We start from the raw sequence: 40622 nt of genomic DNA, 5'->3' as shown, positions 1-40622 counted from the left end.
GCTCGGCCCGGACCTCCTCCGGCAGCTCCGGATCGGCCGCGCGCCAGCGCCGGCCCTCGACCACGATCCAGCGCCCGTCGGCGGTGCGCTCCGGAAGCATGGGCCGAGCCTCCGGCACCCGGCCCGTCCCCGCACGTCGGGCGGCTACACGTCCAGGCCGTCGAGCAGGGCGTAGAAGGGGGCGACGGCGGCGTCGTCGAACGGCACGAACGGGCCGTAGATCGCCCCGGGGGGCGGCTGCCACGCGAGGAGCTCGGCGAGCAGCGGGTCGCGGACAGCGGCGTCGAGGTCGGCGCGCGCGAGGACGACCGGCGGGGCCAGCCCGTCGACCCGGTCGACGATGCGGGTGCGGTCGGCGTTGGCCGGGGTGGCGGCCCAGACGTCCTCGAGCACCATCGTGGCCCGGACGGTGCCGTCGAGGACCGCGTCGATCTGGGCCTGCCACGGCGGGGTGAGCACGAGCGTGAACTGCTCGGCGAGCCGGCGCCCGTGCCGCGCGGCGAGCAGCGCCGGGGCGAAGTAGCTGGAGGAACAGCTCGCGTTCACGTACCCCAGCGGGGTGCCGACGAGGTCGTCGACCGTCCGGGCCGGGTCGTCCGCGGCGACGACGAGCACGCTGCGCTGCACGGGCAGCCCGGTCCGCGCCGAGGTCGCCATGGCCAGCCCCGCGTAGTACGGGCGGCGCGGAAGCGGTGGTGGTCGGCGGCGGGGATGAAGGCGAGGTCGGCGCGGTGCGCGGCGACCTCGCGGTCGATCGCGACCAGGTCCGACGACGACTCGGCCGTGATCCCCAACCGGGCCAGGACGGCGGCCCAGCCCGGTTCGTGAACCGGCAGGCCCAGGTTGCCGTCGAGGACGAAGGACGTGCCGGCACCGGTGTCCGACCGGGCACGCTCCACAGCGGGGCTCTCACTCACGGCCGTCCTCCTCGACGTCGCACACCGGACCGATCACCGCCGCCACCACTATGGCGTAGATCACAGGGCAGGGTCCACGGCCGGATCGGATCGACGTCGGAGCCGGCGGGCGCACGGTGCCGTGGAAGCGAGCAGGAGGGCGAGCCGGACGCCCGCAACCGCCGCGCCGCCCGCGCCCCGGCTCGCCGAAAGCGCCCGCACCCTCTTCCAGGTCCGCGCCTCCGTCTGGCTCGACGAGGTGCTGCAGGGGTGACCCGCGGTGACTCAGCCCCCGATCGCGGCCGCCCGTTCGCGGGCCCGCAGGTCCTTGCGGAGGATCTTCCCCGAGGCGGACTTCGGGATCGCGTCGAGGAACTCGACCACGCGGACCTTCTTGTACGGGGCGAGCCGCTCCGCGACGAAGGCCATCACGTCGTCGGCGGTCAGCGTGACCCCTTCCTGGACCACGACGAACGCCTTCGGCACCTCCTCGCCCTCCGCGTCGGACACCCCGATCACGGCGGCGTCGGCGATCCCCGGGTGGGTGAGGAGCACGGCCTCGAGCTCCGCGGGCGGCACCTGGTAGCCCTTGTACTTGATCAGCTCCTTGACCCGGTCGACGATCCGGAAGAAGCCGTGCTCGTCGACCGTGGCGACGTCGCCGGTGTGCAGGAAGCCGTCCGCGTCGAGCGTGGCGGCGGTGGCCGAGGGGTTGTTCAGGTAGCCGGACATGACGTTCGGCCCGCGGACCCACAGCTCCCCGCGCTCACCGGGGCCGACCTCCCGGCCGGTCTCCGGGTCGACGAGCTTGCTCTCGACGTTCGGGATCGCGTACCCCACGCCGTTCAGGTCGTCGTCGGGGTGCCGCTCGTCCATCGAATGACTGACGGGGGACAGCTCGGTCATGCCGTAGCCCTGCAGGACGACACAGCCGAGCCGGCGGGCGACCGCGTGCCCGAGCTCGGCGTCGAGCGGGGCGGCACCGGAGAAGATGACGTCCACACAGGACAGGTCGTGCTCGTCGACCAGCGGGTGCTTGGCCAGCGCGACGGCGACGGGCGGGGCGATGTAGAGCCGGTTCAGCCGGTACTCCGCGACCACGCGCAGGAACTCCGCCAAGTCGAAGCGCGGCATCGTGACGACCGTGGCCCGCCGGTGCAGCCCGTGGTTCATCATCACCGTCATGCCGTAGATGTGGAAGAACGGCAGGACGGCGAGGATCCGGGTCGTCTCGTCCGTGGTCCCCAGCGGCGTGAACTGCAGCAGGTTCGCCACGAGGTTGCGGTGGGTGAGCACCACGCCCTTCGCCAGCCCCGTCGTGCCGGACGAGTAGGGGAGCACCGCGGTGTCCGCAGGTCCGACCTCGAGCTCCGGCGGTGTGGCACCACTGGCCAGGAGATCGACCAGCGACGTGCGGCCGTCGACCGGGTCGAGGGTGACGACGGCGTCGTCGGGCAGGCCGGCCTGCGCGGCCGCCGCGGTGGCCCGGTCCAGGAACGGGGAGACCGTGACCAGCATCGTCGCGCCGGAGTCGGCGAGCTGATGGGCGAGCTCGGCGGGGGAGTAGAGCGAGTTCGCGCTGGTCACGATGCCGTTGGCGCGCAACACGCCCTGGAACACCGCGACCCAGGCCGGCGAGTTCGGGGCGAACAGCGCCACGACGTCGCCCTTGCGGAGCCCGCGCTCGTGCAGGGCGGCGGCGATCCGCGTGACCATGCCCGTGAGCTCGTCGAAGGTCACCGCGGAGCCCGTCGCGCCGTCGATCAAGGCGGGGGCGTCGGCCCGGTCGCCGAAGCCGGCGCCGAAGAGGAACTCGGGCAGCGAGACCTCGGGGATCTCGACGTCCGGGTACGGGCTGTGGATGATCACGCCGCCCCCAGCACGCGGTAGATCTCCCGCACGTACCCGGCGCTGCGGTCGGAGCCGATGATGCCCGGCGCCATGCGGTTCATCATGTAGGAGATCGTCAACCGCCGGTCGACGTCCATGATGATCATCGAGCCGCCCCAGCCGCCCCAGAAACAGATCCGCTCGTCGGGGATGTACGGCAGCGTCTCCCGCTGCGGCAGGCCGTAGCCGATGCCCCACCGCAGGGGCACGCCGAGGACGAGGTCGACGCCGTGCGCCTGCTCGTCGAAGATCAGGTCGATGGTCGCCGGGGAGAGCAGGCGGACACCGTCGACCTCGCCGCCGCGGGCGATCGCGGACAACATCCGGGCGACGGATCGAGCATTGCCGTGGCCGTTCGCGCCGCCGATCTCGGCGCGGCGCCAGGCCTCGGTGTTCGCGGTCTCGGCGGCGACCAGCGGGCCGTTCAGCGTCCGCACCGCGGGACTGGTCGGGTCCGCGCCGGAGAGGTCCACGGGCAGGGGTGGTGGGGGGACGACGTCGGCGATCCGGCCCCACGCCTTCTCCGGCGCGCCGATGGTGAAGTCGGCGTCGAGCGGGCCGGCGATCTCCTGCGCGACGAACTCGGTGAGGGTCCGGCCGTCGACGCGCCGGATCAACTCACCGAGCAGGTGCCCGTAGTTGAGTGCGTGGTAGCCCGACGCCGCGCCCGGCTCCCACCACGGTGCCTGTGCGGCCATCCGCGCGGCGGCCCGCTCGGCGTCGTACATGTCCTCGACCGTCGCGGGCTGCGCGAGCCCGGAGACACCGGAGGTGTGCGCGAGCAGGTGCCGGACCTGCACGTCCTGCTTGCCGGCCGCGGCGAAGTCCGGCCAGTACCGCGCGACCGGGGCGTACACGTCGAGCTGCCCGCGGTCGACCAGCATCAGCGTGGCCAGCGCGGTGACGGTCTTGGTGGTCGACCAGACGTTGACGATCGTGTGCTCGTCCCACGCCGTGGTGCGGGCCTGGTCGCGGTACCCGCCCCAGAGGTCGACGACGCGGTCGCCGTCGAGGTCCACGACCATCGACGCGCCCAGCTCCTCGCCGCTGTCGAGATGGGCCTGCAGCTGTCCGCGCAGCGGGTCGAAACGGTCCTCGCAGGTGCCCTGGAGCTCGGCCATGATCGGTGCTCTCCTCGTCGAGTGCGGATCGTGCGGGGGTCAGGGGGTGGGGACGCGGGCCGCCCCGTGCAGCAGGGCGGTGACCGCGACCTCGACCTTGGCGGCGTCGGGCGGGTCCCCGGTGAGCAGGTCGGCGTAGATGAAGGACTCGGCGATCCGCACCACCAGGTAGGCGAGGTCGCCGAGCCGCATCGAGGTACGCAGGTGTCCGCGGCCGCACTCCTCGGCGAGCAGGCGCTCGACCGCGCCGACGACGTGCTGCTGCAGCGGGCTGGCCTTCGTCGTGATGAGCCGCAGCGCACGCTCGGTGTCGCGCTGCAGGAAGGAGCGGTAGTACGGCGCGTCGATCAGGGCCTGCGAGAAGTCCCGCAGGATCCGCCCGATCCGCTCGGGCCCGGAACCCGGTGCGGCGGCCGCCGCGTCGCGCAGGGTGGGGTCGGCGAGCGAGGTCAGCACCGCGACGAGCAGCTGGTCGCGGTTGCCGACCCAGCGGAACAGCGTGGTGCGGTCGACGCCGAGCCGGGCGGCGATCCGCTGCAGATCGATGCGCTCGCCGGCCATGAAGGCCCGGCGGGCGAGCCGGACCGCCTCCCGGGCGTCCGACCGCACCGCGGTCCGGCTGTGATCGGCGACACCCACCGGTGCAGCATATGGGCAGGATGTTGCAGCGAACAAGGAGAACGTTGCAGGACGACGGATCAGTCGTCGTCGTCATCGTCGTCGCGCTGCAGCCCGCCCGCGGCGACCTCGGACCGGGTCACGATCTCGACCTTCCCGAACGCGCCCCGCGCGTGGACGTCGAGGGGCCGCACGGTGGCGGTGCCCGCCGTCGCGCAGGCTGCGCTGCAGTCCGTGCTGCCGAAGATCATGACCCTGGAGGTGGCGATCCGGACGCCGTCGGGCACCACGACGGTCGTGCGCCCGAACAGGGTGCCCACCTCGACGTCCGTGGCCCCGTCCGGGACCTGCACGACCGTGCGGCCGAAGATCGTGGTGCCGTCGTCGGCCGTGACGACCGCACCCAGGCCGACGACCGCGGCGCCGAGCAGGAGCAGTAAGCCGAGGGGCTTGCCGACCCGGTCGGCCACACCCTTCCCGGCCTCGCGACGAGCGGGCCGGGCCGGCTCGACCGGCACCGCGTCCGCGTCCGGCGGCAGGTCCTCGGTCAGGCGGGCGAGGTCCTCGCGCGTGCGGGCGGCCCAGCACTCCTCGAGGCGGTCGGAGAGCTCGTCGAGCGTGAGCCGCCCCTCGACGTGGGCGCTGCGGAGCCGGATCTCGACCTCGCCGCGCTCGACGTCCCCCACCCGGATCCCGGGCCTGTCGTCCCCCATGCACCCCATCCTGCCCGAGCGCGGGACGGGGGAGCCGGGATCAGTTGCGGGTCGGCGGTCCGCCCGGGCGACCACCGGGCGGGGCTCCGCCGCCGGGCCCGCCGACGCTCGGCGTGGTGGTCGTGTCGACGTTCACGGCGAGGGAGACGGTGTAGCCGGCCGACACGTCGCCGGTGACGGTCGCGAGCTGGGTGGCGCCGCCGTCGTCGCCGAAGACGGTGTCGCCGTCCAGGCCGACCCGCGAGAGGGTGGTGACGGACCGCTCGTAGCCGGGCTGCGCGTAGACCTGCTCGCACATCGCCTGGGGCAGCGCGACCTGCGAGGTGGCGATCGCGTTGCCCGCGTCGGTGATGCTCGCCCGGTCGGGACGGACCTCGAAGTGGATGTGCGGCCAGCGCCCGGAGTAGCAGGCCGGGACGATGCTCGTGAACCGCACCAGGCCGGCGGTGTCGGCGATCTGGACGCCGCGCAGGTAGTTCTCGTTCTCCAGCCCCTCGGAGTAGAGGGAGTAGCCGCCGCCGCGGTCGCAGTGCCACACGTACACCGCGGCGCCCGTGAACGGGACGCCGCCGCCGGCGATGTCGGTGAGGGACAGCTCGAGGGTCATCGGGACGCCCTCGGCGACGCCGCTCGCCGTGCCGAGGCTCGGGCGGATGTCGCTGCGCACGATGCCGCTCTCGCTCAGCACGTTCGGTCCGTCGGAGCCGTCGCCGGGATAGGGGCCGGCGATCTCGTCGGGGATCTCGACGGAGCCGGTGGCGCCGGCGCTCGTGGTGGCGCCAACGGTCGTCGCGGTGCCGGCGCCGCAGGCCGCCGCACCGAGCGCCACCGCACCGAGGCCGACGGCGCGCAGCATCCGCCGCCGGCCCATCAGGGTGCCCAGGTCGAAGCCGAGGCCCTGGTCCTGGACCTCCTCGTCGGGCCGGGGCAGCGGCCGGCCCTCGTACCGGGGCGTCTCGCGGGCGGACGGGCGTGTCACGGGTCCTCCTGGTCGTTCGGGATGACGCAACGGTACGAACCCGACCCGGGTGACGACCCGGAGGAACCTGTCCTTTCGCTGTGCGGAGGTCAGGGCATGCTCGGGCGGGTCGACGGCGGGACGATCGTCGCCCCGAGCTGCAGCAGCCGCTGGAGGTCCTGCGCGGTCCGCCAGATCTGCTCGACGCGCCCGTCGGCGATCCGGAACACGAAGGTCGCCGCGAACACCTGCTCGACCCCGGCGGCGGGCACGCCCAGGAACTCGTCCTGCTCGCAGTGGTTGGTCGCGCGGACGACCACCCGGTCGCCCTCGGCGATCACGTCCTCGACGGCCCAGTGCTGCCGGATCCGCCCGAACGACGCGACCAGCGCGCGGATGCCGTCGGGCCCCGGCGGAAGGCCGGGCGGGCCGCCGGCCATCGACCAGGTGGGCGACGCGGTGCGGCAGAGCTCCTCGACGTCGCCCGCGGAGATCAGGTCGAGCCAGTGCACGGCGAGCTCCTTCGGCGTGGCCGGTGCGGCTGGGGCCGGGGCCGGGGCTGTGGTGGTCATGTCGGGTCCTCTCTCGCGTCGGATGACGGGGAGAGCGTGGCCCGGCGGCCCCGTGACGCTCATCGGTGGGCGCTGCCCATATCGGCGGCGTACCGCTGCCCACAGCGGGCCGACCGACCACCGATCGTCGCGACCGATGGGCCCGAACGGGCGCCCGATCGGCGGTGATGATGTGATCTGCTGGTTCCGCGGACCGCGATGGACCGCGACACTGCACAGAAACACGACGGAAGGGGTGCCAGGTGGCCGACGGCGACGCCGATCTGCCGAAGTCGATCCAGGGTGAGCAGCTGGAGGAGCCGGGGATCGTCCGGGCCTCGGACGAGGACGTCGACCTCTACGTCGACCGCGTCTCCGACGAGGTCCTGGCGTGCCGGGAACGCGGCCGCCACCTGTTCCCCACGATCCGGCAGGCGGGGATCCACTTCACCGAGGTGGACGACGAGGGGTTGTTCGTCCGACGCCTCACCTGCACGTGCTGCCTGCTCGCCGTCAAGGTGGAGAGGTGGGAGGGCGTGCGGCAGCGGGGTCGGACCCGGTTCTACCGGGTGGCCTCCAACCTCGAGTACCGGACCGGTCCGGACGGGCAGACCTACCTCGCGGAGACCGGTCGCGGCCGCATGACACCGCGCCAGATCGGCGACTCGGTGGCCTCGAAGGCGCTGGCGGGCCAGACCCTCACCTCGCTGCGCAAGGCGGCGAAGGAGGCCGCGAAGGAGGCCGCCAAGGAGGCCGCCAAGGAGGCCGGCGGCCCGGCAGGGCGGAAGCGCGCCGCCCGGGCCACGACCGAGGCGGGCTGATCGATGGGCATCAGGGAGATCCGGTACTGCGACCTCACGGGCTCCGAACAGGACGTCGAGTCGCACGAGCTGAACATCGACCAGATGCGGGTGCAGATCGACCTGGCGGCCCCGGAGTACCGCAAGCTGCTGGGGCTGCTGCAGCCCTACATCGAGGCCGGCCGGGTCGACGCGTCGATCCCGGACCTGCGGTCGGCCACGAAGCGCGGCGGGAGCGGCCAGGTCAGCACGAGCACCGGGCTCACCGCCGAGGAGCGCGAGCAGCTGCGGCAGTGGGCCGAGGACAAGGGGATCGAGGTCCCGTCCAACAACCGGTTCAAGCGGTCGCTGGTCGAGCAGTGGCGAGAGGAGCGGGCGGCGGAGCAACCGGCCTGACCGGGTCGGCGGCCCCGGTCGTGTGGCTGCGTGATGCTCGAGGGCATGCAGCCGGGGCCGCACCGCACCGGGCGGTGTCCCGCGACCGTGGCCGCCGGACACCGCCCGACGGCGATCGTCAGGTCCGGGCGGGGGTGGACGCCTCCGTCGACTCGCCCAGGTCGATGGTGGCGGTCTCGCGCAGGGCGAGGATGCAGGCGATCGTGACCACGCACCCGGCCGCGATGATGATCGAGACCGTGGTCGTGCCGCCGCCCCCGGCGAGGACCGAGGCGAACACGACGGGCGCGACGCCCGCGCCGATCCCCGCGATCTGGTAGCCGAGCGAGGCGCCGGTGTAGCGGGCCCGCGTGGAGAACAGCTCCGTGTACAGCGCGGCGAGCGGGCCGTACATGCACGCGTGCACCACACCCTGCCCGACGACGACGGCGACCGCGAGCAGGAACGTCGAGCCGCTGTCGATCAGCGGGAACAGCAGGAACGCCCAGACGGCCATGGCGACCGCGCCGGCGAGGACCAGCGGGCGGCGGCCGAAGCGGTCCGACAGCGCGGAGAACCCGATGATGCCGGCGATCGCGGCGACCGACGAGACGGTGAGCGCGTTGAGCACGGTCTGCCGGGGGAAGCCGGCCTGGACGGCGTAGGAGATGACGAAGGTCGTCAGCGTGCCCTGCGCGACGAAGGCGCCGAAGCCGACACCGATCGACAGGAGCAGGTTGCGCGGGTGGTTGCGCAGCACGTCGAGCAGCGGCGGCGCGGCGGGCTTCGTGCGGGCGGCCTCGGCGAACACCGGCGTCTCGGTGACCCGTGCCCGGACGAACAGGCCGACGGCGAGCAGCACGACGCTGAGCAGGAACGGGATCCGCCAGCCCCAGGTGAGGAAGGCCTGCTCGCCGGTCGCGCCGGCCGACACCGCCAGGACCAGGGTGGACAGCACCATGCCGCTGGGCGCGCCGGCGTTGGTGAAGCTCGCCCACAGCCCGCGCCGCGAGGTGGCGTGCTCGGCGGACATGAGCACCGCGCCGCCCCACTCGCCACCGACCGCGACGCCCTGGACCACGCGCAGCAGCACGAGCAGGACCGGAGCCCAGGCGCCGATCTGCGCCGACGTGGGTAGCAGGCCGATGAGGGTGCTGCCCACGCCCATCAGCGTCATGCTCAGCACGAGCATCCGCTTGCGGCCCAGGCGGTCGCCGAAGTGTCCGAACAGGATCCCGCCGAGCGGCCGGGCGAAGTACCCGGTGGCCAGCGTGCCGAAGCTGGCGACCGTCCCGACCAGCGGGTCGAGGTTCGCGAAGAAGACCTTGTTGAACACGACGGCCGAGGCCGTGGCGTAGAGCAGGAAGTCGTAGTACTCGATCACGCTGCCGAGGTAGCTCGACAGCACGGCCCGGCGCAGCTGGCTGCGCGGGTGCGGCTGCGGGTGCGTCATTGCTGTGCCCTGTCTGCTGGATGACCGGCCCGGGATCCGGGCGCGTCGATGGGCGCCGATAGTAAGGAGCTTGATACCCGAGGTCAATGGCTGACCGGTCTCAGGTTTCCGAATACTCTCGCGGCATGACCCAGTCAGCGGCCCGTCCGGCCGGCCGGCGCGGCCAGCGCCTGACCTACCTGGTGAAACGGCTCGAGATGGCCGAGCGCGCGCGGATGGAGGAGGTGCTGCGGCCGCTCGGGGTCACGCTGCACCAGTACACCGCGCTGAGCATCCTCGAGGCCCGCGAGGGGCTGTCGTCGGCCCAGCTGGCGCGCCGGCACGTCGTCACGCCGCAGGCGATGCACCAGCTGATCGCGACCATGGAGCGCGACCGGCTCATCGAGCGGCGCCCGGACGAGGCGAACCGGCGGATCCTGCGGGCGTGGCTGACGGGGCACGGCGTACAGGTGCTGAAGGAGTGCCACCGGGCGGTCGACGACGTCGAGGAGCGGATGCTCTCCACGCTCACCCCCGAGGAGGCCCTGGCCTTCGGCAGTGCGCTCGAGCGGTGCCTGGAGTCGCTGACCGTCCCGCCGGGAGGTGACGTCGTCCCGTCCCCTTGACTCGATATCAAGCTCCTTGCTATTACTTCGGTGTCAAGGAGCTTGAGCACAAGTGGGCTCCATGGTCCCGATCGACCCGGCCGCACCAACGGTGGTGGACTCATGAACCCGACACTCGTCGCCGGCCCCAACGCGGGCCTGGGGACCTGGCCCGCGCGGCGGGCCCGGATCACCCCGGACCGCGTGGCGCTGAGCGACCCGCAGCGCTCGCTCACCTACGCCGGGCTCGCGGACCGCGTGGCCCGCTACGCCGGGGCGCTGCGCCGGCTCGGCGTGGGCCCGGGGGACCGGGTCGCCTACGCGGGGGTGAACGCCGTCGAGGTGTTCGAGACCTTCTTCGCGACGTGGCTGCTCGGGGCGATCGCGGTCCCGCTCAACCACCGCCTCTCCGGGCCCGAGATCCGGTTCATGCTGGAGGACTCGGGGGCGTCCGTCCTGGTGCACAGCGCCGACACGGACGCGCTGGTCGCCTCCGCGATCGGCGCGCGCCCGGCCGCGCTGCGCCACGTCGTCGCGGTGCACGGCGGCGCCGACCGCCTCGACTACGAGGCCGAGATCGCCGCCGGTCCGGAGCTCGCGGCCGAGCCCGCGGTCTCCCTCGACGACCCGGCGTTGATCCTCTACACGTCCGGGACGACGGGCCGGCCGAAGGGCGCCGTGCTGACCCACGGCAACCTGACCTGGAACACCGTCAACTTCCTCGCCCACGTCGACGTGCTGAGCACCGACCGGGCGCTGTGCATCGCCCCACTGTTCCACTGCGTCGGGCTCGGGCAGGTCACGCTGCCCACGCTGTTCAAGGGCGGCAGCGTGGAGGTGCTGCCCAAGGCCGATCCCGGGCTGGTCCTGGAGCGGATCTCCACCGGCCGGATCACCGGTTTCTCGGCGGTGCCGACGATGCTGCAGATGATGTGCGAGCACCCCGGCTGGGCGGCCGCCGACCTGGGCTCGCTGACCCTCGTGCAGTACGGCGGGTCGCCGGTGCAGGAACGCGTGGCGCGGGCCTGGCTGGACCGCGGGGTGCGGCTGATCCAGGGCTACGGCATGACCGAGGCGGCGCCGGGGGTCTACATGAGCACCCACGAGGGCACCGCCGCGCACCCGACGGCGGTCGGCGTGCCGCACTTCTTCACCGACGTCGCCCAGCTGCGCGACGGGCGTCCCGAGCTGCCCGGCGGGGAGCCGGCGGAGCTGGTGGTGCGCGGGCCGCACGTGTTCGCGGGGTACTGGAACCTGCCCGCGGAGACGGAGAACAGCCTGGTCGACGGCCAGTGGTTCCGGACCGGCGACGTGCTGCGGGTCGAGGCGGACGGGTGGGCGCACGTCGTCGACCGCGTCAAGGACATGTACATCTCGGGCGGGGAGAACGTCTATCCCGCCGAGGTGGAGGCCGTCGCGGTGCAGCTCCCCGCGGTGGCCGAGTGCGCCGTGGTCGGGGTGGCCGACCCGCGGTGGGGCGAGGTCGGCGTGGCCTACGTCCAGGTGCGCGAGGGGGCGGCCCTCACCGAGACCGAGCTGCGGGCCCACCTGGAGTCCGGGCTGGCCCGGTACAAGGTGCCCCGGTACGTCGAGTTCGTGGCGGAGCTGCCGCGCAACGCCACCGGCAAGATCCGCCGGGTGGACCTGCGCCGGCGCGCGGCGGACGAGCATCCGATCGAACGGGTCGCGGCGGGGTCGCGGCCGGAGGGAGCGTCATGACCAACGCCGCAGAGCCGGCCGGGCGGCCCGGCACCGCGCCGGGCGAGGGGATCGAGGCCCTGTTGCCGAAGTCGTTGCAGGTCGAGCGGCACGGGGACGTCGCCGTGCTCCGGCTGACCCGGGCGGCCAAGCGCAACGCGCTCGACGACCCGACCGTGCTGGGCATCGAGACCTTCTTCAGCGCGCCGCCCGCCGGGGTGAAGGCCGTGGTGCTCGACGCCGAGGGCGACCACTTCTGCGCCGGTCTGGACCTGTCCGAGCTGACCGAGCGGGACGCGTTCGAGGGCCTCGAGCACTCGATGATGTGGCACCGCGCGTTCGAGCGGATGGAGCGCGGCAGGCTCCCGGTCGTCGCCGTCCTCAAGGGCGCGGTGATCGGCGGCGGGCTGGAGCTGGCGTCGGCCACGCACCTGCGGGTGGCCGAGTCGACCGCGTTCTACGCCCTGCCCGAGGGGCAGCACGGGCTGTTCGTCGGCGGCGGCGGGTCGGTGCGGGTGCCGCGGCTCATCGGGGCGCACCGGATGGCGGACATGATGCTCACCGGCCGGGTCCTCGACGCCGAGGAGGGCCAGGCGCTCGGGCTGTCGCACTACCTCGTCGGGCCGGGGGAGGGGCTCGCCACGGCGGTCGAGCTGGCGCAGAAGATCGCGAAGAACTCCCCGGTCACGAACTTCGCGGTGCTGCAGGCGCTGCCGCGGATCGCCGAGGCGAACCCGGCCGAGGGCTACCTGATGGAGTCGATGATGGCCGCGCTGGCGGGCAGCAGCGAGCAGGCGCAGGAGCGGATGCGCGCCTTCCTGGCGGGCCGCGGCGGACGGGTCCGCCGATGACCGGGCCCGACTCCCCGGACCTGCTGCGCCCCGTCGCCGACGACGTCCGGGAGACCACTGAGATCGGCCGCTTCCTGGCGTGGCTGGAGAGGGACCGCGGGCTGGCGTTCGAGGACTACACGTCGTTGCACCGCTGGTCGGTCGACGACCCGGAGGCCTTCTGGTCCGCGGTCGCCGGGTTCTTCGGCGTCCGGTTCGCCACGCCGCCGGAGCGGGTCCTCGGCCGGCGGGAGATGCCGGGGGCCGAGTGGTTCCCGGGCGCGACCCTCAACTACGCCGAGCACGCCGTCGGCCTGCTCGACACCGGCGCCGACGACGGCGAGGTGGCGGTCCTCGCGTACTCGCAGACCCGCGACCGGCAGGAGCTGACCTGGGGCGGGCTGCGCGCGCAGGTCGCCCGCGCCCGCGCCGGGCTGGAACGGCTCGGCGTCGGGCGGGGCGATCGCGTGGTCGCCTACCTGCCGAACATCCCGGAGACGCTCGTCGCGTTCCTGGCCACCGCGAGCATCGGGGCGGTGTGGGCGAGCTGCGCCCCCGAGTTCGGCGCCCGCAGCGTGATCGACCGGTTCGGGCAGATCGAGCCCACCGTGCTGCTCACGGTGTCGGGGTACGGCTACGGCGACAAGGCGATCGACCGCCGCGCGCAGGTGGCGGAGATCCGGGCCGGGCTGGCGACGGTCGAGCACGTCGTGCACGTCCCCTACGGCCCCGACGACCTGCCCGGCGCCCTCGCCTGGGCGGACCTGCTGGCCGAGCCCGGCGACCTCGCGTTCGACCCGGTCCCCTTCGCGCACCCGCTGTACGTGCTGTTCTCCTCGGGGACCACCGGCAAGCCCAAGGCGATCGTGCACTCGCACGGCGGGATCCTGCTGGAGCACCTGAAGAACCACGGGCTGAGCTGGGACCTCCGCGCGGGCGACCGGATCCTCTGGTTCTCCACCACCGCGTGGATGATGTGGAACGCGCTGGTCTCGTCGCTGCTGGTGCGCGCGTCGATCGTGATGATCGACGGGAACCCGCTGTTCCCGGACATCCGCTGGCAGTGGCGGCTCGCGGCCGAGACCGGGGCCACGCTGATGGGCGCGAGCCCCGGCTACCTGATGGCCTGCCGCGCCGAGGGCGTGCGGCCCGCGCGAGAGTTCGACCTGTCGCGGGTGCGGCAGATCGGGGCGGCCGGCAGCCCGCTGCCGCCCGAGGGCTACCGCTGGGTGGCGGACGAGTTCGGGCCGGACGTGCTGCTCAACGTCGGCAGCGGCGGCACGGACGTCTGCTCCGGGATCGTGCAGGGCAGCCCGCTGCAGCCGGTCTGGGTCGGCGAGATCTCCGGGCCCTGCCTCGGCGTCGACGCGCAGGCCTTCGACGAGAAGGGTGAGCCGGTCGTCGGCGAGCTGGGTGAGCTGGTGATCACGACCCCGATGCCGTCGATGCCGATCGGTTTCTGGGGCGACGCGGACGGCACCCGTTACCGAGGCACCTACTTCGACCGGTACCCGGGCGTGTGGCGGCACGGGGACTGGGTGCGCTTCTCGCCGTGGGGCGGCGCGGTGATCGCCGGCCGCTCCGACGCCACGCTGAACCGCGGCGGCGTCCGGCTGGGCACCGCCGAGTTCTACCGGGTGGTCGAGGAGCTGCCCGAGGTCGTCGACAGCCTGGTCGTGCACCTCGAGGACCCGGCCGGGGGCAACGGGGAGCTGCAGCTCTACGTCCAGCTGGGCGAGGGCGTCGCGCTCGACGACCCGCTGCGCCGGCGGATCTCCACCGCGCTGCGGACCGAGCTGTCTCCGCGGCACATCCCGGACCGGATCGAGGAGGTGCCGGTGGTGCCGAAGAACCGGACGGGCAAGAAGCTCGAGCTGCCGGCGAAGAAGATCCTGCTCGGCGCCGCGCTCGACGACGTGGCGAGCCGGGACGTGCTCGCCGACCCGACCTCGCTCGACCCGTTCGTCGCGCTGGCCGCCGGGAGCCGGGCGTGAGCGCGGCGGGGGTGGACCGGGTCGCCGTCGTCGGCACCGGGGTGATCGGGATCAGCTGGGCGGCGCACTTCCTGGCCCGCGGGCTCGACGTCGTCGCGACCGACCCGTCGCCGGGTGCCGAGGAGCGGTTGCGGGCGGAGGTGGCGGCGCTCTGGCCGACCCTCGCCCCGGTCGACGGGGCGACGCCCGAGCGGCTGGCGTTCACGGCCGACCCGGCCGAGGCCGTCGCCGACGCGGACTTCGTGCAGGAGAACGGCCCCGAGCGCGAGGACGTCAAGCACGAGCTGTTCGCGGTGCTCGACAAGGCCGCGCGGCCCGACGTCGTGCTGGCGTCGAGCTCGTCGGGGCTGCTGGCCTCGGCGATCGCCCGTGGCTGCCCGGCGCACCCGGAGCGGGTGGTGATCGGGCACCCGTTCAACCCGCCGCACGTGATCCCACTGGTCGAGGTGGTGCCGGGGGAGCGGACCGCCGAGGAGGCGGTGACACGGGCGCTCGCCTTCTACACCGCCGTCGGCAAGAAGCCGATCCGGCTGCGCCAGGAGCTGCCCGGCCACGTGGCGAACCGGCTGCAGGCCGCGCTGTGGCAGGAGGCGTACTCGCTGGTCGAGCGGGGTGTCGCGTCCGTCGCGGACATCGACACCGCGATCTCCCACGGGCCGGGGCTGCGGTGGGCGGTGCTCGGGCCGTTCGCCAACCAGCACCTGTCCGGCGGGCCGGGCGGGATCGCGCACGTCCTGGAGCACCTCGGCCCGCCGACCGAGAGGTGGTGGCGCGACCTGGGGCAGGTCACGCTGACCCCGGAGCTGGTCGCGACCCTCGTCGCCGGCGTCGACGCCGAGCTCGCCGGGACCGACCCGGCCGAGCTGGCCGCCCGCCGGGACGCCGTCCTGCACACCCTGCTCGACGCGAAGGGCCGGACCGAGCTGCCGTGAACGGGCCCTCCGGCCCTCGTCGGGCGGCCGGGTGGGCCGGGACAGTGGCGGGATGACGACGGTCCGGGAGACCCAGCCGGTGCTGACGGGGGCGAGGGTCCGGCTGCGCCCCTGGGCCGCGGACGACGCCGACGCGGTCTTCGCCGCCTGCCAGGACGCCGAGATCCAGCGCTGGACCACGGTGCCGTCGCCCTACACCCGCGACGACGCGGTCGGCTACGTCACGAGGTTCGCCCCGCGGGCCTGGGAGCAGGGCGACGCGGTGTTCGCGATCGTCGACGCCGCGACCGGCGAGCCGGTGGGCAGCATCGGCGCGCACGGGGTCCGCGGCGGGACGGCGAACATCGGGTACTGGGTCGCCGCGGCCGCCCGCGGGCGGGGGCTGGCCCGCGACGCCCTGCGCACGCTCGCGCGCTGGTGCCTGCGGGAGGTCGGGGTCGCCCGGGTCGAGCTGGAGGTCGACCCCGCCAACACGGGGTCGCGGCGGGTCGCGGAGGCCGCCGGCTTCACCGCGGAGGGCACGCTGCGGCGCCGGCTCGTCGTGCGCGGGCGGCGGATCGACGTCGTCATGTACTCCCTGCTGCCCGACGACGGCGCCGCGGCGGCCTTGTGACCCGTCAGGCCGGGACGGCCACGGCGACCCCGGTGCGCCCGCCGTCGACGTCGACGACGGTGCCGTGGGTGAACCACGACTCGTCGGAGGCCAGGTGGACCGCGGCCGCGGCGATCGCGTCGGGGTGGCCGGGCCGGCCGGCGGGGGTGCCGAGCATCAGGGACTCGCCGGGGAACACCTCGTCGGGGCCGAGGTCCGGGGGCCGGATCACGCCGGGGGACACCGCGTTGACGCGCACACCGCGGGGCCCGAACTCGGCGGCCCACGCCCGGGTCAGGGTCTCGAGCGCGCCCTTGGTCGAGGCGTAGAGCGCGCCGCTCGGCACGCCGAGGCGTGCGACCCAGGAGCCGAGGTTGATCACCGCGCCACCACCGGCCTCGATCATCCCGGGCACCACGGCCTGGGTGAGGAAGAAGGCGGCCTTGACGTTCACGCCGTAGACGCGGTCGAACGTGGCCTCGTCGGCCGAGAGCGTGGTGGCGGGCGGGAAGATGCCGGCGTTGTTGACGAGGACGTCGAGCCGGCCGCCGACGCGCTGCGCCGCCTCCGCGGCCAGTGCGTGGGAGGCCGCGGTGCTCCCGTCGAGATCGGCCCGCACGAAGTCGGCACGGCCGCCGCCCTCCTCGGCGGCGGCCACGACCGCCTTGCCGCGCGCCTCGTCGCGGCCGGAGACCACGACGTGGGCGCCCTCGGCGGCGAAGGCCAGGGCGACCGCGCGCCCGATGGTGCCGGTGGAACCGGTGACGAGGGCGGTCCGGCCCTCGAGTCGTCCGTGGGATCGAGTCACGGCGGCGACGCTAGGCCGGGTTTTTTGGACCAGCAAGTCCAGAAATCAGAGGGCGCCGGCCTGGCGCAGGCGGCCGATCTCGTCGGCGACCATCACGATCTCCGCGATCCGGCCGTCCGGCGCGAGGGTGAGGACGTCGACCACGGTCAGGGAGAGGCGCTTCCCGGTCGGGGCGAGCTCCCCGACCGCGGTCGACCACGGGCCGGTGTGGTCGGCGATCAGCCGGAACGCCACGGCGAGCTTGCCCGGCGCCTCCACCACCTCCAGCACCTCGCGCTCGTGCCCGGTGAAGGCCGCGTGCAGCGCGCGGGCGCGGTCCACCATCTCGGCGAGGCCGATCGACGTGCCGTTGACCAGTACGGGATCGGTGTAGAGGGCGGCGAAGTCGGCCTCGGGGTCGGGCCGGGTGTCCGGCGGGACGGCCCAGAGGGCGAGCAGGCGGTCGACGGTCACGGGTCCTCCTCGGATCGGCTGACGAGGAGATGCTGCCCGTCGCGAGAGCCGCGCGGATCGGTAGGAGATGCCCAGTTCGGACGATGGGGCCGCCGAGATCCGCTATCACGATCGGGGGATGGAGCTGCTCGAGCGCGAGCGGGAGCTCGCGGAGCTGGAGGCCGCGCTGGCCGCGGCGGCCGGCGGTGCGGGCGAGGTCGTGTTCGTGCACGGCGAGGCCGGCATCGGCAAGACGAGCGTGGTCCGGGCCTTCCGCCGCCGCCTGGCCGGCCGGGCCCGTGCCTTCCTCGGGGCCTGCGACGACCTGCTCTCGCCGCGCACGCTCGGCCCGCTGCGCGACGCCGCCCCGAAGGGCGGCCCGCTGGCGACGGCCCTGGCCGCGGGCGACCGGGACGCGGTCTACGACGCGGTGCTCGACCTGCTCGGCGCGGACGCGTCGCCGGCGGTGCTGGTCGTCGAGGACGTGCACTGGGCGGACGAGCCCACGCTCGACGTCCTGCGCCACGTCGGGCGGCGGATCGCCGACCTGCCCGCGATGCTCCTGCTGACCTACCGCGACGACGAGCTGGGCCCCGACCACCCGTTGCGCCCGGTCCTCGGGGCCCTGCCCGCCTCGCGGAGGCTCCCGCTGACCGGCCTCTCCCGGGGTGCGGTGGCGACGCTCGCCGGGGGTACGACCGCGACCTCGGCCGCGCTCTACCGGCTGACCGGCGGGAACCCGTTCTTCGTCACCGAAGCCGTCGCGGCGGGGCCGGACGCGGTGCCCGCCACCGTCGTCGACGCGGTGCTGGCCCGGGCCCGGGGGCTGCCGCCGGACGCGGTCGCCGCACTGGAGCAGCTCGCCGTCGTCCCGTCGGGGGCGGGGCTGCCGCTGGCCCGGGCCCTGCTCGGCGACCTGTCGGTGCTCGCCCCCGCCGAGCGCGCCGGGATCCTCGAGGTGCACCCGGGTGCGGTGACCTTCCGGCACGAGCTCGCGCGCCGCGCGGTCGAGGGCTCCCTCCCCGCGACGCGGCGGATGGCCCTGCACGCCGCCGTCCTGCAGGCCCTGCTGACCGACGACGAGCCGGACCTCGCCCGGGTCGTGCACCACGCCGCCGGCGCCGGCGACGACGTCGCGCTGGCCGAGTACGCGCCCCCGGCCGCCCGCCAGGCGGCCGCCGCCGGTGCGCACCGCCAGGCCGCCGCGCTGTACGAGCAGGCCCTGCGCACCGCGCTCCCCGACGCGGAGCGGGCCGCGCTGCTGGAGGACCTGGCCTGGACGCACTTCCACGGCAACGACCGGCCGGGCGCGGTCCGCGCGGGCACCGAGGCGGTGGCGCTGCGCGAGCGGCTCGGCGAGCCCGCCGCGCTCGGGCAGGCGCTGAGCACCCTGGCACTGCAGCAGTGGGCCGCCCTGCAGATCGACGACGGCCTCCGGTCGGTCGAGCGGGCCGTCGCGTCGCTGCGCCCGGGCGGCGACTCGTTCGCGCTGGCCTTCGCCCTGACCTACCGCGCGGTGATCCTGGTGAACCTGGACCGCGAGCGCGAGGGGCTGGAGGCCGCGGACGAGGCGCTCGCCCTGGGCGGGCGGCTCGGCCTGGCCCCGCTGCGACCCACCGGCCTGATCTACCGGGGCCGCGCGCGGTGGCAGCTCGGCGACCCCGGTGGCCGCGAGGACGTGCTGGCCGGGATCGCGCTGGCCGAGGAACTCGGCCGGCTCGACGACGTCGTCATGGGCCACACGAACCTCGCCTCGCTGTTCTGGCGCTACGCCCGGTACGCGGAGCTGGAGGAGGTGCTCGAGGTGAACCGGCGGCAGATCGACGTCACCGAGCACACCACGCACGACCGCGTGGTGCGTTCCTTCGGCGCCCGGCTCACGGCACTGCGCGGGAACTGGGCCGAGGCCGACGCGGAGCTGCGGTGGGGGCTCGACGGCGTCGACGGCGGCGGGATGGTCGCCCGGCAGGCCCTGCCCACGCTGGCCCAGATCGCCGTGCGGCAGGGCAGCGCCGAGGCGCCCGAGCTGCTGGAGACGGCCTGGGCGAACGCCGAGAGCGCCCGCGCCCTGCCCGCGACTGTCGCCACCGCGGTCGCGGAGGCCGAGCAGGCGTGGCTGACCGGGCGGGACTCCCTCGCCGACCACGCGCGCGCCCTGCTCGCGCGGACCGGGGGCCCGGGGCGGGAGCGGGAGCGGGGCGAGCTCCTGCGCTGGCTGCACCGGCTGGGCGACGCGGTCGCCCCCTTCCCCGGATGCCCCGACGAGTACGCTGCCGGGCTGCGCGGCGACTGGCGGGCGGCGGCGGCCGCGTGGGAGCACATCGGAGCCCCGTACGAGCGCGCCCTCGAGCTGACCGGGTCCGGCGAGCCCGGCCCCACCCTCGAGGGCCTTGCGGTGCTCGACGCCCTCGGTGCCCGCCCGGCCGCCGCGCTCGTCCGGGCCCGGCTGCGCGGGATGGGCGTGCACCGGGTCCCGCGCGGACCCCAGCAGGCCACCCGCGAGAACCCGGCCGGCCTCACCGACCGCCAGCTGGAGATCCTCCGGCTGGTCGCCGCCGGGCGGACCAACTCCGAGATCGCGGCGACCCTCGTGCTGTCGGTGCGGACCGTCGACCACCACGTCTCGGCGGTGCTGCAGAAGCTGGGCGTGGCGTCCCGCCGGGACGCGGCGCAGGCGCTGGCCGCCTTGGAGGTGCCGGACTGAGCGGGGCGCCGCTCACGCCGCGTCGCCCGCCCGGACCGGGTGGAGGCCCGGAGACCAGTCGGGTCGTGCGCCGGCGGGCAGCGGGGCCGCGAGGATCTCGTCGGCCACCCGCATCGTGAGCCGGCCGCCGCCGAAGCGGTGCCCGAAGTCCTGCCAGGCCAGCAGCTCGCGGTGCAGCAGCTCGCCGACCGGGCCGGGGTGGGTGCGCAGGGCGCGGGCCGCGGCACGGCGCAGGCGGGACGCCTCGGCGGGGGTCATGGGGGTCATGTCGTCCTCCTCGGATCGGAACGTCCGAAGGGTCCGTCCGCGGGGGCGCCGCCGTCGTCGGCGACGGGCACCCATCTCGGCACCTGCCCATGCCCACCCGCACGGGCATGGGTAGGTGGCCGGCCGAGATGGGTGGTCGTCGCCGATGGGCGGACCCGCCGCTCCCGGGCACGGTCTGTCGTGTCGGGCCGGACCCGCCGGCCGCGAGACCAGGACCGAGGAGCACGCCATGAGCCAGACCGTCACCGACACCGTCCGCAACGGCGTCGACACCGCGACCATGTTCGCCACGCTCGACGCCATCAAGGCCCAGCCGGAGATCGCGCAGTTCCGGTTCCGCGCCACCAACACCTGGATCGACGGCGCGCACAACCGCTCGACGATCAAGGGCTTCTACGCCGCCTGCGCCGAGGACACGTCGCGCACCGAGGCCTTCACCCTCGACGCCGGCGAGCCGGCGATCCTGCTGGGCACCGACACCGGCCCCAACCCGGCCGAGTTCCTGCTGCACGCCCTCGCCGCGTGCGTCACGACCTCGCTGGTCTACTCCGCCGCCGCCCGCGGTGTACGGCTGACCTCGGTGTCCTCGACGCTCGAGGGCGACCTCGACGTGCAGGGCGCGATGGGCGTCAACACCGAGGACTACCGCAACGGCTTCGAGCGCATCCGGATGACCGTGACCATCGCGGGCGACGCGCCGCCGGAGAAGCTGCGCCAGGTCGTCGAGCGGGGCCGCGACCGGTCCGTCGTGTTCGACTCGGTGACCAACGGCGTGCCGGTGGACCTCGAGGTCGTCACCGCCTGAGCCGCAGGTGGCCGGGCGCGCCGAGGGGTCGCCCGGCCACCTGCCCGTCATGACCCGGAGGTCCGTCATGGACTCGTACGACGCGATCGTCGTGGGCGCCCGGTGCGCCGGCTCCGCGACCGCGATGCTGCTGGCCCGGGCCGGGCTCGACGTCCTGCTCGTCGACCGCGCCGACCCTGCCCGGGACACCCTCTCCACCCACGCGCTGATGCGCGGCGGGGTGGTCCAGCTCGAACGCTGGGGCCTGCTCGACGCGATCGTCGCGGCCGGGACGCCGCCGGTCGCCACCACGACCTTCCACTACGGACCCGAGGCCGAGGTCGTCGAGATGGCCGCGCCGCTCTACGCGCCGCGCCGGACCGTGCTCGACGCGGTGCTGCTCGACGCCGCGCAGTCGGCCGGCGCGACCGTGCGGCTCGGGGTGGACGTGACCGGCCTGCTCCGGCGCGACGACCGCGTGTCCGGCGTCGAGGCGCGGGTGCGCGGCGGGGGGACACTGCGCGCCCGCGCCCCGCTGACCGTCGGCGCGGACGGGGCCCGCTCGACCATGGCGACGCTGGTCGGCGCCGGGACCGTGCGCCGCGGCCGGGCCGCGAGCGCGATCGTCTACGGGTACTTCCCGGCGCCGAGCCCCGGGTACGAGTGGTTCTACGTCCCCGGGGCGACCGCCGGGATCATCCCGACCAACGACGGCCTGGCGTGCGTGTGGGCCGGGATGCCGCCCGCCGAGTTCGCCGCGGCCCGGCCCCGCGGGCTCGACGTGCTGTTCGACGAGGTGTTCGGCCGGGCCGCGGGCGTCGCGCTGGGGGAGCGGCAGGGCCCGCTGCGCGGGTTCCCCGGCGCACCCGCGGTGCTGCGCACCCCGACCGGGCCGGGCTGGGCGCTGGTCGGCGACGCCGGGTACTTCAAGGACCCGCTCACCGCGCACGGCATCACCGACGCGCTGCGCGACGCCGAGCTGCTCACCCGCTCGGTCCTGGGCGAGCTCGACTATGGCCGCACCCGCGACCACGTGTCCCGGCTGCTGTTCTCGGTGGCCGAGGAGATCGCGGGGTACCGCTGGGACCTGCCGGAGATCCGCGCGCTGCTGCGCGCGGAGAGCGCGGCGATGCGGCCCGAGGTGCGTCTCCTGCGCCGGCTCGACGAGCGGGACACGGTGGGGGAGGTGGCGGCGTGATCGGCGTGGTCAGCGACCGGGACCGGCTGCTGCTCGCCCTCACCGAGCTCGTCCGGTACGGCGTGGCCGCGGCGGAGTCGCTGCCGGGCGCCGCCGACGAGGCCCGCGAGCGGCTGCTCGTGGACCTGTGGACGCGGGCGCCCGAAGCCCTCGGGTCGTACGCCTTCTGGCTCCGCACCGACGAGACCCGCTTCGGGCCCGACGGCACGCTGCGGGGCGACCTCCCGCTCCACACCAGCGACGACGTCCACGAGCCGGTGCAGTTCCTCCTCGCCCGCGCGGGCTTCGAGGTGCACACCTCCGGCACGGAGCTGCTGGTCGGCGTTCCTCTCGCCGAGGCCGCCTGAGCTCCACCCGATCGCCGCCCCGGGATGCCGGGGCGGCGATCAGTGGTGTCCGGGGGTCGTTGTCGGTGCGCCCCCGCAGCTGCCATGCGGTGGGCGGTGGATCGGGCCGGACCAGGATCCGGCGGCCGGCGCGTGATCGTGGTTGCGGTGCACATGAGGCTGGTCGAGCTGCCGTCGGCGCACGCAAATGCCGATCATGGCGGAGGCTCGCAGTGTGCGGCGTCCCGACCCGCGCGGAGTGCACCTCCACCTCGTCTCCATGATCGCCGGAATGGTGCGTGGAGGGCTCGTAGGACCGCCACCACCGCACGGAAGCGCCGATCACGGCGCCGGCCGCACTTCGTGGCCGCGTCAGCAGCAGATGATGATCGCTCATCGCGTGCACGTGAGGCTGGTCGAACCGCCACCGCCGCACGCAGACGGCGATCACGGGCGTCGGCTCGTGATCGAGGCGCGGCTGGTCGAACTGCCGCCACCGCACCCGAGCGCCGATCGCGGGCACGGGCTCAGCGCTCCGAGAACACCGGACGCCCCGCATCGAGCGGGGCGTCCGGTGTGCGCTCAGGCGGCGAGGGCGGCGGCGAGGGCGGCGGCGGGGCGGTGTGCGGCTCGCTCGGCGATCACCTCCGCCAGGTACTGCGCGTCGACTCCGACGCCGTCGAGGAAGCTCGAGGAGCGGCGGTACTGCCAGCGCAGGCCGAGCACGTAGAGCCCGGCGGCGGCGGTGACGCCGCGGGAGTGGACGATCTCGCCGTCCATGCCGGACACGGGCGCCTCGATCCAGCCGTGGTCGCGGCCGAACCCGGTCGCCCACACCACGGCGGCGATCCCGTCCAGTGCCGGCGCCGAGCCGGGCTGCACGTCAGCGGCCGGAGGCGCGGATTCCGCGGGCACGTCCATGCCCGTCCGCGCCACGAACTCGTCGACCGCCCGCCGGAAGCGGGTCGCGTTGGCGGCGGCCTCGGTGACCGTGGTCGCCAGGTCGTCGTCGCCGAACCGGAGCCGCCCGCCCGCGCAGCCCAGCAGCCGCCCGTGCACGACGACGCCCTCGGCCGCCAGCCGCGGGACGTCCAGGTCCCGGCTTCCGCCGGCCAGTACCGCGTTGGGGGTGCGTCCGGGCGGGCCGGGCAGGGTGTCGACGGTGCGGTCCAGCATGCCGAGCCGCTCCATCCAGCAGTAGGCGTCGTGCCCGCGGTACCGGCGGGGCAGCGCCTTGTGCCGCCCGACGGCGAGGTGCACGGTCCGGCCGGCCCGGGCCAGCTCGAGGGCGATCTGCTGCCCGGACGGACCGGCGCCGACCACCAGCACCGCACCCGGCGGCAGCTGGTCGGGGTTGCGGTAGTCCGCGGTGTGCAGCTGGTGGATCCGCGCGGGAAGGTCCGCCGCCACCGCGGGGATCCGAGGCCGCGCCAGGTCCCCGGTCGCGACGACGACGTTCCGGGCGAGGAACCGGCCCGCGCTCGTCGTGAGCCGCCACCCGCCGGCGACCCGGTACAGCCGCCGGACGTCCACCCCGGTGCGCACCGGCGCGTCGAACGACCAGGCGTAGTCCTGCAGGTACCGGGCCACTTCGGCGCCGGTCATGAAGCCGCCGGGATCCGCGCCCGCGTACCGCCATCCCGGTAGCCGGGTCTGCCAGTTGGGGCTGAGCAGCCGGAACGAGTTCCAGCGGCGGCTGTGCCAGCTGTCGGCGACCCCGGCGCGTTCCAGCACGACGTGCGGCAGGCCGCGGTCGGTGAGGCAGCGGCTCATCGCGAGCCCCGCCTGTCCGGCGCCGACGACGACGGTCCCGGTCACGGTCTCGGTCATGGTGTCCTCCTGGGGATCCCGGTGTGACCACGACGCTAGGGAGCGGGGACCCGCGGGCCATCGGTGGCGAGTGCCCATCTCCGGCGGGCGATGACCCATGCGGCGCGGGGACGGAGGGTGGGCAGGTGGGCCCGCGAGATGGGCAGCCGACACCGATGGCGGGGCGGCGCCGCGCTCCTAGCGTCGATCCCGACCGAGCACCACCCCGACACCGCATCCGGGAGCCCGACATGACCGACACCCGCGACACCGCTCAGCGCACCGTTCCCCGGGTCGGTGCGACCGCGAGCCGTTCCCGGCTCGTGACACGCCGCGACATCGCGCTGTTCACCGAGATCTCCGGGGACCGCAACCCGCTGCACTACGACGAGGAGCGCGCCGCCGCGACCCGCTTCGGGGGGATCGTCGTACAGGGCGGGGTCACCACGGCGCTGCTCAACGCCGTCGTCGCCGAGGAGCTTCCCGGTCCCGGCAGCGTGTTCCTGCAGCTCGACCTGGGGTTCAAGGCTCCCGTCCGGCCCGGCGACGTGATCACCGGCAGCGTCGAGGTCACCTCCGCCCGGGAGGACAAGCCGATCACCGCCCTCGACGTCCGGGTGACCCGCGACGACGGCGTGGTGGCCGTCGAGGGCACCGCCGTCTGCTACACCGAGCCGTTGTGACCGGCGACCCGGTGACCGCGCTGGCCCCGGACCGGGACGTCGTCGCCGGCCAGGCCCGCGAGGCCGTCGCCCGGTTCGTCGCGCTGGTCCGCCGGATCGGCCCGGCCGACCCGCCCGCCGCCGGGGCCTGGTCGGTGCGCGACGTCGCGGTGCACGTGGCCTGGGCGATGGACCGGTACACCGAGTTCCTCGGCGGTGCGCCCTCGCCGGCCACCGCCGTCGAGCAGACCGCCGCGTTCAGCGCCGCCGGGATCGCCGAGGCCACCGACCGCACGCCCGAGGGCCTTGCGCGGGCCGTCGACGAGGCTGGGGAGCGGTACTTCGCCGCCGCGGCGCGGACGCAGGGCCCGGTGACCTGGCACGCGGGGCTGTCCTTGGCAGTGCCCGCCTTGCTCGGGCTCACCCTCGGCGAGGCGATGGTGCACGGGCACGACGTCGCCGTCGCGCTCGGCGAGCCCTGGGAGCTGCCGCGGGCCTGGGCACACAGCGTGTTCCGCGCAGCCCTGCCGGCGCTCCCGCTCTACGTGGACGTGGCGGCGACCGCGGGCGTGCACACCCGGATCGACGTCCGGTTGCGCGGCGACCGGGGAGCCCGGGTGGTGTTCGACGTCGCCGACGGCACGCTCACCGTCCGGCCGGCGCCCGTGACGGGCCCGGTCGACTGCCACCTCTGGGCCGATCCCGCCGCCTTCCTGCTGGTCTTCTACGGCCGGACGACGCCGGTGCGGCCGGCCCTGCGCGGGCGGATCCTCGCGTGGGGAGGCGGCCGTGGCTCGGGTTCGCGCTGCCCGGCTAGCTGCGCCGGCCGTGACGGTTCAGGAGGGGGCGCGGACCCGGCGGGCCCGGACGGCCTCCCCGCCGCCCGCCCAGTCCAGGGCCGCCTGCGCGGCGGACCGCAGCGCGGCGGCGCGACCGGCGCCGAGCGCGTCGGCCAGCTCCTGCTCGATCTCCGCGCGGATCCGCCGGGTGTCCTCGACGACCGCCGCGCCGCGCGCCGACAGCCGCACGAGCCGGACCCGCGCGTCGCGCGCGGCGGAGGTCCGTTCCAGGTAGCCGAGCCGTTCGAGCTCGGTGACGGCCTTCGAGGCCGCCTGCTGGGTGACCCCCATCCGCTCGGCGATCTCGCCGATGGGCCGAGGGCCCTCGACGATGTGCTGGACGACGAAACCGTGCGACACCCTGATCTCCGGGTGGCCGGCGGCGTGCACCCGGCGCAGCGCCTCGGCGTTGAGCGCGAGGCCGGCGAGGTGCACCGCCGTCACGAGGTCGAGCTCCATACACCCAACTCTAGTTGTGTAACCGCGGTTGTGCATCTACCGTGGTCGACATGTCCGAGCTCGCCGAGTTCGTCGCGATCGCCCACCGCATCGTCTGGTGCACGCTCGCGACCGTCGACGCCCGTGGCCGTCCCCGTTCCCGGGTCGTGCACCCGCTGTGGACGGTCGAGGCCGACGCAAGCCTCGTCGGGCGGGTGACGAGCCGGCGCTCGTCGCCGAAGTCCGCGCACCTCGCCGCCCACCCCTACGCCTCGTGCTCGTACTGGGACCGGCAGCACGACGTCGCCGTCGCCGAGTGCCACGCGGAGTGGGACCCGGAGCCGGCCCGCTCCTGGCACCTGTTCACCGAACCGGACCCGCCCGTCGGGTTCGACCCGGCCGCGATGTTCGCCGGCGGCCTCTCCTCGCCCGACGCCGGGATCGTCGTGCTGCGGCCGTGGCGGGTGCGGTGGGGACGCGCCGCGGAGCTCGCCGCGGGCGCGAGACCCACCGTCCGGAGTCTCGGCGCCGCAACGAGTGACAGGTGTCACCGCTGATGTAACGCGGGTGGTCCCGTGCCGAGCGTCTTCCTGCGGGCAACGGAAGGGCACGCGGATGGCGACGAGCGAGCGTCCGGAGGGACGGGACGAGGACGCCCGGGCCCGGGCCGGCGACTCGCAGGCCCGGCGGGACTCCCGTCGCCGCACGGCACTGGCGCGCCGCGCCCGCACCCGCACCGCGCTGCTCACCGCGGCCCGCGCCGTCTTCGCCGACCAGGGCTGGGTGGAGACGCGGATCGAGGACGTCGCCCGGGTCGCCGGGGTCAGCCCCGCCACCACCTACAACCATTTCTCCAGCAAGCACGCGCTGATCGGAGCCGCGTACGCCGTCGCGTGGCAGGAGGGTCTCGACGCCGAGCCCGAGGAGGAGCCCGCGCCCGAGGAGACGACCACGGGCGAGGGGCCGCCGCTGCCGGGGGCCCGCACCGAGGCGCTCGCCGCCCACCTGCGGCGGATCAGCCGGGTCGCCCGCCGGCACCAGGCGCTCACCGCGGCCTTCGCCTGCGCGGTCCAGGACTACACCGCCCGGGTGCAGCGCCCCCCGGTTGCGCCCGACCCGGAGGACCCCCGTCTCGGCACGCCCGTGCCCGAACCGATCGCGGTCCTGCTCGACGCCGGGCAGCGCAGCGGCGAGCTCGGCCACCAGCGGGACCCCGCGGACCTGGCCGAGCAGCTGACCTTCCTGCTGTTCCTGCGGTGCTTCACCCATCCCGACGAGGACGCCGCGGACACCGCGGAGATGCTCCTCGCCATCGCCGTGGGCGTGCTCCCCGCGGCCCGGCGCTGACCACCTACCGCCCGGCCGGGCCGTGATCCTCGGCGTCGGGGTGGACCCGGCTGCGCTCGGCACCGGGCACGGAGTAGCCGCGCTCGGCGTAGGGGAAGCCGTCGAGCTCCGTGGTCTCCGGCCGCAGCTGGTAGTAGGAGCGGATCTCGCGGATCAGGCCGTCCTCGGCGGTGAACCACTCGGCCCCGCGGGTGGCGACGCGACCGGTCGCGCCCTCGGGCAGCCAGAACATGGTCCACTCGATGACCGCCTGATCGCGCGCGGCGCAGACGCTGTCGACGACCCAGCGCGCCTGCAGCATGCGGGTGACCTTGCGCCAGTACCGGGCGAGGTGCTCCGCACCCGCGACCGCGGTCGAGCCGGTGTTCGGGGCGAGGAACCAGTGCACGACCTCGGGGTGCAGGGTCGCGAGCATCGCGTCGACGTCGCCCGCGCTGCACCCGTCGTAGTAGCGGGTGATCAGCGCGGTCCACTCGGCCTCACCGGGCACGGGCTCCTCCTCTGCTCGGGGGCGGCGGCGCTCAGGCCGGGCGCAGCCGCACGGGCAGAGCCTCCCAGGCGCGCAGCGTGTTGTTGTGGTGGCGGCGCGGCGGGCCCGCGAGCTCGATCGTCTCCACCCGCCGGGCCAGGGCGGTGAGCAGGGCCTCCGCCTCGAGCCGCGCCACGTGCTGCCCGACGCACTGGTGGATGCCCATCCCGAACCCCACGTGCCCGGACGGGTCCCGGGCCAGGTCGAACGCGTCGGCGTCGGGACCCCAGCGGGCCGGGTCGCGGTTGGCGGCGCCCAGGAACATGAGGATCTTGCGGCCGTCGGGGATCACGTGGCCGCCGATCGCGACGTCCCGGGTCGCGGTGCGGAAGAAGGTCTGCACCGGGGACTCCCAGCGCACCGCCTCGTCGAAGGCGACGCGGGCGAGGCCGGGCTCCTCCCGCAGGCGGCGCCACTGCTCGGGGTGGGTCGCGAAGGCGCACAGCACCGCGGACAGGCCGTGCACGGTGGTGTCCACGCCGGCGGTGAGCAGGGAGCGGACGACGAGCGGCGCCTGCTCAGGGGTGATGTCCCCGCGATCGGACGCGGCCCAGATGGCCGCGCCGAACCCCTCCGGGGCGAGGACCTCCCGCGCGCATTGCGCGGCGACCCACGCCGACAGCTCGGCGACCCGCGGCGCCCCCTTCTCCACCAGCGCGTTGGCCGGGCCGAAGGCGTTGAACGCGTGGTCGCCGTAGGGGAGCAGGTGCTCGCGGCCCTCCTGCGGGATGCCGACGGCGTCGGGGAACACCCGCAGCGGGAACGCCTCGGTGAGGTGCGGGACGGCGTCGAACTCCGGCCCGTGGGAGGCGAGGACCTCGTCGACGAGCCGGTCGGCGTCGGCGAGCCAGGCCTCGTGCAGCTTCCGCAGCGCCCGCGGGCCGAGGATCTTCTGCAGGACCCGGCGGGGCGCGTCGTGCCGCGGCGGGTCGGCCTCGAGCAGCAGGCTCGGCGGCCGCCACGGCTTCTCGTGCCGGAAGTTCGACAGCCCGACTCCGGCGGCGGACTGGAACCCCTGCCAGTCCCGCAGCGCGGCGTGGACCTCGGCGTAGCGGGCGAAGGCGAACACGTCGTAGCGGCGCAGGTGGACGACCGGGCCGGCCTCGCGCAGGGCGGCGTGGAAGGGCAGCGGGTCCTCCAGGACCTCCGGCCCGAACGGGTCGACGTCGGTGGCGGGCAGATCGTGGACGGGCTCGGCGGTGAGCGTCACGGCGGGCTCCAGGTGGTGGGTGGGCGGGTCGGAGGTGTCGGCGCGGTCTCGGCGGAGGTCTCGGCGCGGCTCGGCGGGTCTCAGAGGTCGAGCACCAGGCGGTCGCTGCGGGCCCGGGACACGCACGGGAACAGGCAGTCGCCGGCGGCGCGCTCGTCGTCGTCGAGGATCGAGTCGCGGTGGTCGGGCTCGCCGGCGAGCACCCCGGTCTCGCAGGTCCCGCACGTGCCCTGCCGGCAGGAGGAGAGGACCTCCACGCCGGCGTCCGCGATCGCGGCGAGCACGGACCGGCCGGGCGGGACCGTCACCGTCCGGTCGCTGCGGGCGAGCTCGACCTCGAACGCCGTGTCCCGCGCGGGCGTGCCGAGCTCCTGGGCCACGAACCGCTCGGTGCGCATGGTGTGGGCCGGCCACGCCGCGGTCGCGTCGGCCAGCGCGGCGAGCATCGGCGCCGGGCCACAGGCGTAGACCCGCGTGCCGGGCTCGGGGGCACCGAGGAAACCGGCGAGGTCCAGCAGGCCGTGCTCGTCCTGCGGCACCACCCGCACCCGGTCGCGGTCGATCCCCGCGAGCTCGTGCACGAACGCCATCGACGCCCGGGTCCGGCCGCCGTAGAGCAGCTCCCAGTCCGCCCCGAGCAGGGTGGCCTGGCGGATCATCGGCAGCAGCGGGGTGATCCCGATGCCGCCGCCCACGAACAGGTACCGCTCCGCGGGCACGAGCGGGAAGTTGTTGCGCGGGCCGCCGAGGCCGACCGCGTCGCCCACGGCCAGGTGGTCGTGCACGTAGGCCGAGCCGCCGCGGCCGGCGGGCTCGCGCAGCACGCCGACGCGGTAGCGGTGGGCGTCCCACCGGTCCCCGCACAGCGAGTACTGGCGCGTCGTCCCGTTGGGCAGGACCAGGTCGACGTGGGCGCCCGGGGTCCAGTCCGGCAGGCGCGCGCCGTCGGGGGCCACGAGCTCCAGTGACACCACGCCGTCGGCCTCGACGCGCTTGGCGGCGACCCGGACCGTCGCCGCCACGGCGGTGCCCGTGACGGTGCCCGGGTCGGTGCTCGGAACGGCGGGTTCGGGGGCGACGGGCGGGCGATCGGCGGTGATCACGGGGCGGTCCTCCGGCGGTGGGATCGGGTGGACAGAGGATGCGGATCCGGTCCCGCCGCGCAGAAGGCCGTTCTCAATGATTGAGAGAAGTTCTCCGTTCGCGCTGGTCAGGTGCCAGTGCCCGCTCGATGCCCCGCGCCGCGGCCTTCAGCACGGGGACCACGGTGAACGCCTGGCCGTCGTTCGGGACGATCGCCGACAGCGCGGCCACGACCTCCCCGCCGGCGTCGCGCACGGGCACGGCGGTCCCGGTCGCGTCGGGGTGGATGTGCCCGGGCGTGATCACGTGCCCGTCGCGCCGGATCGCGGCGAGCGCCGCCCGGAGCCGGCCCGCGTCGGTGAGGGTCTCGGCGGTGTAGCGCTCCCGCGGCCCGGCGAGCACGCGTTCCTGCAGCTCCCGCGGCCCGAACGCGGTGAGCACCAGCCCCGACGACGACGCGTGCAGTGGCAGCCGGCCGGCGATCCGGGTGTAGTTGATCACCGCGCCGGGGGCGGACAGCCGCTCGAGGAACAGCACCTCCTCCCCGTCGAGGACGCCGACCTGCACGTGGTGCCCGACGACCGCGTGCAGGTCCTCCAGGAAGGGCATCGCGGCCTCGCGCAGCGACAGGGTCGGGGAGGCCCGCTGGGCCAGCTCCCACAGCCGCACCCCGATCCGGACCCGGCCGTCGGGCCGCCGCGCGAGCAGCCCGTGCTCGACGAGCTCGGCGACCAGCCGGGACGCGGTGGCGACGTGCAGCCCCGACCGCCGCGCGATCTCCGTGACGGTCAGGTCCGGCTGCGCCGCCCCGAACGCCTCGAAGATCCGCACCGCGCGGGAGAGCACGGACTCCCCGGTCGCCACCCGTGGCATGCCGCCCAGCCTGCCACCCCCACCGCGTCGGGAGCGCCTGAGCGGGCGACGGTCCACCCGCTCATCGGACGGCGGCCCGGCGGCCGTGCCGACCCCGTACGCCGGCACTGCGCGCGACCCGGTGCACCGTCCAGCCGAGGGCCGCGAGGCTCACGGCCGCCACGATCGCCGTCCCGATCAGCGAGGACTGGCTGTCCCACAGGGTGTGCAGCGCGACGGCCAGCACGAACGCCGCGACGAACCGGCCGATCGCGCGGCCCCGCCAGCCGGACTGCGCCGCGGCGAACAGCGCGGTGGCCGCGATGCCGGTCCAGGCCATGTGCCCGGCCGGGCTCATGATCCCGCGCAGGAGCAGCACGTCGACGGTCGCGATCAGGCTGCCCTTCGACTGCAGGAGGGTCACGAAGGCGTAGCCCATGGTCTCCAGCGCGGCGAAGCCCGCGCCCGCGGCCACGCCGACGAGCAGCCCGTCGGACGCGGTGCGGTAGCGGCGGAAGAAGATCAGCACGGCGATCGGGATCAGCAGCTTGCTGGTCTCCTCGATCAGCCCGACGGCGACCATGGGCAGGACGCCGAGGTCGCGCTGGGCGTCGTACTCCAGGGTGCCCGCGACGACCGTGCCGATCACGCCGCCGAGGAAGGCCGCGGTCGCGACGAGCGGGGCCGGGACGTCGTAGGGCAGCCGCCGGCCGTAGACGAAGGTCAGGAACGCCGCCGGCACGATCGCCGCGCCCAGCAGGATCGACGAGGGCACGAAGTTCGGGTTGCCGGTGGCGACAATCGTCCGCTCGACCGCGACGAAGAGCGCTACGCCGACGACGAGCACGCCGATCCAGGCGTGCCGGCGGGCGAAGGACGGGGGCGCGGGGGCCACGCCCCCGGGACGACCGGCGGTGTCGTCGCTGGTCACGGAGATCACGACTCCTCGCAGGGGCGTTTCCAAGGGATGCTGGGAGACGGTTGCGCAGCCGTCTCCCCTCCGTCTCCGAGCGGGACGGTCACGCGGGGACGTGCTCGTCGAGCCAGTCGAGGACCCGCTCGTCCCGCAGGCCGGCGGCGAGGGGCTCGCAGTGCCCGTCGGCGCCCTCGGCGGCGGTGAACGGCATCAGGGTGACGTCGCCGGTCAGCGCCTCGGCCAGGCGGGCGGACTGGCCGGGCCAGAACTGCTCGTGCTCGGGGTCGGTGACCAGCATCGGGCAGGTGATCGCGGCCAGCTCGGCGTCGGTGAGCGTGTAGGCGCGGGCCGCGGTGACGAAGTCGAAGGGCGAGGTGACGCCGTAGGGGCGCATCCGCCACTGCAGCACCCGGCGGGTTCGGGCGGACAGCTTCAGCGCCCAGGCCAAGTCCCGGTCGAACTTCTCCCGCTCGCCGGCGTCGAGGAGCTTCACCATCGAGTGCCCCAGCTGGCCGAGCATGGCGGCGGAGACGTCGACGACGCCCGGGTCGGCCACGGCCGCGGCGATGCGGTGCTCGTACGCGACGGCGCGCGGGACCCAGTAGCCGCCCTGGCTCACGCCCGCCACCGCGATCCGGGCGGGATCGACGTCCGGCCGGGCGACGAGGTGGTCGACCACCGGGGTCAGGACGTGCTCCCAGTCGGGGCGGAACGGGATGCCCTGCCGGACCAGCGCGGCGTTCTGCCCCGGGCCGTCGTAGGTGACCACGGTCCACCCGCGCTCGAGGGCGGCGGCCGCGGCGCGCGTCCACACGCCGACGACGGAGCCGTCGCTGCCGTTGGTGAAGACGAGGGTGCGGCGGGGCCCGTCGGCGGGGCCGGAGCGGAACACGTACCCGGGGAGGGTGGTGTCCTCGTAGGGGATCGCGAGGCGCTCGACGGCGATGTCCCCGATGGCGTTCGTGAGGTCGACGAACCGGTCCCAGGCGTCGCGGTGGCGCTCCCACAACTGGGCGAAGCCGGGATCGTCCGCCATGGTGGCGGCCTCGGCGTAGTAGGTCGCGGCCCGCAGGTACCGCGCGGCGGCGGAGCGGGCGTGCCCGGCGTCCTCCGCCGAGCGGGCCTGCTCGACGACCCGGTCGGCGGTGGCGGTCCACTGCGCGACCCAGGCCGCGGCGTCGCCGTTCGGGATGCGGTCGACCGTCGCCAGCACCTCACCGACGTCGGTGGCCCGGTGGAAGGCGTCACCGAGCAGGTTCTCGACGGCGAACTGGAAGTCGGCGTCCTTGTAGAAGGCGTGCACGGGGGGCTCCTCGACTGATCGTGGTCCGGTGTCCTGCTCGGTGCCGCACCGCGCGGCGCTACGTGCTGCGCCGTCCGACCGAGCGCCCCCGCGCTCGCCCGCGCACCTGTAACCGCGCTCCAACCGCCGTCGAGCAACGGCTGGAGCGGAGTTGGAGCGGCGTGCGCGACCGTCCGGCACGGCACCGAACCGGGGAGGAAGCCGTGAGCGTCTACATCGAGGACCTGGTCACCACGCTGGAGGCGGCGGGGGAGCGGCCCGTGCTGCGCTGCGACGGGGTCGACACGACCGCCGCGAGCCTGCTCGCCGCCGTCCGACGGACCGCCCGGGCGCTCGACGGGCTCGGCGTCGGCCGTGGCGACCTCGTCGCGCTGCTCGCCCCGAACCGGCCGGAGGCGCTGGCCGTGCGCTACGCCGCGCACCTGATCGGGGCCGGCGCGGTGTACCTGTCGGTGCCGCCCGACCCCGACCGTCGCGCCCGGATGATCGCCCAGTTCGACCCGCGGCTCGTGGTCGTGTTCCCGGAGACGGCGGAGCTGCTGCCCGCGGGCGTCACCGCCCCGGTGGCCGCGGTCGGCCCGGTCCCCGGCGTCGACCTGCGGCTCGACGAACGGGCGGCCGCCGAGGACGCCGGCCCGCTGCCCTGCCGAGCCCGGCCCGAGGACCTGGCCGTGGTGATCTCCTCCGGCGGGACGACCGGCGTGCCGAAGGGCAGCCGGCGCGACTTCACGCACTACAGCGCCATGGCCACGGTCGCGCCCGCGCCGGAACGCCGCCAGCTGGCGAACGGCAAGCTCGCCTATCTCACCCAGATCCTCGTCGACCAGACCCTCCTCGCCGGCGGCAGCGTGGTGCTGCAGGACCACTACGAGCCGCTCACCACCCTCGAGACGATCGAGAAGGAGCGGATCACGCACCTGTTCCTGGTCGAGCCGCAGCTGTTCGACCTGATGGACCGCCCCGAGGTCGCCGAGCACGACCTGAGCTCGCTGCGCGCGCTGACCCACATCGGGGCGATGGCCGCACCCGTGCTCCGGGTCCGCGCCCACGACCGGCTGGGCCCGGTGATCATGCACACCTACGGGGCCAGCGAGATCGGGATCGTCAGCGCGCTGCTGCCCGCCGAGCACGACCGGCCCTCCCGCTTCCGCTGCGCCGGGCGGATCTTCGCGGGCGTCGACGTCCGGTTCCGCGGCGCGGACGGCGCCCTCGACCCGCGGGCCGGGGCGATCGAGGTGCGGTCGCCGGCCATGGCCCAGGGCTACCGGCACCGCCCGGTGGAGGAGGCCGAGCACTTCGTCGACGGCTGGTACCGCACCGGCGACCTCGGCGAGCTCGACGCCGAGGGCATGCTGCGCGTCCTCGGTCGCGAGTCCGACATCGGGGCGCTGGGTGCGGTCACCACGGTGGACCTGCAGGACACGCTGTGCCGGCTGCCGTCCGTGCGGTACGCGGTGCTGGTGGCGGACCTGGAGCAGGGCGTGCGCATCGCCGCGGTGGAGGCGTGGCCGGGCGGGAGCGTCGACGCGGAGGAGTGCCGCGACGCGGTGGCCGCTGAGCACGGGCCGGAGGTGGCGGCGTCGCTGCGCGTGCTGCCCGTCGACCGCGTCCCGCTCACCGAGCAGGGCAAGCCGAACCGGCCGGCGATCGGGGCCGCGGCGCTGAGCGGCAGCGTGTAGCCCTCACTCGCGCCGGGCGCGCACGACGCCTGCCCAGGCGACCAGCACGGCCAGCCCCAGGGCGAGCACGACCGGGAGCACGAACGCGCCCGGTCCCGCCCCGCGCTCCAGGGCGTGCACGGCGCTGCCGACCGGCGGCAGCCACGGCTGCACCGCGGTCGCGATCACCACGACCGCCCCGACCAGCAGCGACCGGCCGATCCGGCGGATCCACGGCCGCGCGCACAGCAGACCGACGGCCGTGCCCGTCGCCCCGGCCGCGAGGTGCGCCAGCAGCCCCGTGACGACGACCGCGGGCGGGGCGGAGTACGGCGTCGCCACCAGCGGCCACGCCACGCTGAGCACGGCGAGCCCGATGTCCCCGGCCAGGGCGACCAGCAGCGTCCCGGCTGCGACCGGCCCGAACCCTCCCGCCGCGGCGACGGTGACGCCCCGCTGCACCGGGTCCTCGGTGTGCGCGACCGTGAGCGCGAGCCAGGCCGCGACCGGGTAGAGCGTGAGCACCGAGGCGCCCCACGGCTCCGGCAGCCGGCCGGGGTCGCCGCCGAACAGCACGGCGAGCACCGCCACCTGGAGCACGACGGGGAGCACCGCGCGCTGCGACCGCACGGCGTCGGCCAGCAGGTAGCGGGCCACGGCGACGGCGGTCACGCGGGCCTCACCGACTCGACCGAGCACCCCAGCTGCAACGCCGTGAACAGCACCGGATCGGACTCGGCGGGCGCGGCGCGCAGGTGCAGCCGCTCGCCTTCGAGCCGGCCCGCCATCCCGAGTCGGCGCCGGACCTGTTGCGCGTCCGGGCAGCGCAGCACGATCGCGACGGCCGGCGGGGGAGGCGGGGCCTCCTCGACCCGTCCCTCGGTCAGCCGCAGGTGCCGGGCACCACGGAGGCGCGCGGCCCGCCCGGTGTGGTCGGTGACCAGCACCGTCGCCCCGGCCGCGGCCTCGGCGAGCAGGTCGGCGAGGGTGTCCGCCGCCGCCGCGTCGAGGCCGGCCCACGGCTCGTCGAGTACGACCAGGCCCGCCCCGGCGCCGAGCGCCTGCGCGAGCCCGACCTTCTGCGCGTTGCCCTTCGACAGCCGGGCCATCGGTTCGCGGCGCGGCCCGGCGAACCCGAGGCGGTCGAGCAGGCCGGGCTCGGGCCGCACGCCCCGGATCCGCGCGAGGTGGCGCAGGTAGGCGTCGGCGGGCAGGCGCAGCTGGGCCGGGAAGCGGTCCGGCAGGTACCCGACGACCGCCGGCCGCCCGGTCACCCGTCCGGCGGTGGGCACGGCGCAGCCGGCCACGATGCGCAGCAGCGTCGACTTGCCGGACCCGTTTCCGCCGGCGAGCACCACGAGCGCGCCGGGCGCGAGGGCGAGATCGACCCCGGCCAACACCGGGAGGCCGTGCCGGTATCGCTTGTGGACCCCCTCCACCCGCAGCACGGGTGTCAGGTTTCCACGAGGGCCGGGAGCGTCAGGCGGCGGTCCGGCCGAAGTCCTTGCCGACGGTCTCGGCCCGCTCGTGCGCCTGCGCCCGGACCTGCGCGGCGAGGGGCCGGAGCTCGGCCATCGCGGGCTGCACGTCGGCCAGGGTCAGCTCGGCCTCGATGAGCGTGACGTCGGCGCCCCAGACGTCGGCGAGGATCCGGACGATCCAGCCCGTGGCGTGGTCCCAGCCCTCGCGGGGCGTGCCGGCGCCGTAGCCGCCGCCGCGCGCGACGACCAGCGCGACGGGCCGGCCGGCCAGCGGCGCGGTGCCGGGCGCGAAGCGCGGGTCGGCGATGAGCAGGTCGATCCAGCCCTTGAGGTGCTGGGACACGCCGAAGTTGTAGAGCGGCGTGGCGAGGACGACGGCATCGGCGCGGAGCACCTCGTCGGCCAGCCGGGCGGCCAGCCCGAGGGCCTCCCGCTGGGCGTCCGTCCGCTGGTCCTCGGGGGTGAAGCCGGCCAGCGCGGCGGTCGGCCACGCGTCGACGGGGATCGGGTCGGCGACCAGGTCGCGGCGCACGACCGCGCCGCCCGGGTGCTGGTCGAGGTAGGCCCGCTCGAGGGTGTCGGCGACCTCTCGGCTCACCGACCCCTCGGTGCGGATGCTGCTGTCGAGGCGGAACAGGGACACGAGAACCTCCGGGAGAGAAACGCTGTCGACTAGATGTTCTGATTCACAGACTATCTTGTCAACAGAGCCTCCTCGTGGCCGGTAGTCTCGACGGCGTGACCACCCCGCAGCGCGTCGACGCCGACCTCGGCTGGGCGCTGGGCCGGGTCACCCGCGCGCACCTGCACACGGCGCAGGAGGTGGTCTCCGGGCTGCCCGGCGGTCCGCGCGGCTACCAGGTGCTGGCCGCCGCGAACGACGGCGAGGTCAGCACCCAGCTCGCCATCGCCCGCATGCTGGGCGTCGACCGGACCGTGATGACCTACCTGCTCGACGAGCTGGAGGGTGCCGGTCTCGTCGAGCGCCGCCCGGACCCGGCGGACCGCCGGGCCCGCCGGATCGTCCTCACCGCGGCCGGCCGCGAGCGGCTCTGCGATCTCGACCGCCGGCTCCGCGAGGCCGAGGAGCGGCTCCTCGCCCCGCTCGAGCCGGCCGAGCGGGACACGCTCCGGGAGCTCCTGCGCCGGCTCGCCACCGGGACCGGACACGACGGCGCCTCCGCCTGCCAGGTCGCCGAGGAGATCACCGCGACGGACGGCTGCTGACCGCCACTACTGCAACGGGATCTCCAGGTCGCGGTCGGCCTCGCCGCGCGACCCGAAGATCCGGCGCTCGGACTCGTCGATCACGAGGTCGTTGATGCTGGCCTCGCGTCGGACCATCAGTCCGTGCTCGTCGAACTCCCAGTTCTCGTTGCCGTAGCTGCGGTACCAGGTGCCGGCGGCGTCGTGGCACTCGTACTGGAAGCGGACGGCGATGCGGTTGCCGGCGAAGGTCCACAGCGACTTGCGGAGCGCGTAGTCGAGCTCGCGCTCCCACTTCTCGGTGAGGAAGGCGACGATCTCCGCGCGGCCGCGGACGAAGCGGTCGCGGTTGCGCCACACCGAGTCCTCGCTGTAGGCGAGCGACACCTTCTCGGGGTCGCAGGTGTTCCAGGCGTCCTCGGCGGCCTGGACCTTCTTCAGTGCGGTCTCGAGGGTGAACGGGGGAAGGGGCGGTCGGTCGGCCACGGCGTCTCCTGACGGATTGAGAACGTGCGTTCTCCTGGACCGTAGAGAACCGGCGTTCTCCGATCAACGCCGGTCACACGACGTTGTCCGCCGGTAACCGGACGGACATGTGGTCAGGCCCGGGCGGCCCGGAGCAGCGCCGCGGCAGCGGCGCGGGCCTGGGCGGCCGGGGCGTCCGTGCCGAAGATGCCGGCCGTGACCATCGCGCCCTCGGCGAGCAGCAGCAGCTGCGGGCCGACGTCGGCGGGCAGGCGGGCCGCGGCGACCAGGCCGTCGAGGTAGTCGGCGAACGCGTGCTTGTGCGCGCGGGCCTGGCGGGCCATGGCCGCCGACACCGCGCCGAGCTCGCCGAACCCGTTGATCCACGCGCAGCCGCGGAAGCCGGGCTCGCGGAACCAGGCGCCGAGCCAGTCGAACACGGCGAGGATCCGCCCGTCCGGGTCGTCGACCTCGTCGACCGCGGCGGCGAGCCGGCCCCGCCACCGCACGTCGCGGCGCTCGAGGTAGGCCTCGACGAGGCTCTCCTTGGCCGGGTACAGCGCGTAGACGCGCTTGAGCGGCAGGCCCGCGCCGGTCCGGATGTCGTCCATGCCGACCGCCTGGATGCCGCGCGCGTAGAAGAGCTCCTCCGCGGCGTCGAGCAGCCGGGTCCGGGCGGCCTCGGTGTCGAAGGGCGGCATGGCGGTCCTCGGTAGGGCGGTGGTCCTCGGGAAACGGTCGTTCTCCACGCTACCGTCCGCCCGTGACCTCCTCGCGGGACGACCGGGTCCTGGCGATCTCGCTGTGGGCCTCGGCCGGGTTCGCGGTGCTCGCGCTGGTGTGGGGCGCGCTCACCGGCTCCCGGCTGATCGTGTTCGACGGCCTCTACTCCTTCGCGAGCGTCGGGCTCACCCTGCTCGCGGTCGTGGCCCTGCGCACGGCGCGCCGCGGCCCGGACGACCGGTACCCCTGGGGCCGGGAGGCCTGGGAGCCGCTCGCGGTCGTCCTCAAGGCGGCGGCGATGGCCGGGCTGTGCGTGTACGCCCTGGTCGGCGCGGTGCTCGAGCTGCTCGACGGGCCGACCGGGATCGCCGTGCGCGCCGCGCTGATCTACGGCGTGGTGTCGACGCTCGGCGGCGTGGTGGTGACGGTCCTGTTGCGGCGGATGTCCACGCGCGGCTCCGACCTCGCGCGTGCGGAGGCGGCGGAGTGGGCGGGGGACACGCTGCTCAGCGTCGGGGTGATCGTCGGGTTCGGCGTCGCCTGGGCCCTGGAGGCGACCGGGCGGGCCGCGGCGGCCGCCTACGTCGACCCGGTCATGGTCGTGCTCGCGTCGGCCGCGTTCCTGCCCGTCCCGGTGCGGCTGATCCTGCGCAGCGGGCGCGAGATCCTCACGATGGCGCCGCCCGCGGAGGTCCTCGACCGCATCCGGGCGGAGGTGCGCGCGGTCGAGGAGGCCTATGGCTTCGCCGAGTCGTTCGTCCGGGCCGGCAAGGTCGGCGGCCGGCTCGACCTGGAGGTCGACTTCCTCGTCGACGCCGGCTCGACGGCCCGCACGGTCGAGGACCTCGACGACGTGCGGGCCGAGCTGGACCGGCGGTTGCGCGACCTCGAGCCGCCGCCCGCGATGTCGGTGGGGTTCACCGCCGACCGGGGCTGGGTCAGCTGACCGCGGGGTGGATCAGCCCTGGCCTGCGGCGGGGTCCATCCACACGACCTCCCAGTGGTGGCCGTCCGGGTCGAGGAACGAGCGACCGTACATGAAGCCGTGGTCCTGCGGGTCCTGCGCCTTCGTGCCGCCGTTCGCGAGCGCCGCGTCGGCGAGCCGGTCGACCTCGTCCCGGCTGTCGACGCCGAGGGCCAGGATCGCCTCGGTGGCGCTGCCGTCGGCGATGGGCTTGACCGTGAAGCCGCCGAAGTGCGAGTGGGACAGCAGCATCGCGGAGATACCCGGTCCGATCTCGAGCGCGAGCGAGTCGTCGCCGGAGAAGTCGGCGTTGAACGTGTAGCCCAGGGCGGTCCAGAACGCGCGGGTCGCCGCCAGGTCCGTGATCGGTAGGTTGACGAAGATCTGCGTGGTGGCCATCGGGGTGCCTCCTCGTTGCGGTCCGGTCGGTCCGGAGTGCGTGCTCTGTCGGGGCGTCGCAGGGGAGACCGGGGCCGCACGCGGAACTCATCGTCCCCACGTTCGGCCGATCGGGTGATCGTCGATCATGCTCCGACGTCGGCGTCGCCCGCATCGAGGTGGCGCAGGCGGTGCGCGGCTGACGGTGCGGGCCCGGCGTGTGCCGGGCCCGCAC

44 protein-coding genes and 1 pseudogene are annotated in these 40622 nt (G+C 75.0%); 19 read left to right on the top strand and 26 right to left on the bottom strand.

Going from position 1 to position 40622, the window contains the following annotated elements; translation table 11 throughout:
• Window positions 1–144: 144 nt before the first annotated feature.
• The 8 genes from AB0B41_RS27855 to AB0B41_RS27820 all read right to left on the bottom strand — a co-directional run bounded on the left by AB0B41_RS27855 (window position 145) and on the right by AB0B41_RS27820 (window position 6768).
• Window positions 145–627, bottom strand: coding sequence for a PhnD/SsuA/transferrin family substrate-binding protein (locus tag AB0B41_RS27855; protein WP_358208439.1), 483 nt, complete (start codon window positions 625–627; stop codon window positions 145–147).
• Window positions 543–917 carry a hypothetical protein gene (locus AB0B41_RS27850; protein WP_358208437.1) on the bottom strand — a complete coding sequence of 125 codons (375 nt, stop codon included), beginning with the start codon at window positions 915–917 and terminating at the stop codon, window positions 543–545. The genes AB0B41_RS27855 and AB0B41_RS27850 overlap by 85 nt, the downstream gene beginning before the upstream one ends.
• 264 nt (window positions 918–1181) lie before the next feature.
• Window positions 1182–2765: an AMP-binding protein gene (locus tag AB0B41_RS27845; protein ID WP_358208435.1), complete on the bottom strand. Its 1584-nt coding sequence runs from the start codon at window positions 2763–2765 to the stop codon at window positions 1182–1184.
• On the bottom strand, window positions 2762–3907 hold the full coding sequence (locus tag AB0B41_RS27840; RefSeq protein ID WP_358208433.1) for a serine hydrolase domain-containing protein: 1146 nt from the start codon (window positions 3905–3907) through the stop codon (window positions 2762–2764). The genes AB0B41_RS27845 and AB0B41_RS27840 overlap by 4 nt, the downstream gene beginning before the upstream one ends.
• 39 nt (window positions 3908–3946) lie before the next feature.
• A complete protein-coding gene (locus tag AB0B41_RS27835; protein WP_358208431.1) occupies window positions 3947–4546 on the bottom strand; it encodes a QsdR family transcriptional regulator in 600 nt (199 codons plus the stop codon).
• A 59-nt stretch (window positions 4547–4605) separates the two neighbouring features.
• Entirely contained in the window at window positions 4606–5238 is a 633-nt protein-coding gene (locus AB0B41_RS27830; protein WP_358208429.1) for a DUF1707 domain-containing protein, read from the bottom strand.
• Window positions 5239–5278: 40 nt separating this feature from the next.
• Entirely contained in the window at window positions 5279–6217 is a 939-nt protein-coding gene (locus AB0B41_RS27825; protein ID WP_358208427.1) for an intradiol ring-cleavage dioxygenase, read from the bottom strand.
• Between the two features lie 89 nt (window positions 6218–6306).
• On the bottom strand, window positions 6307–6768 hold the full coding sequence (locus tag AB0B41_RS27820) for a nuclear transport factor 2 family protein (protein ID WP_358208425.1): 462 nt from the start codon (window positions 6766–6768) through the stop codon (window positions 6307–6309).
• Window positions 6769–7010: 242 nt separating this feature from the next.
• Here AB0B41_RS27820 and AB0B41_RS27815 point away from each other — a divergent pair, with 242 nt between their 5' ends.
• Window positions 7011–7568, top strand: a complete 558-nt coding sequence (locus AB0B41_RS27815) for a hypothetical protein (protein WP_358208423.1) — start codon at window positions 7011–7013, stop codon at window positions 7566–7568.
• Between the two features lie 3 nt (window positions 7569–7571).
• Entirely contained in the window at window positions 7572–7943 is a 372-nt protein-coding gene (locus AB0B41_RS27810) for a histone-like nucleoid-structuring protein Lsr2 (protein WP_358208421.1), read from the top strand.
• Window positions 7944–8061: 118 nt separating this feature from the next.
• On the opposite strand, the gene AB0B41_RS27805 is transcribed toward AB0B41_RS27810, so the two are convergent.
• On the bottom strand, window positions 8062–9375 hold the full coding sequence (locus tag AB0B41_RS27805; protein WP_358208419.1) for an MFS transporter: 1314 nt from the start codon (window positions 9373–9375) through the stop codon (window positions 8062–8064).
• Window positions 9376–9500: 125 nt separating this feature from the next.
• Here AB0B41_RS27805 and AB0B41_RS27800 point away from each other — a divergent pair, with 125 nt between their 5' ends.
• The 6 genes from AB0B41_RS27800 (at window position 9501) to AB0B41_RS27775 (ending at window position 16026) form a co-directional block, all read left to right on the top strand.
• The gene (locus AB0B41_RS27800; RefSeq protein WP_358208417.1) at window positions 9501–9980 is read left to right on the top strand and encodes a MarR family transcriptional regulator; all 480 of its coding nucleotides are present in this window, start codon (window positions 9501–9503) and stop codon (window positions 9978–9980) included.
• Window positions 9981–10082: 102 nt separating this feature from the next.
• On the top strand, window positions 10083–11678 hold the full coding sequence (locus tag AB0B41_RS27795) for a long-chain fatty acid--CoA ligase (RefSeq protein ID WP_358208415.1): 1596 nt from the start codon (window positions 10083–10085) through the stop codon (window positions 11676–11678).
• Window positions 11675–12508, top strand: a complete 834-nt coding sequence (locus tag AB0B41_RS27790; RefSeq protein WP_358208413.1) for a crotonase/enoyl-CoA hydratase family protein — start codon at window positions 11675–11677, stop codon at window positions 12506–12508. The genes AB0B41_RS27795 and AB0B41_RS27790 overlap by 4 nt, the downstream gene beginning before the upstream one ends.
• Window positions 12505–14481, top strand: coding sequence for an acetoacetate--CoA ligase (locus tag AB0B41_RS27785; protein WP_358208411.1), 1977 nt, complete (start codon window positions 12505–12507; stop codon window positions 14479–14481). The genes AB0B41_RS27790 and AB0B41_RS27785 overlap by 4 nt, the downstream gene beginning before the upstream one ends.
• A complete protein-coding gene (locus AB0B41_RS27780) occupies window positions 14478–15413 on the top strand; it encodes a 3-hydroxyacyl-CoA dehydrogenase NAD-binding domain-containing protein (protein ID WP_358208409.1) in 936 nt (311 codons plus the stop codon). Before AB0B41_RS27785 ends, AB0B41_RS27780 begins: the two co-directional genes overlap by 4 nt.
• A 52-nt stretch (window positions 15414–15465) precedes the next feature.
• Window positions 15466–16026, top strand: a complete 561-nt coding sequence (locus AB0B41_RS27775) for a GNAT family N-acetyltransferase (protein ID WP_358208407.1) — start codon at window positions 15466–15468, stop codon at window positions 16024–16026.
• A 4-nt stretch (window positions 16027–16030) separates the two neighbouring features.
• On the opposite strand, the gene AB0B41_RS27770 is transcribed toward AB0B41_RS27775, so the two are convergent.
• Window positions 16031–16813, bottom strand: a complete 783-nt coding sequence (locus tag AB0B41_RS27770) for an SDR family oxidoreductase (RefSeq protein ID WP_358208405.1) — start codon at window positions 16811–16813, stop codon at window positions 16031–16033.
• A gap of 45 nt (window positions 16814–16858) precedes the next feature.
• Entirely contained in the window at window positions 16859–17266 is a 408-nt protein-coding gene (locus tag AB0B41_RS27765) for an ester cyclase (RefSeq protein WP_358208403.1), read from the bottom strand.
• Window positions 17267–17384: 118 nt separating this feature from the next.
• Between AB0B41_RS27765 and AB0B41_RS27760 the strand changes: the two genes are divergently transcribed.
• Window positions 17385–19949: an AAA family ATPase gene (locus AB0B41_RS27760; protein ID WP_358208401.1), complete on the top strand. Its 2565-nt coding sequence runs from the start codon at window positions 17385–17387 to the stop codon at window positions 19947–19949.
• Window positions 19950–19961: 12 nt separating this feature from the next.
• Here the strand turns inward: AB0B41_RS27760 and AB0B41_RS27755 are convergent, their stop codons facing one another.
• Entirely contained in the window at window positions 19962–20216 is a 255-nt protein-coding gene (locus AB0B41_RS27755; RefSeq protein ID WP_358208399.1) for a hypothetical protein, read from the bottom strand.
• Between the two features lie 229 nt (window positions 20217–20445).
• On the opposite strand from AB0B41_RS27755, the gene AB0B41_RS27750 reads away from it, so the two are divergent.
• The 3 genes from AB0B41_RS27750 to AB0B41_RS27740 all read left to right on the top strand — a co-directional run bounded on the left by AB0B41_RS27750 (window position 20446) and on the right by AB0B41_RS27740 (window position 22545).
• Entirely contained in the window at window positions 20446–21021 is a 576-nt protein-coding gene (locus tag AB0B41_RS27750; protein WP_037050826.1) for an OsmC family protein, read from the top strand.
• Between the two features lie 67 nt (window positions 21022–21088).
• Window positions 21089–22198, top strand: a complete 1110-nt coding sequence (locus AB0B41_RS27745; RefSeq protein ID WP_358208397.1) for an NAD(P)/FAD-dependent oxidoreductase — start codon at window positions 21089–21091, stop codon at window positions 22196–22198.
• A complete protein-coding gene (locus AB0B41_RS27740) occupies window positions 22195–22545 on the top strand; it encodes a hypothetical protein (RefSeq protein WP_358208395.1) in 351 nt (116 codons plus the stop codon). Before AB0B41_RS27745 ends, AB0B41_RS27740 begins: the two co-directional genes overlap by 4 nt.
• Window positions 22546–23106: 561 nt before the next feature.
• Here AB0B41_RS27740 and AB0B41_RS27735 read toward each other — a convergent pair.
• Window positions 23107–24354: an NAD(P)/FAD-dependent oxidoreductase gene (locus AB0B41_RS27735; RefSeq protein WP_358208393.1), complete on the bottom strand. Its 1248-nt coding sequence runs from the start codon at window positions 24352–24354 to the stop codon at window positions 23107–23109.
• A gap of 230 nt (window positions 24355–24584) precedes the next feature.
• Here AB0B41_RS27735 and AB0B41_RS27730 point away from each other — a divergent pair, with 230 nt between their 5' ends.
• Entirely contained in the window at window positions 24585–25016 is a 432-nt protein-coding gene (locus tag AB0B41_RS27730) for a MaoC family dehydratase (RefSeq protein ID WP_358208391.1), read from the top strand.
• Window positions 25013–25600: pseudogene (locus AB0B41_RS27725) on the top strand (maleylpyruvate isomerase family mycothiol-dependent enzyme); the annotation flags it as partial. The gene AB0B41_RS27730 and the pseudogene AB0B41_RS27725, both read left to right, overlap by 4 nt.
• A gap of 231 nt (window positions 25601–25831) precedes the next feature.
• On the opposite strand, the gene AB0B41_RS27720 reads toward AB0B41_RS27725, so the two are convergent.
• Window positions 25832–26293 carry a MarR family transcriptional regulator gene (locus AB0B41_RS27720; protein ID WP_358208389.1) on the bottom strand — a complete coding sequence of 154 codons (462 nt, stop codon included), beginning with the start codon at window positions 26291–26293 and terminating at the stop codon, window positions 25832–25834.
• A 50-nt stretch (window positions 26294–26343) separates the two neighbouring features.
• On the opposite strand from AB0B41_RS27720, the gene AB0B41_RS27715 reads away from it, so the two are divergent.
• Together AB0B41_RS27715 and AB0B41_RS27710 are read left to right on the top strand one after the other, a co-directional pair.
• Window positions 26344–26829: a pyridoxamine 5'-phosphate oxidase gene (locus tag AB0B41_RS27715; RefSeq protein WP_358208387.1), complete on the top strand. Its 486-nt coding sequence runs from the start codon at window positions 26344–26346 to the stop codon at window positions 26827–26829.
• Between the two features lie 58 nt (window positions 26830–26887).
• On the top strand, window positions 26888–27619 hold the full coding sequence (locus tag AB0B41_RS27710) for a helix-turn-helix domain-containing protein (RefSeq protein WP_358208385.1): 732 nt from the start codon (window positions 26888–26890) through the stop codon (window positions 27617–27619).
• A gap of 4 nt (window positions 27620–27623) precedes the next feature.
• Here the strand turns inward: AB0B41_RS27710 and AB0B41_RS27705 are convergent, their stop codons facing one another.
• The 6 genes from AB0B41_RS27705 to AB0B41_RS27680 form a co-directional block, all read right to left on the bottom strand.
• On the bottom strand, window positions 27624–28109 hold the full coding sequence (locus AB0B41_RS27705) for a nuclear transport factor 2 family protein (RefSeq protein ID WP_358208383.1): 486 nt from the start codon (window positions 28107–28109) through the stop codon (window positions 27624–27626).
• A gap of 31 nt (window positions 28110–28140) precedes the next feature.
• Window positions 28141–29358 (bottom strand): cytochrome P450, encoded by a 1218-nt coding sequence (locus AB0B41_RS27700; protein WP_358208381.1) that lies wholly within the window; start codon window positions 29356–29358, stop codon window positions 28141–28143.
• Between the two features lie 80 nt (window positions 29359–29438).
• Window positions 29439–30380 (bottom strand): PDR/VanB family oxidoreductase, encoded by a 942-nt coding sequence (locus tag AB0B41_RS27695; protein WP_358208441.1) that lies wholly within the window; start codon window positions 30378–30380, stop codon window positions 29439–29441.
• Window positions 30381–30534: 154 nt separating this feature from the next.
• Complete coding sequence (locus AB0B41_RS27690; protein WP_358208380.1) at window positions 30535–31314, bottom strand: IclR family transcriptional regulator; 780 nt, start codon at window positions 31312–31314, stop codon at window positions 30535–30537.
• A gap of 61 nt (window positions 31315–31375) precedes the next feature.
• Window positions 31376–32224, bottom strand: coding sequence for a PrsW family glutamic-type intramembrane protease (locus tag AB0B41_RS27685; protein WP_358208378.1), 849 nt, complete (start codon window positions 32222–32224; stop codon window positions 31376–31378).
• Window positions 32225–32312: 88 nt separating this feature from the next.
• Window positions 32313–33512, bottom strand: coding sequence for a prolyl oligopeptidase family serine peptidase (locus tag AB0B41_RS27680; RefSeq protein ID WP_358208376.1), 1200 nt, complete (start codon window positions 33510–33512; stop codon window positions 32313–32315).
• A gap of 203 nt (window positions 33513–33715) precedes the next feature.
• On the opposite strand from AB0B41_RS27680, the gene AB0B41_RS27675 reads away from it, so the two are divergent.
• Window positions 33716–35191 (top strand): AMP-binding protein, encoded by a 1476-nt coding sequence (locus AB0B41_RS27675; protein ID WP_358208374.1) that lies wholly within the window; start codon window positions 33716–33718, stop codon window positions 35189–35191.
• A 3-nt stretch (window positions 35192–35194) separates the two neighbouring features.
• On the opposite strand, the gene AB0B41_RS27670 is transcribed toward AB0B41_RS27675, so the two are convergent.
• The 3 genes from AB0B41_RS27670 to AB0B41_RS27660 are packed head-to-tail and all read right to left on the bottom strand — an operon-like array spanning window position 35195 to window position 37294.
• Window positions 35195–35842, bottom strand: coding sequence for a hypothetical protein (locus tag AB0B41_RS27670; protein WP_358208372.1), 648 nt, complete (start codon window positions 35840–35842; stop codon window positions 35195–35197).
• Window positions 35839–36618 carry an ATP-binding cassette domain-containing protein gene (locus AB0B41_RS27665; protein ID WP_358208370.1) on the bottom strand — a complete coding sequence of 260 codons (780 nt, stop codon included), beginning with the start codon at window positions 36616–36618 and terminating at the stop codon, window positions 35839–35841. Before AB0B41_RS27665 ends, AB0B41_RS27670 begins: the two co-directional genes overlap by 4 nt.
• A gap of 31 nt (window positions 36619–36649) precedes the next feature.
• Complete coding sequence (locus AB0B41_RS27660; RefSeq protein WP_358208368.1) at window positions 36650–37294, bottom strand: NAD(P)H-dependent oxidoreductase; 645 nt, start codon at window positions 37292–37294, stop codon at window positions 36650–36652.
• 95 nt (window positions 37295–37389) lie between these two features.
• Here AB0B41_RS27660 and AB0B41_RS27655 point away from each other — a divergent pair, with 95 nt between their 5' ends.
• Complete coding sequence (locus AB0B41_RS27655) at window positions 37390–37878, top strand: MarR family winged helix-turn-helix transcriptional regulator (protein WP_358208366.1); 489 nt, start codon at window positions 37390–37392, stop codon at window positions 37876–37878.
• A 6-nt stretch (window positions 37879–37884) separates the two neighbouring features.
• Here the strand turns inward: AB0B41_RS27655 and AB0B41_RS27650 are convergent, their stop codons facing one another.
• Together AB0B41_RS27650 and AB0B41_RS27645 are read right to left on the bottom strand one after the other, a co-directional pair.
• Window positions 37885–38343, bottom strand: coding sequence for a nuclear transport factor 2 family protein (locus tag AB0B41_RS27650; RefSeq protein ID WP_358208364.1), 459 nt, complete (start codon window positions 38341–38343; stop codon window positions 37885–37887).
• Window positions 38344–38456: 113 nt separating this feature from the next.
• The gene (locus AB0B41_RS27645) at window positions 38457–39023 is read right to left on the bottom strand and encodes a TetR/AcrR family transcriptional regulator (RefSeq protein ID WP_358208362.1); all 567 of its coding nucleotides are present in this window, start codon (window positions 39021–39023) and stop codon (window positions 38457–38459) included.
• A gap of 62 nt (window positions 39024–39085) precedes the next feature.
• Between AB0B41_RS27645 and AB0B41_RS27640 the strand changes: the two genes are divergently transcribed.
• Complete coding sequence (locus tag AB0B41_RS27640; protein WP_358208360.1) at window positions 39086–39991, top strand: cation diffusion facilitator family transporter; 906 nt, start codon at window positions 39086–39088, stop codon at window positions 39989–39991.
• Window positions 39992–40003: 12 nt separating this feature from the next.
• Here the strand turns inward: AB0B41_RS27640 and AB0B41_RS27635 are convergent, their stop codons facing one another.
• Window positions 40004–40408 carry a VOC family protein gene (locus AB0B41_RS27635; RefSeq protein ID WP_358208358.1) on the bottom strand — a complete coding sequence of 135 codons (405 nt, stop codon included), beginning with the start codon at window positions 40406–40408 and terminating at the stop codon, window positions 40004–40006.
• Between the last annotated feature and the right edge of the window lie 214 nt (window positions 40409–40622).

The organism is Pseudonocardia sp. NPDC049154 (genome assembly GCF_040648315.1).
Classification (GTDB): Bacteria; Actinomycetota; Actinomycetes; order Mycobacteriales; family Pseudonocardiaceae; genus Pseudonocardia.
The sequence above is the reverse complement of the archived record's forward strand: the minus strand, read 5'-3'. Positions and strand labels throughout refer to the sequence as shown.

Bases quoted from the DNA above. Each gene is read 5' to 3' on its own strand.
- AB0B41_RS27715 (WP_358208387.1), top strand. From the start codon at position 26,344: ATGTCCGAGCTCGCCGAGTTCGTCGCGATCGCCCACCGCATCGTCTGG.
- AB0B41_RS27790 (WP_358208413.1), top strand. From the start codon at position 11,675: ATGACCAACGCCGCAGAGCCGGCCGGGCGGCCCGGCACCGCGCCGGGC.
- AB0B41_RS27830 (WP_358208429.1), bottom strand. From the start codon at position 5,238: ATGGGGGACGACAGGCCCGGGATCCGGGTGGGGGACGTCGAGCGCGGC.
- AB0B41_RS27785 (WP_358208411.1), top strand. From the start codon at position 12,505: ATGACCGGGCCCGACTCCCCGGACCTGCTGCGCCCCGTCGCCGACGAC.
- AB0B41_RS27810 (WP_358208421.1), top strand. From the start codon at position 7,572: ATGGGCATCAGGGAGATCCGGTACTGCGACCTCACGGGCTCCGAACAG.
- AB0B41_RS27645 (WP_358208362.1), bottom strand. From the start codon at position 39,023: ATGCCGCCCTTCGACACCGAGGCCGCCCGGACCCGGCTGCTCGACGCC.
- AB0B41_RS27635 (WP_358208358.1), bottom strand. From the start codon at position 40,408: ATGGCCACCACGCAGATCTTCGTCAACCTACCGATCACGGACCTGGCG.
- AB0B41_RS27755 (WP_358208399.1), bottom strand. From the start codon at position 20,216: ATGACCCCCATGACCCCCGCCGAGGCGTCCCGCCTGCGCCGTGCCGCG.
- AB0B41_RS27760 (WP_358208401.1), top strand. From the start codon at position 17,385: ATGGAGCTGCTCGAGCGCGAGCGGGAGCTCGCGGAGCTGGAGGCCGCG.
- AB0B41_RS27775 (WP_358208407.1), top strand. From the start codon at position 15,466: ATGACGACGGTCCGGGAGACCCAGCCGGTGCTGACGGGGGCGAGGGTC.
- AB0B41_RS27820 (WP_358208425.1), bottom strand. From the start codon at position 6,768: ATGACCACCACAGCCCCGGCCCCGGCCCCAGCCGCACCGGCCACGCCG.
- AB0B41_RS27745 (WP_358208397.1), top strand. From the start codon at position 21,089: ATGGACTCGTACGACGCGATCGTCGTGGGCGCCCGGTGCGCCGGCTCC.
- AB0B41_RS27690 (WP_358208380.1), bottom strand. From the start codon at position 31,314: ATGCCACGGGTGGCGACCGGGGAGTCCGTGCTCTCCCGCGCGGTGCGG.
- AB0B41_RS27750 (WP_037050826.1), top strand. From the start codon at position 20,446: ATGAGCCAGACCGTCACCGACACCGTCCGCAACGGCGTCGACACCGCG.
- AB0B41_RS27710 (WP_358208385.1), top strand. From the start codon at position 26,888: ATGGCGACGAGCGAGCGTCCGGAGGGACGGGACGAGGACGCCCGGGCC.
- AB0B41_RS27805 (WP_358208419.1), bottom strand. From the start codon at position 9,375: ATGACGCACCCGCAGCCGCACCCGCGCAGCCAGCTGCGCCGGGCCGTG.
- AB0B41_RS27795 (WP_358208415.1), top strand. From the start codon at position 10,083: ATGAACCCGACACTCGTCGCCGGCCCCAACGCGGGCCTGGGGACCTGG.
- AB0B41_RS27730 (WP_358208391.1), top strand. From the start codon at position 24,585: ATGACCGACACCCGCGACACCGCTCAGCGCACCGTTCCCCGGGTCGGT.
- AB0B41_RS27720 (WP_358208389.1), bottom strand. From the start codon at position 26,293: ATGGAGCTCGACCTCGTGACGGCGGTGCACCTCGCCGGCCTCGCGCTC.
- AB0B41_RS27800 (WP_358208417.1), top strand. From the start codon at position 9,501: ATGACCCAGTCAGCGGCCCGTCCGGCCGGCCGGCGCGGCCAGCGCCTG.
- AB0B41_RS27840 (WP_358208433.1), bottom strand. From the start codon at position 3,907: ATGGCCGAGCTCCAGGGCACCTGCGAGGACCGTTTCGACCCGCTGCGC.
- AB0B41_RS27735 (WP_358208393.1), bottom strand. From the start codon at position 24,354: ATGACCGAGACCGTGACCGGGACCGTCGTCGTCGGCGCCGGACAGGCG.